This window comes from Vibrio sp. Isolate22 (assembly GCF_022398115.1).
GTDB lineage: Bacteria > Pseudomonadota > Gammaproteobacteria > Enterobacterales > Vibrionaceae > Vibrio.
This window is the reverse complement of sequence record NZ_JAKEUW010000028.1, coordinates 1-57671: the sequence shown is the minus strand read 5'-3', so window position 1 is coordinate 57671 and position 57671 is coordinate 1. Positions and strand designations below refer to the sequence as shown.

At 45.2% G+C, this 57671-nt stretch carries 55 protein-coding genes, 2 tRNA genes and 2 rRNA genes (1 of these 59 running past the window's edge); 11 read left to right on the top strand and 48 right to left on the bottom strand.

The window, feature by feature from the left end:
• The 29 genes from L1D55_RS16255 to trmJ form a co-directional block, all read right to left on the bottom strand.
• On the bottom strand, nucleotides 1–6 hold the 5' end (the start) of the coding sequence (locus L1D55_RS16255) for an urease subunit beta (RefSeq protein WP_102478563.1). The gene continues 330 nt to the left of window position 1, outside the view; the window shows 6 of its 336 coding nt (coding positions 1–6); its start codon is at nucleotides 4–6; the stop codon falls past the left edge of the window.
• Nucleotides 7–17: 11 nt separating this feature from the next.
• Complete coding sequence (ureA, locus tag L1D55_RS16250) at nucleotides 18–320, bottom strand: urease subunit gamma (protein ID WP_004735119.1); 303 nt, start codon at nucleotides 318–320, stop codon at nucleotides 18–20.
• A gap of 133 nt (nucleotides 321–453) precedes the next feature.
• The gene (locus tag L1D55_RS16245) at nucleotides 454–1401 is read right to left on the bottom strand and encodes an urease accessory protein UreD (protein ID WP_239918131.1); all 948 of its coding nucleotides are present in this window, start codon (nucleotides 1399–1401) and stop codon (nucleotides 454–456) included.
• Nucleotides 1398–2093 carry an urea ABC transporter ATP-binding subunit UrtE gene (gene urtE, locus L1D55_RS16240; protein ID WP_061033288.1) on the bottom strand — a complete coding sequence of 232 codons (696 nt, stop codon included), beginning with the start codon at nucleotides 2091–2093 and terminating at the stop codon, nucleotides 1398–1400. Before urtE ends, L1D55_RS16245 begins: the two co-directional genes overlap by 4 nt.
• 1 nt (nucleotide 2094) lies before the next feature.
• Nucleotides 2095–2937 carry an urea ABC transporter ATP-binding protein UrtD gene (gene urtD / locus L1D55_RS16235; RefSeq protein WP_239918130.1) on the bottom strand — a complete coding sequence of 281 codons (843 nt, stop codon included), beginning with the start codon at nucleotides 2935–2937 and terminating at the stop codon, nucleotides 2095–2097.
• Nucleotides 2934–4106 carry an urea ABC transporter permease subunit UrtC gene (gene urtC, locus L1D55_RS16230; protein ID WP_239918129.1) on the bottom strand — a complete coding sequence of 391 codons (1173 nt, stop codon included), beginning with the start codon at nucleotides 4104–4106 and terminating at the stop codon, nucleotides 2934–2936. The genes urtD and urtC overlap by 4 nt, the downstream gene beginning before the upstream one ends.
• A 10-nt stretch (nucleotides 4107–4116) precedes the next feature.
• Nucleotides 4117–5745, bottom strand: a complete 1629-nt coding sequence (gene urtB / locus L1D55_RS16225) for an urea ABC transporter permease subunit UrtB (RefSeq protein WP_239918128.1) — start codon at nucleotides 5743–5745, stop codon at nucleotides 4117–4119.
• A gap of 160 nt (nucleotides 5746–5905) precedes the next feature.
• Entirely contained in the window at nucleotides 5906–7192 is a 1287-nt protein-coding gene (urtA, locus tag L1D55_RS16220) for an urea ABC transporter substrate-binding protein (RefSeq protein WP_239918127.1), read from the bottom strand.
• A 294-nt stretch (nucleotides 7193–7486) separates the two neighbouring features.
• Complete coding sequence (locus L1D55_RS16215) at nucleotides 7487–7714, bottom strand: zinc ribbon domain-containing protein (protein WP_239918126.1); 228 nt, start codon at nucleotides 7712–7714, stop codon at nucleotides 7487–7489.
• 36 nt (nucleotides 7715–7750) lie between these two features.
• Nucleotides 7751–8752, bottom strand: coding sequence for a sensor domain-containing diguanylate cyclase (locus tag L1D55_RS16210; RefSeq protein ID WP_239918125.1), 1002 nt, complete (start codon nucleotides 8750–8752; stop codon nucleotides 7751–7753).
• A gap of 289 nt (nucleotides 8753–9041) precedes the next feature.
• On the bottom strand, nucleotides 9042–9941 hold the full coding sequence (locus tag L1D55_RS16205) for an alanyl-tRNA editing protein (RefSeq protein ID WP_239918124.1): 900 nt from the start codon (nucleotides 9939–9941) through the stop codon (nucleotides 9042–9044).
• A gap of 132 nt (nucleotides 9942–10073) precedes the next feature.
• Entirely contained in the window at nucleotides 10074–11555 is a 1482-nt protein-coding gene (gene der / locus L1D55_RS16200) for a ribosome biogenesis GTPase Der (protein WP_004740325.1), read from the bottom strand.
• 158 nt (nucleotides 11556–11713) lie between these two features.
• Nucleotides 11714–12874, bottom strand: a complete 1161-nt coding sequence (bamB, locus tag L1D55_RS16195) for an outer membrane protein assembly factor BamB (RefSeq protein ID WP_004740326.1) — start codon at nucleotides 12872–12874, stop codon at nucleotides 11714–11716.
• Nucleotides 12875–12884: 10 nt separating this feature from the next.
• The gene (locus L1D55_RS16190) at nucleotides 12885–13499 is read right to left on the bottom strand and encodes a YfgM family protein (protein WP_008222763.1); all 615 of its coding nucleotides are present in this window, start codon (nucleotides 13497–13499) and stop codon (nucleotides 12885–12887) included.
• Nucleotides 13500–13578: 79 nt separating this feature from the next.
• Nucleotides 13579–14847, bottom strand: coding sequence for a histidine--tRNA ligase (gene hisS / locus L1D55_RS16185; RefSeq protein ID WP_063522634.1), 1269 nt, complete (start codon nucleotides 14845–14847; stop codon nucleotides 13579–13581).
• Nucleotides 14848–14917: 70 nt separating this feature from the next.
• Entirely contained in the window at nucleotides 14918–16039 is a 1122-nt protein-coding gene (gene ispG, locus L1D55_RS16180) for a flavodoxin-dependent (E)-4-hydroxy-3-methylbut-2-enyl-diphosphate synthase (RefSeq protein WP_004740329.1), read from the bottom strand.
• A 7-nt stretch (nucleotides 16040–16046) separates the two neighbouring features.
• Nucleotides 16047–17000 (bottom strand): cytoskeleton protein RodZ, encoded by a 954-nt coding sequence (gene rodZ / locus L1D55_RS16175; RefSeq protein WP_239918123.1) that lies wholly within the window; start codon nucleotides 16998–17000, stop codon nucleotides 16047–16049.
• Between the two features lie 439 nt (nucleotides 17001–17439).
• On the bottom strand, nucleotides 17440–18582 hold the full coding sequence (locus L1D55_RS16170; RefSeq protein ID WP_004740331.1) for a bifunctional tRNA (adenosine(37)-C2)-methyltransferase TrmG/ribosomal RNA large subunit methyltransferase RlmN: 1143 nt from the start codon (nucleotides 18580–18582) through the stop codon (nucleotides 17440–17442).
• Nucleotides 18583–19024: 442 nt separating this feature from the next.
• Nucleotides 19025–19459, bottom strand: a complete 435-nt coding sequence (gene ndk / locus L1D55_RS16165; protein WP_239918122.1) for a nucleoside-diphosphate kinase — start codon at nucleotides 19457–19459, stop codon at nucleotides 19025–19027.
• A 106-nt stretch (nucleotides 19460–19565) separates the two neighbouring features.
• On the bottom strand, nucleotides 19566–20861 hold the full coding sequence (pepB, locus tag L1D55_RS16160) for an aminopeptidase PepB (RefSeq protein ID WP_239918121.1): 1296 nt from the start codon (nucleotides 20859–20861) through the stop codon (nucleotides 19566–19568).
• 206 nt (nucleotides 20862–21067) lie between these two features.
• Entirely contained in the window at nucleotides 21068–21268 is a 201-nt protein-coding gene (gene iscX, locus L1D55_RS16155) for a Fe-S cluster assembly protein IscX (protein WP_004740335.1), read from the bottom strand.
• A gap of 118 nt (nucleotides 21269–21386) precedes the next feature.
• Nucleotides 21387–21725, bottom strand: coding sequence for an ISC system 2Fe-2S type ferredoxin (fdx, locus tag L1D55_RS16150; RefSeq protein WP_004740336.1), 339 nt, complete (start codon nucleotides 21723–21725; stop codon nucleotides 21387–21389).
• 20 nt (nucleotides 21726–21745) lie between these two features.
• Entirely contained in the window at nucleotides 21746–23596 is a 1851-nt protein-coding gene (gene hscA, locus L1D55_RS16145) for a Fe-S protein assembly chaperone HscA (protein ID WP_239918120.1), read from the bottom strand.
• Between the two features lie 22 nt (nucleotides 23597–23618).
• Nucleotides 23619–24134: a co-chaperone HscB gene (gene hscB, locus L1D55_RS16140; RefSeq protein WP_239918119.1), complete on the bottom strand. Its 516-nt coding sequence runs from the start codon at nucleotides 24132–24134 to the stop codon at nucleotides 23619–23621.
• 84 nt (nucleotides 24135–24218) lie between these two features.
• Nucleotides 24219–24542, bottom strand: a complete 324-nt coding sequence (gene iscA / locus L1D55_RS16135; protein WP_061033300.1) for an iron-sulfur cluster assembly protein IscA — start codon at nucleotides 24540–24542, stop codon at nucleotides 24219–24221.
• 97 nt (nucleotides 24543–24639) lie between these two features.
• Nucleotides 24640–25017, bottom strand: coding sequence for a Fe-S cluster assembly scaffold IscU (iscU, locus tag L1D55_RS16130; protein ID WP_004740340.1), 378 nt, complete (start codon nucleotides 25015–25017; stop codon nucleotides 24640–24642).
• A 33-nt stretch (nucleotides 25018–25050) separates the two neighbouring features.
• Nucleotides 25051–26265 carry an IscS subfamily cysteine desulfurase gene (locus tag L1D55_RS16125; RefSeq protein WP_239918118.1) on the bottom strand — a complete coding sequence of 405 codons (1215 nt, stop codon included), beginning with the start codon at nucleotides 26263–26265 and terminating at the stop codon, nucleotides 25051–25053.
• 27 nt (nucleotides 26266–26292) lie between these two features.
• Complete coding sequence (gene iscR / locus L1D55_RS16120) at nucleotides 26293–26814, bottom strand: Fe-S cluster assembly transcriptional regulator IscR (protein WP_239918117.1); 522 nt, start codon at nucleotides 26812–26814, stop codon at nucleotides 26293–26295.
• 117 nt (nucleotides 26815–26931) lie between these two features.
• The gene (gene trmJ, locus L1D55_RS16115) at nucleotides 26932–27660 is read right to left on the bottom strand and encodes a tRNA (cytosine(32)/uridine(32)-2'-O)-methyltransferase TrmJ (protein WP_171367578.1); all 729 of its coding nucleotides are present in this window, start codon (nucleotides 27658–27660) and stop codon (nucleotides 26932–26934) included.
• Nucleotides 27661–27841: 181 nt separating this feature from the next.
• Here trmJ and suhB point away from each other — a divergent pair, with 181 nt between their 5' ends.
• Entirely contained in the window at nucleotides 27842–28645 is an 804-nt protein-coding gene (gene suhB / locus L1D55_RS16110; RefSeq protein WP_008222742.1) for an inositol-1-monophosphatase, read from the top strand.
• 259 nt (nucleotides 28646–28904) lie between these two features.
• Here suhB and secF read toward each other — a convergent pair whose 3' ends face one another.
• From secF to queA, 5 genes are all read right to left on the bottom strand, one after another.
• On the bottom strand, nucleotides 28905–29852 hold the full coding sequence (secF, locus tag L1D55_RS16105) for a protein translocase subunit SecF (protein WP_004740345.1): 948 nt from the start codon (nucleotides 29850–29852) through the stop codon (nucleotides 28905–28907).
• A 14-nt stretch (nucleotides 29853–29866) separates the two neighbouring features.
• Entirely contained in the window at nucleotides 29867–31723 is a 1857-nt protein-coding gene (gene secD, locus L1D55_RS16100) for a protein translocase subunit SecD (protein ID WP_004740346.1), read from the bottom strand.
• Nucleotides 31724–31743: 20 nt separating this feature from the next.
• Nucleotides 31744–32073, bottom strand: a complete 330-nt coding sequence (gene yajC, locus L1D55_RS16095) for a preprotein translocase subunit YajC (protein WP_004740347.1) — start codon at nucleotides 32071–32073, stop codon at nucleotides 31744–31746.
• A 111-nt stretch (nucleotides 32074–32184) separates the two neighbouring features.
• The gene (gene tgt / locus L1D55_RS16090; RefSeq protein WP_004740348.1) at nucleotides 32185–33321 is read right to left on the bottom strand and encodes a tRNA guanosine(34) transglycosylase Tgt; all 1137 of its coding nucleotides are present in this window, start codon (nucleotides 33319–33321) and stop codon (nucleotides 32185–32187) included.
• 181 nt (nucleotides 33322–33502) lie between these two features.
• Entirely contained in the window at nucleotides 33503–34555 is a 1053-nt protein-coding gene (gene queA, locus L1D55_RS16085; RefSeq protein ID WP_239918116.1) for a tRNA preQ1(34) S-adenosylmethionine ribosyltransferase-isomerase QueA, read from the bottom strand.
• Nucleotides 34556–34813: 258 nt separating this feature from the next.
• On the opposite strand from queA, the gene L1D55_RS16080 reads away from it, so the two are divergent.
• Nucleotides 34814–35260: a CBS domain-containing protein gene (locus tag L1D55_RS16080; protein ID WP_004740350.1), complete on the top strand. Its 447-nt coding sequence runs from the start codon at nucleotides 34814–34816 to the stop codon at nucleotides 35258–35260.
• A 78-nt stretch (nucleotides 35261–35338) separates the two neighbouring features.
• On the opposite strand, the gene L1D55_RS16075 is transcribed toward L1D55_RS16080, so the two are convergent.
• Nucleotides 35339–36244, bottom strand: coding sequence for a hydrogen peroxide-inducible genes activator (locus L1D55_RS16075; protein WP_017632986.1), 906 nt, complete (start codon nucleotides 36242–36244; stop codon nucleotides 35339–35341).
• 210 nt (nucleotides 36245–36454) lie between these two features.
• Here L1D55_RS16075 and L1D55_RS16070 point away from each other — a divergent pair, with 210 nt between their 5' ends.
• The 4 genes from L1D55_RS16070 (at nucleotide 36455) to L1D55_RS16055 (ending at nucleotide 39774) form a co-directional block, all read left to right on the top strand.
• On the top strand, nucleotides 36455–37063 hold the full coding sequence (locus L1D55_RS16070; RefSeq protein WP_004740353.1) for a peroxiredoxin C: 609 nt from the start codon (nucleotides 36455–36457) through the stop codon (nucleotides 37061–37063).
• A gap of 315 nt (nucleotides 37064–37378) precedes the next feature.
• The gene (locus tag L1D55_RS16065; RefSeq protein WP_239918115.1) at nucleotides 37379–38122 is read left to right on the top strand and encodes a copper homeostasis protein CutC; all 744 of its coding nucleotides are present in this window, start codon (nucleotides 37379–37381) and stop codon (nucleotides 38120–38122) included.
• Between the two features lie 100 nt (nucleotides 38123–38222).
• Nucleotides 38223–39164, top strand: a complete 942-nt coding sequence (locus L1D55_RS16060) for a LysR family transcriptional regulator (protein WP_239918114.1) — start codon at nucleotides 38223–38225, stop codon at nucleotides 39162–39164.
• A gap of 118 nt (nucleotides 39165–39282) precedes the next feature.
• Nucleotides 39283–39774 (top strand): hypothetical protein, encoded by a 492-nt coding sequence (locus L1D55_RS16055; protein WP_239918113.1) that lies wholly within the window; start codon nucleotides 39283–39285, stop codon nucleotides 39772–39774.
• A gap of 9 nt (nucleotides 39775–39783) precedes the next feature.
• On the opposite strand, the gene phoU is transcribed toward L1D55_RS16055, so the two are convergent.
• From phoU to L1D55_RS16035, 4 genes are all read right to left on the bottom strand, one after another.
• Complete coding sequence (gene phoU / locus L1D55_RS16050) at nucleotides 39784–40482, bottom strand: phosphate signaling complex protein PhoU (protein ID WP_004740358.1); 699 nt, start codon at nucleotides 40480–40482, stop codon at nucleotides 39784–39786.
• Nucleotides 40483–40556: 74 nt separating this feature from the next.
• A complete protein-coding gene (pstB, locus tag L1D55_RS16045) occupies nucleotides 40557–41375 on the bottom strand; it encodes a phosphate ABC transporter ATP-binding protein PstB (RefSeq protein ID WP_063522615.1) in 819 nt (272 codons plus the stop codon).
• Nucleotide 41376: 1 nt separating this feature from the next.
• The gene (gene pstA / locus L1D55_RS16040; RefSeq protein ID WP_239918137.1) at nucleotides 41377–43086 is read right to left on the bottom strand and encodes a phosphate ABC transporter permease PstA; all 1710 of its coding nucleotides are present in this window, start codon (nucleotides 43084–43086) and stop codon (nucleotides 41377–41379) included.
• 101 nt (nucleotides 43087–43187) lie between these two features.
• A complete protein-coding gene (locus L1D55_RS16035; RefSeq protein WP_239918112.1) occupies nucleotides 43188–45404 on the bottom strand; it encodes an ABC transporter permease subunit in 2217 nt (738 codons plus the stop codon).
• Between the two features lie 200 nt (nucleotides 45405–45604).
• Here L1D55_RS16035 and ppk1 point away from each other — a divergent pair, with 200 nt between their 5' ends.
• Nucleotides 45605–47701 carry a polyphosphate kinase 1 gene (ppk1, locus tag L1D55_RS16030; protein WP_239918111.1) on the top strand — a complete coding sequence of 699 codons (2097 nt, stop codon included), beginning with the start codon at nucleotides 45605–45607 and terminating at the stop codon, nucleotides 47699–47701.
• Complete coding sequence (gene ppx, locus L1D55_RS16025; RefSeq protein WP_239918110.1) at nucleotides 47692–49203, top strand: exopolyphosphatase; 1512 nt, start codon at nucleotides 47692–47694, stop codon at nucleotides 49201–49203. The genes ppk1 and ppx overlap by 10 nt, the downstream gene beginning before the upstream one ends.
• 46 nt (nucleotides 49204–49249) lie before the next feature.
• On the opposite strand, the gene L1D55_RS16020 is transcribed toward ppx, so the two are convergent.
• Genes L1D55_RS16020 through phoB form a run of 3 tightly spaced genes read right to left on the bottom strand, consistent with a single transcriptional unit; the run spans nucleotide 49250 to nucleotide 52245 of the window.
• The gene (locus L1D55_RS16020; RefSeq protein ID WP_239918136.1) at nucleotides 49250–50206 is read right to left on the bottom strand and encodes a phosphate ABC transporter substrate-binding protein; all 957 of its coding nucleotides are present in this window, start codon (nucleotides 50204–50206) and stop codon (nucleotides 49250–49252) included.
• 17 nt (nucleotides 50207–50223) lie between these two features.
• Complete coding sequence (gene phoR, locus L1D55_RS16015; RefSeq protein WP_102333709.1) at nucleotides 50224–51522, bottom strand: phosphate regulon sensor histidine kinase PhoR; 1299 nt, start codon at nucleotides 51520–51522, stop codon at nucleotides 50224–50226.
• 33 nt (nucleotides 51523–51555) lie between these two features.
• Nucleotides 51556–52245, bottom strand: a complete 690-nt coding sequence (gene phoB / locus L1D55_RS16010; protein WP_004735064.1) for a phosphate regulon transcriptional regulator PhoB — start codon at nucleotides 52243–52245, stop codon at nucleotides 51556–51558.
• A gap of 194 nt (nucleotides 52246–52439) precedes the next feature.
• Here phoB and rdgC point away from each other — a divergent pair, with 194 nt between their 5' ends.
• From rdgC to L1D55_RS15995, 3 genes are all read left to right on the top strand, one after another.
• Complete coding sequence (gene rdgC, locus L1D55_RS16005; protein WP_086716151.1) at nucleotides 52440–53354, top strand: recombination-associated protein RdgC; 915 nt, start codon at nucleotides 52440–52442, stop codon at nucleotides 53352–53354.
• 204 nt (nucleotides 53355–53558) lie between these two features.
• On the top strand, nucleotides 53559–54962 hold the full coding sequence (yegQ, locus tag L1D55_RS16000) for a tRNA 5-hydroxyuridine modification protein YegQ (RefSeq protein WP_239918109.1): 1404 nt from the start codon (nucleotides 53559–53561) through the stop codon (nucleotides 54960–54962).
• A gap of 28 nt (nucleotides 54963–54990) precedes the next feature.
• A complete protein-coding gene (locus L1D55_RS15995; protein ID WP_004740368.1) occupies nucleotides 54991–55245 on the top strand; it encodes a YfhL family 4Fe-4S dicluster ferredoxin in 255 nt (84 codons plus the stop codon).
• Between the two features lie 42 nt (nucleotides 55246–55287).
• On the opposite strand, the gene L1D55_RS15990 is transcribed toward L1D55_RS15995, so the two are convergent.
• The 6 genes from L1D55_RS15990 to L1D55_RS15965 form a co-directional block, all read right to left on the bottom strand.
• Entirely contained in the window at nucleotides 55288–55596 is a 309-nt protein-coding gene (locus L1D55_RS15990) for a hypothetical protein (protein ID WP_004740369.1), read from the bottom strand.
• A 270-nt stretch (nucleotides 55597–55866) separates the two neighbouring features.
• Entirely contained in the window at nucleotides 55867–56706 is an 840-nt protein-coding gene (gene mepA, locus L1D55_RS15985) for a penicillin-insensitive murein endopeptidase (protein WP_239918108.1), read from the bottom strand.
• Nucleotides 56707–56892: 186 nt separating this feature from the next.
• Nucleotides 56893–56969: transfer RNA gene (locus L1D55_RS15980), tRNA-Trp, on the bottom strand.
• Between the two features lie 34 nt (nucleotides 56970–57003).
• Nucleotides 57004–57080, bottom strand: a tRNA-Asp gene (locus L1D55_RS15975).
• Between the two features lie 45 nt (nucleotides 57081–57125).
• Nucleotides 57126–57241, bottom strand: a 5S ribosomal RNA gene (gene rrf, locus L1D55_RS15970).
• 94 nt (nucleotides 57242–57335) lie between these two features.
• A 23S ribosomal RNA gene (locus L1D55_RS15965) occupies nucleotides 57336–57671 on the bottom strand; the annotation flags it as partial.

The following is a 57671-nucleotide window of genomic DNA, read 5'->3' as shown; positions in this document are numbered from 1 at the left end:
AGCCATACTACTTCTCCCTAAACGATAGGTTCATGAACGGTCACCAATTTGGTGCCATCGGGAAAAGTCGCTTCGACTTGTACATCTGGGATCATGGAAGGGATCCCCTCCATAACGTCATCGACGGTTAGCAGTGTGCGTCCAAAATCCATCAGTTCCGAAACGGTTTTACCCTCGCGGGCACCTTCTAGAATGGCGCTGCTGATCAGCGCAATAGATTCTGGATAGTTGAGTTTTAAGCCTTTTTGTTTGCGCTGCTGTGCCAGCATTCCTGCGCAGAAGATAAGTAGCTTATCCTTTTCTCTTGGTGTTAATTCCATTTAGCCGCCCGCTGTTAGTGTTGTTTTCTTATTGCTCAGAAACGCATGAGCAGTAAGTGGGATTCAGTCACAACAAGCTTGAAAAAATGTACCGAGGGCCGGAAGTCACTCTCGGTACAAATAGGGCTAATCGCTAAGTCGCCCAAATCCTTGGTAAATCAGGAGTCGTACCATACAAATGAGAGCGAGTTGCTTGCCATATCTGACCAAAGGCTTGGAGAATATCTTCACTCCAATTGCCCAAGGCTCGCACCACAATCAATCCTTCTATTTGTGTCGCGCCCAATATTAATGTGGGGTCACTCGACATTTTCGATGAGTCTGATTGCTGTGAAGCTTGCTGTGTAATAGATAACAGCAAGCTCTGTACCAACTCTAAATCTTGCTTCTCATTTGAGGTGAGATAAAAGGTTCCCATCATAGAATAGTCAAGTAACCCCATATTTATCATCAACTTATCGCCACCGTGAAAATTAAACCCTTCCGTAAGAAGCCGTTGATTATCAAGATAGATTTCCGTTTTACCGACGAGGTGACCATGCTCAAATCCCTCATTCTGTGCAGGCCGTCCAAAACAGTGCATCTCCCAACCCCAAAACTGTGCACTCTTTTCTAGGCGTATTTCAGTATCGAGTCGAACATGTGCATTGGGGAAAAAGATGTTCTCTTGTGGCATCCACTCCAAGCGAGCCCCTTTCTCCACATGTAAGGTTTGCTTCTGCTTGGCGTACTTGTTGTTGGAACGATAGAACTTGGTCGCACCGGGGGTGGTGATCAACGCATGAGCACCTTGCTCAAGGTTCACGTTAATATTGAGAGTGTCACCACCTACCACTCCGCCGGGGGGATGGAGTAAATAGGTGTGACACGTTTCCCCATCAGGATACAGGGGGCGTTGCACCGCAAGCGGGCCTGACTGCTGACGATTCTTTAATACGGTTTTATCACCACGATCGACAAAGGTGAGATTTAAACTCGCTTGCCAACCATCACGAATATCTTGTTCGATGGTCTCATTCAAAGATAAAACTTCAACTAAAGAAGCCTTGCTTACTTCATTTGGAGAAAAGAGAGAATTCATACGGTTAGGTACTCCTTAATCAAAGACTCATCGAGCCCTGTCATTTCACCTTCTGCCACCTGACGCCCACGGTCGAGAATACAAAAACGGTCACCGACCTTTCTTGCAAATGGTAGCTTCTGCTCCACAAGTAGAACCGTGAGTCCCATCTTCTCGTTAAGCATGCGAATGATGTCGCCAATCTCTTGCACAATATTGGGTTGAATACCTTCCGTCGGCTCATCCAAGATCAATAGCTTTGGGTTAACCACCAGCGCACGCCCAATCGCTAGCTGTTGCTGCTGCCCACCCGATAAATCACCACCGCGGCGATGCAGCATCTCTTTTAGTACCGGAAAAATATCGAAGATGAACTCAGGGATCTTGCGGTCTCCCTTCTCACGAATCGGTAAGCCGACCTCTAGATTTTCTTGCACAGTAAGCATTGGGAAGATCTGGCGACCTTGTGGCACATAACCGATCCCTTGGCGTGGACGATCTTCGGCATCGGTTTTCAAAAGAGACTCACCCGATAAGGAGATATCACCACTTTCAACCTTAACCAACCCCATAATGCATTGCAGCAAGGTGGTTTTACCGACACCGTTGCGCCCCATTAATACCGTGCATTTGCCCTCAGGGATCTGCATATCTAAGTCCCATAAGGTATGGCTCTCACCGTAATACTGATTAACTGATTTAACCTCTAACATCCTATTCTCCGAGATAAACTTGTTTAACTTCAGGGTGAGCCTGCACTTGATCCATGGTGCCTTCTGCCAACACGTGACCTTGATGAAGCACAGTGACATGGCTAGCAATCGAACGAACGAAATCCATATCGTGTTCAACCACAACCACTGAGTGCTTACCCGCCAGCGAGTTGAGCAGTTCAGAGGTGCGATCCATCTCTTGGTGAGTCATACCTGCAACGGGTTCATCCACCAGCAATAGCTTAGGATTTTGCATCAGCAACATACCGATCTCTAACCACTGCTTTTGTCCGTGAGACAGGTTACCCGCTAAGTTCGCCGCTTCGTCTTTGAGGTGAATAAGCTCAAGTACCGAGGTGAGTTTGTCTTTCTGCTCACCAGACATCACGGCAGTAAAAGTGGCCCACACAGAGCGATCGCCCGCCATTGCCAACTCTAGGTTCTGCCACACGGTTAGACATTCAATAACGGTTGGCTTTTGGAACTTACGCCCAACGCCTGCATTAGAAATTTCAGCTTCACTCATCTTGAGTAGATTAATGTTAGAGCCGAGCCATACCTCTCCAGTATCTGGTTTAGTTTTGCCGGTAATGATGTCCATCATGGTGGTTTTACCTGCGCCATTAGGGCCGATGATGCAGCGCAGCTCGCCCTCTTTGATATAAAGATTAAGGTCGTTTATCGCTTGGAAACCATCGAAGTTCTTATTCACCCCTTCCACATACAGCAGCACGTTATGACGGGTATCGATGGCGGGATGAATATCGGGCTTAAGGTAATCGAAGACTTCATCTCGACGAGTGAATGACTGAACCGATTCCTTCACGCTGTTGAACTTAGTCATGCGATCACCTCCTTAGTTTTATGCTGATCATCCTGATCTTGTCCTGCGTCTTTTGAATTCGATACTTTGCGTAGCTGTTGCCACTTCTCACTAACAAAGCCAATAACACCTTGTGGGAAGTACATGGTCGAAAGAACGAATAGACCACCGAGAGCAAATAACCACACCTCTGGGAACTCAACCGTAAACCAGCTCTTGGCGTAGTTGATGATCAGCGCACCGACAATGGCACCAAACAGAGTGGCACGGCCGCCCAATGCAACCCAAACCACAATCTCAATCGAGTTAAGCGGTGCAAACTCTCCTGGGTTGATAATGCCAACTTGAGGAACGTATAAAGCACCCGCAATACCTGCGATAACCGCAGACAGTACAAATACCCATAGCTTGATGCCATCGACGTCGTAACCCATAAAGCGAGTGCGAGACTCGGTATCACGAATCGCCAGTGCCACACGCCCCAATCGACTGGTCACTACCATGCGACAAACGATGTAACTGAGAATGAGCGAGATGCCAGTCGCGACAAACAGACCAATCTTGACCGCATCACTTTGTAAACTTAGGCCAATGATGTCTTTAAAGTCCGTAAGCCCGTTGTTGCCACCAAAGATCATCTCGTTGCGGAAGAACGCCAGCATCAAGGCATAGGTTAACGCTTGAGTCATGATCGAAAGGTAAACACCAGACACGCGAGAACGGAAAGCCAAATAACCGAACAAATAAGCCAATGCGCCCGGTACCAGCACCACCATCAGACAAGCGAACCAGAACTGATCAAAGCCCTGCCAAAACCACGGCAATGCTGACCAATCAAGGAACACCATGAAATCAGGCAGGATAGGATCACCATAAACTCCACGGTCACCAATCTGGCGCATTAAGTACATGCCCATGGCATAACCGCCAAGCGCGAAGAAAGCGCCGTGGCCTAGGCTCAGTATTCCGAGATAGCCCCACACCAGATCGAGCGCCAACGCCAACATTGCATAGCTCAGGTATTTGCCCATCAGTGAGATGGTGAAAGTCTCTATATGGAGCGGATGCCCACTCGGTAACATGGTGTTAGCCAGTGGGATAAGAATCACGGCCGCAAGAATGGCAAGGATGGTCAGTTGCCCACCTTTGTCACCACGCATCGCCGAAAGTACAAATGATTTAGACTGCATGATGTTGTCCTTAACCTTCAGCCGCACGACCACGCTGCGGGAACAATCCGCGTGGGCGTTTTTGAATAAATAGAAAGATGAAAACCAGTACTAGAATCTTGGCGAGTACTGCGCCAGCCCACGGTTCTAAGATCTTATTAAACAAACCAAGACTCAGACCTGCGACTAATGTTCCCCACAAGTTGCCAACTCCGCCGAACACCACCACCATGAAAGAATCGATGATGTACGCCTGTCCCATATTCGGGCCAACGTTCGTCAGTTGAGACAGTGCCACACCTGCAACACCCGCAACGCCAGAACCCAAACCAAAGGTCAGCGCATCAACACGTTCAGAACGTATCCCCATCGCGCGAGCCATGCCACGGTTTTGAGAAACGGCACGAACCTGTAAACCTAGCGGTGTCTTTTTCAGAACCATCAACAATCCCATAAACACCAAAGCACAAAACAAGATGATGTATAAGCGGTTGTAGGTCAGAGACAGCATTGGATTCAATTGCAGTGCGCCAGACATCCATTCAGGCGTGCTCACTGAGCGGTTCAATGGAGAGAAAATAGAGCGAACGGCTTGTTGCAAGATCAAGCTGATACCAAAGGTCGCGAGCAAGGTTTCAAGTGGGCGACCGTAAAGGTGGCGAATCACGCTGCGCTCAATCGCTATTCCCACTAATCCGGACACAATGAATGCAGCTGGAATGGAAAGTATCAGCGCTAAACCGATGTGATTCGGCATCAACAACTGCAATACATAGGTGGTGTACGCGCCAATCATTATCAGCTCGCCATGGGCCATGTTAATCACGCCCATTACACCAAAGGTGATCGCCAAACCAATACCCGCCAGCACTAATACCGAACCTAAACTCAAGCCGAAGAATACGGTCTCAACGCCCGAGTACAGTGCTTGGCTCTGTTGATAGCTATCAAGAGCACGCTCTGCCGCGGCCAATACTTTTGGATCTTGCTCGCTGTTGAGCAGTTGGTTTAGCGTCTTTAGCACGACGGATTGTTTGAAGTCGCCAACTCGTTCAATTGAAGCCAAACGAGCTTGTGTAGCAGCACTGCTATCCAGAGAAGTATAAATCGCGAGTGAGAGGTCCATGAGATCAGCGACCTTAGTCTCGGGCTCATTTGCTCTCAGCTCAGATAGGCGGTTAATGATATCTGCATCTTTAGTTCCCAATAGATCAGAGACCGCCTGATAACGCACATCTGGGTTACTACGGTTTAAGCCCATCGAAGCAATTTCGCCACGCAAGATACCGCGAAGCTTATTGTTCACGCGGACTTTTTTGAACAACTTAGCATTGTCGATGCTGAGACTTGATTCATCCCACACCGACTGAGCCTCGGTTGCTGTTTTTATACTTTGAATAAGGTAGAGCTGCTTATGCTGCTCGCTTTGCTTGTCATTAAAGTAATAAAGATTACCGTTTAACCAACCATCTAAAATAGGTTTCGACACGTCTTCCGTGTGTACTTCAATGACCCAATCGATAGCCAATTCTTTATCTGATGTTTTCTTACCAACTAGCGCCTTGGTAAAGCTAGCTTCATCTGTTATTCCAGCAAAAGCCAACTGAGCACTGACAGCCATAAGCAGCAGCGCCTTAAATACGTTCAATAGGTTTTTCATCCCTGCTTCCTTAATCCATCGAGCTAGATTTTGTTATTTTTGCTCAGTGAACATGTGGAGAATTATTGTTAGTTGAAACGATGAGCCTTCCGTTTGCTTCACCTCTTAAGCAGAGGCGCTCTTCCCAAAAAAGAAGGCTCAATATTCCTAAATTAACGCTCTAGTTACCGCCAGAACACTTTTTGGTTTCGACGTTAAACGCACCACATGAGAATGGCTTCGACCAGCTAGAGAACAGTTTTGCCGATTCAGGTAAGTAGCTCGACCAAGCGTCACCCGCAACGAGACCTGTGCTTTCCCAGACGATATCGAATTGGCCATCGTCTTGGATCTCACCGATCAGGACTGGTTTAGTGATGTGGTGGTTTGGCAGCATGGTTGAGTAGCCGCCAGAAAGGTTAGGAACAGACACACCAATCAAGGCATCTTGTACAGATTCAGGATCGGTTGTACCCGCGTTGGTTACCGCTTGCGCCCACATGTTGAAGCCAACATAGTGCGCTTCCATTGGATCATTGGTGACACGCTTTTCACTCTTGATGAACGACTGCCACGTTTCAACGAACTCTTCATTGGCTTCAGTATCAACACTCATGAAGTAGTTCCAAGCCGCTAGGTGACCAACCAGTGGTTCGGTGTCCATGCCTGACAGTTCTTCTTCACCAACCGAGAATGCGATAACTGGGATGTCTTCAGATGAAATGCCTTGAGCGCCTAGCTCTTTGTAAAAAGGGACGTTCGCATCGCCGTTCACCGTAGAAACCACAGCGGTTTTCTTGCCCGCTTCACCGAACTTCTTGATGTCTGAAACGATAGATTGCCAATCAGAGTGACCAAATGGCGTGTAGTTGATCATGATGTCTTCTTCTTCGACACCTTTATCTTTTAGGTAGGCTTCAAGGATCTTGTTGGTGGTGCGTGGGTAAACGTAATCCGTGCCTGCTAGTACCCAACGCTCAACTTCCAGCTCTTCCATTAAGTAATCCACGGCAGGAATCGCTTGTTGATTTGGCGCGGCACCGGTGTAGAAAACGTTTTTAGAAGACTCTTCTCCTTCATATTGCACTGGGTAGAAAAGAATACTGTTGAGCTCTTCAAAGACCGGCAGCATGGATTTACGTGATACCGATGTCCAACCGCCGAACACCACATCCACTTTCTCTTTTTCGATAAGCTCACGCGCTTTCTCAGCAAATAGAGGCCAGTTTGATGCAGGGTCAACAACTACAGGCTCAAGCTTTTTACCTAGCAAGCCGCCCTTTTTGTTCTGCTCTTCGATGAGCATTAACACGGTATCTTTCAGTGTGGTTTCACTGATCGCCATGGTGCCGGATAGTGAATGTAGAACGCCGACCTTTATAGTCTCGTCAGCCGCAAACAGCGATGCAGAAGAAAATGAAAGTGTTGTACACAGTGCAGCTAGCGATAAATTGAACACCTTGTTCATGATAGTACTCCATAATTGTATTTTTGTTATTCAATTACAGAGTTACAAGAAGAGTGCCAAACTCAATTAGTAACCCTTAAAAACATAAGTGATTGTATTAAATGGATTTAAAAATAGACCACACCAATAGCGTGCATAGCAACCATGTCACTATGTTTCATACTGGTGCAGTGACAATAAGAATGAACCAAGATGATACATAACCCTAGAGTGGGCACAAAAAAGCCCAATACATAGGTATTGGGCTTCTTAATGAAAGCTATGGTTACGATACTTACTGTTATCACTTTCAAGCTAGTCCGCAGCTTGGAACTCGAACTTTACTCTCGACTTAGATTTAAGCTCGTTACAGTCACCATTACAAAAATAACTCGCGGCACCACAAGCTTGAAGTTTTTCTAACTGACTGCTGCATTCTGGGCAAAATCCTACTTTGGTAAAATGTGCCTGACAATTTTCACAGTGGTATTGTCCGTCCCAACCAAGCTCTGATTGACACTTGGGGCAGATATTTTCACTCATTAGTATTTCCTAATTCACGATTCTTTTTACAATCTACTACTGCTTGGATTTCGCTTGTTTGATTTGGTACATGTTCTTATCAGCTTGTGCGATCAACTTATCTAACCCTTGTGGATCTTTTTCACAAGCAAGGCCAACACTCACTGAGAACTGCACATCATTAATATAAAGTGCTTGTTGTAGTGTTTGTTCTAGTCGGTGATAAAAACTAACAACGCTATCTTTGTCATCAAAACAAGAGAACACCACAAATTCATCACCACCATAACGGCCTATCTTGGCACACGCTGTCGTAGCATCATCGAGCACTCTAGCAACCGCCAATAGCACGTCATCACCAAAGCTGTGACCGTAGGTGTCGTTGATTGATTTGAATTTATCGACATCGACAAATAGGCACGCCATCACCTTCTGTGCAAAGCAGCGTTTGGCCAAGACCTTTTCAGCTTCATTGAACAAGGCACGACGATTCAAACAGTGGGTAAGAGAATCACGATTAGCGAAAAAGTTAAGTTGGTTTTCCAGCTCGTACTTTTCTAATGCTACCGAATATAGAGATGCGAGCAGCTCTAAGATCTCCAGCTCGAATTCATGTGGCTCGGAAACATATTGGCTGTATATAGCGAAAGTACCTAGTACGTGCCCGTTTGAAGAAAGAATTGGCACAGACCAGCACGCATGAAGGTTAGCTTGGTTTGTTAACGCCAAGAAAGGTGCCCAGTTAGGGTGGGTATTGATGTCTGAAATCATCACTGCTTTTTTAAGTGCAGCAGCCTCACCACACGAACCAATTCCAACACCTATACCAACGCCCTCTATCTGTTGATTATAGAAATCAGGCAAATTTGGAGCATATTCGAGATGCAAAGTCTGAGACTCAGCGTTGAGCAGTAAAATTGAAGCCATACGCTGACCAAAAAGCTGCTCTGTGAGCTCTATGATCTTGCGGTTTAAGTCTTTGCGATCCATCCCAAGGGCAAGCTTCCGAAGCAACCTATTGACTGCTCGGTGGCCTTCTAATAAAAATTGTTGTTCCATTCACTAAAGCTTTCTATTGTTTAATCGGGTACAGCCTGTTCTTATGCAAGCTTGTTATTGGTTAATAATAACACACTTAATTACCACGACACACAATCGAAGATCATAGGTTGATCTTTCGCTTTATCTATTTTGATCAGCGATCTACCCCAAAAAGAATATTTATATCACCACACACCGAAAGCATAAGTTACATGTGCTGCATTTCAATTTTAAACAGTCAATTATATTGAAAGTGACAACCAAAAACATAATAAGCAGCACAAGTCATTTCGATCTGTTACTCAAATCATCGAATTACATGCGTCAGCATTTCAATGTTTTGGTCATCTAACTGGGTTAACTTAACGGACAGCGCACCAAATTCTGCGGTATTCCCAATGTGTGTACCACCACAAGGAATGGTCACCTGAGTATCAGCGTCAAGCTGCCACTCCCAGTAACGAGAGTCTGTTAACGCCTCGCCCTCTAACCTCATCGTAACCGTCGTTGGTTGTGCTAACCAAACAGAGATCAGCTCATTAACATCAGCTTCAATGACCTCAAGGTTCGCTAGCATATCTGCCACATTAAGGCCGCGCTTCTTCAAGGTTTTACCCAAGCGATAAGTGTCTTTACATTGTTCAGGCGTTACAAAGCTGGTTACTTGGGCGTAGCTATTAAAGTCATAGCTGCCCAGTGGATCTTTGCGGTCTGCATCTTTACGCCAATAGCTGTCAGCTAAGACCTTATTCAACGCTAAGAAGGCGACGTGTCCCGCGCTATGGCCACGGCTAAGGCTTGCTTGATACTCTTTATCAACCGACAGCAATACCTGCTCGTTAATACTTATCGTAGAAGCAGATGCAGATAGCTGATGGACCACCACAAATACCCAACCCTCTGTATCTCGCTTAACAGGGATATCTGCTGCTACATAAAGTTTTCCAGTAGATTGCTCTATCGCGCCCACTAGACAATCATCAACGGTATATTGCACGCCACCAAGGTTAACGGTGCCTTTATCCGCTGGGTGATCTGGCCAAATATGGCTAACAGGGTGAAAAGGAGTCACATCTGTGATCAAGTAGGTTTTGTTCTCATCACTTTCAACATGCAGAACCTTTGCCTCAAGCTGCCAAGTCTGGTGGCAGAACTGGGTGATGGTCGGTGTGTTTGCTGCTGGTGTAATCAAATCGCTCATTGTCATGTCGTTCTTCTTTTGGAATCTAGTCTATGTCTCTTACTGATAATTCCTCGCAAGGTGCGGTTATCAGATAACGTAAATTTTGCTTAAAAAAATACCCGAGACAGGCTCGGGTATCAAATCTATTCAAAAGGACTATTTACGTCCTTTAACCATGCTCATCATACGCTTACGTTTGCGCTCTTGAGAGATAGTTAGCTTGTTCGTCTTAGCTTCAAATGGGTTTTCGCTGTTCTGGAATTGAATGCGAATTGGCGTACCCATAATTTCTAGTGAACGACGGTAGTAGTTCATCAGGAATCGCTTGTATGAATCTGGCAAGTCACGGACTTGGTTACCGTGGATAACGATAATTGGTGGGTTATAACCACCCGCGTGCGCGTATTTCAGTTTCACACGACGGCCACGAACCATAGGTGGTTGGTGATCATCAGTCGCCATCTTCATGATACGGGTTAGAACAGACGTACCAACTCGTGTTGTCGCAGACTTGTAAGCCTCTTGAACTGATTCAAACAAGTGACCAACACCAGTACCGTGAAGTGCAGAGATAAAGTGAATACGTGCGAAATCAACGAAACCTAAACGACGGTCTAGCTCTTTCTTAACGCGTTCTTTCACGTCGTTATCTAGGCCATCCCACTTGTTTACTGCGATCACGATTGAACGACCAGCGTTCAATGCAAAGCCTAGTAAGCTCAAGTCTTGATCTGAGATGTTCTCACGAGCATCAATCACAAGTAGAACAACGTTCGCATCTTCAACCGCTTTCAACGTTTTAACAACCGAGAATTTTTCTACGGTCTCGTTGATGTTTTTACGACGACGTACACCCGCAGTATCGATCAGAACGTATTCACGCTCATCACGGCTCATTGGGATGTAGATAGAGTCACGAGTAGTACCAGGCATATCGTAAACAACCACACGCTCTTCACCTAAGATACGGTTAGTTAGCGTTGATTTACCTACGTTTGGACGACCAATAATAGCAAGCTTGATTGGCTGATCTTGCAGACGCTTGAACTCTTGTTCCGCTTCTTCTTCAGTGAAATCAACCTGCTCAGCTTCTTCGTCTTCAAATTCTGTTAGATCGCTAATTTCACCCTGCTCAGCTTTAAGTGCTTCAGCAAATGGGTTTAGAGCAAGATCAATCAGTGCTGTAACACCACGACCGTGCGCTGCAGCGATTTGGTACATGTCTTCTACACCTAGCTGCCAGAAGTCAGCACTTGCTGCATCAGGGTCAATACCATCAACCTTGTTTACTACAAGCATCGAAGGCTTTTCTAGTTGGCGAAGGTGCTTCGCGATAGCAACGTCAGATGGTGTTAGACCAGCACGGCCATCTACCATGAACAGTACAACATCAGCTTCGTCGATCGCTGCTAATGATTGCTCTGCCATTTTAGTTTCAACACCTTCTTCGGTACCGTCGATACCACCAGTGTCGATAACAATAAATTCATGCTCACCAAGTTGAGCATGGCCATATTTACGGTCACGCGTTAAGCCAGGGAAATCCGCAACCAATGCATCACGAGTTCGAGTCAATCGGTTAAACAACGTAGATTTACCCACGTTCGGACGCCCTACTAGAGCAACAACAGGTACCATAACAACCTCTACAATTTCTTCTCTTAATGTAGTTATAGGTAAGCACTTGTTCGCAAGTTTAAACTCTTACCTATAACCACATGGTTTATTAATTTTTAACAACAAAACGGCCCCTGGCTGTTACCAACCAGGAGCCGACTGTGAATTATATCACGCTTTTATTGGCTAATCGTCAGTTTCTTTACATCGCCGTTGCGAGTCGTCACTAAGTAGCCTTCAGGCAGTTCAATTGGCGCTACAGCAAAGCCGCTGTCATCAACCAACTGCTGAGCAACAAACTCACCCGTGGAACGATCTAACCAGTGTAGATAACCTTCTGTATCACCCACCACAACGTATCCGTTAATGATAGCAGGTGCTGTCAGCAAGCGGTTTTCTAGTAATGGAGTGCTCCACAGTTCAGTACCGCTACGAGCATCAACCGCAACCACATGATCCTTATCTGTTACTAGGAACAAACGGCTGCCGTCACTTGCTAAATCAATCGCTGACGAGTAGTTACGTTTCCAAACTGGCTTACCAGAGCGTAGATCAATAGCAATCAACTGACCATTAATGCCAACTGTGTACAAGGTACCACCCAGTACAACTGGCGATGCATCCACATCAACCAAGCGATCGATTTCCGTCGCGCCCTTTGGTGTACCAACAGGTTGTTGCCAAATTAACTGACCGCGCTCAACAATAGCTGCTGCTAGACGACCATTTGCCGTACCCCAGAACACACCACCAGAAACCGCAACAGGAGCACTGTCGCCACGTAGCGTCAGGCTTGGAACTTCAGTACTGATTGTCCACTTCTGTTCACCGGTCTCTTGGTCTAGCGCGAGCATCATACCGCGGCTAGTGTGAACCAAGACCATGTTGTTGTCAGTGGCAGGAGATGCTAGCACCTCACCGTTTACCGATACACGCCACAGCTCTTCACCAGTCGATTCATCCAGTGCGATTACTTCACCGTTTTCAGAACCAACAAACACTTTGCCGTAAGCTGCAGTTAAGCCACCAGACAAACGAGCCAGTACATCTTTCTCAAGGTCTGTTTTCCACAGCTCTTTACCCGTTTCAGGATCCAGCGCTTTAACCAGACCTTCACGGCTTGCAACAAACACTTTGTCGTAAGCCAGCTCAGGCGTCAATTTTGAAAAGTAGTGACCAACACCATCACCAACCGAGGTAGACCATTCCTGTTTAGGAGTGAACTCGCTGTTTACCGTTGGTACTGGCGCCATGATTACGGTGTCTTCTTCACCCGCACAGCCAGCTAGTAGGCCAAGAGCAATCGCACACAACGCCGCTTTTGGAAACATCTTCTTCATTCAAAGCGCCTTATTTAGCTAGGTCGTCAAGTTTGATTTGAAGCGTTTGGCTCGCATCAACAGCTTGCTGTGCTTCTGTGTAAGCACTGTATGCTGCGTCTGTGTCGCCTTTACGAAGTGAGATATCACCACGTAGTTCAGCCACGCGGCCTTTCCAAGATTCGTCCGTTACTGCTGCAAGATCAGACAAAGCAGCATCAAATTCACCTTGCTCAGCTTTGATACGAGCAACACGGTAAGTCAGTAGTGGCGAAAGTGCCGCATCCTTAGTTGCCGCTTTTGCCCACTCTAGCTGTTCAAGTGCTGCAGATAATTCACCCGCTTGTACTTGTACTTTTGCTAGCTGCATCGCTGCAAGTACTGAGTATTCAGCATCTTTGTTTGCGTCGATAAAAGCTTGAATATCAGATTGAGCATCAACGCCTTTTGCATCTAAAGCAGAGATTACTGTCGTGTAGCTTTCTGAAGCAGCTTCACGCGCCTCAACTACTGAATCTTGGTAGTAGCGCCAACCGAATAGACCGCCTAAACCAATAACCGCTCCGAAGATTACGGCTTTACCGTTCTCTTTCCACCAATCTTTAATGGCTTCAACCTGCTGCTCTTCGCTATCGTAAAGTTCCACTTCCTGTCCTCTTTAATTCTTTAAACGCCAGCATCGTGCTGACGTTAATATTCGTTATGAGCGTTTGCTCTAAGGCTAATTAGATTAGCGCAGCTACTTTTGCAGCAACGTCTGCTTGGGCAACAACTTCTTGTTCACCACCAACCAGATCTTTCAATACCACAGTGTTGTCTGCTACTTCGTTTTCACCCAGTACCAGAGCAACTACAGCACCTACTTTGTCTGCACGTTTGAATTGCTTCTTGAAGCTACCACCACCGAAGTGGCTCATTACACGTACACCTTCAACGGTATCACGTAATTGATTCGCTAATTGCATGCCCGCGATCATAGTGCCTTCGCCAGCCGCAACCATGTAAACATCAACACTGCGGCGAACTTCTGTAAGCTCTAGCGTTTCCATCATTAGGACTAGACGCTCTAGGCCCATTGCGAAACCAACAGCTGGTGTTGCTTTACCGCCAAGTTGCTCAACAAGACCGTCGTAACGACCGCCGCCACATACGGTACCTTGAGCACCTAGGCTTTCAGTGATCCACTCAAACACTGTGCGGTTGTAGTAGTCCAAACCACGTACTAGACGCTCGTTAACTTGGTATTCGATACCAACGGCATCAAGAAGTTCACACAAACCAGCAAAATGTTGCTTCGACTCTTCACCTAAGTATTCAGAAAGTCGAGGTGCGTCACCTAAGATAGCTTGAACGTCTGGGTTCTTAGTATCTAGTACACGAAGTGGGTTTGTGTGCATGCGACGTTTGCAATCTTCGTCTAGCACATCAATGTGTTGTTCAAGGAAAGCAACAAGTGCTGTACGGTAGTTCGCGCGATCTTCAGTAGAACCGATTGAGTTCAGCTCTAGACGAACGTGCTTGTCGATGCCTAGCTCACGCCATAGACGCGCCGTCATCATGATAAGTTCTGCGTCAACGTCTGGACCGTCTAGGCCAAACACTTCCACACCACATTGGTGGAATTGACGGTAGCGACCTTTTTGAGGGCGCTCGTGACGGAACATTGGCCCCATGTACCATAGGCGCTGTTCATCACGGTTAATAAGGCTGTTTTGGATGCATGAACGTACACAACCCGCTGTGCCCTCTGGACGTAGCGTTAGGCTATCGCCGTTACGGTCATCAAAGGTGTACATCTCTTTTGAAACAACGTCTGTCTCTTCACCCACTGCGCGGCTAAATAGGTTTGTTTCTTCAACGATAGGCATACGCACTTCGTTGTAACCGTGTGCACTCACCACGTTCTTCACTGCGTTTTCTACTTTCTGCCACAGTGGTGATTGAGTCGGTAGGCAGTCGTTCATGCCTCGGATTGCTTGGATATTTTTAGCCACAATATTTATTCCGTAATTTCTCACGACCAGGTGTTGATGCGAATAGACAACCGCACCTCATCGCGTTTTATTAATCTTCTAGGTTTTCTACATCAATGCGATTTGCTTTATCAAGCACTGATGCTTTTGCTCGAATCTTAGCTTCAAGCTGATCAACAAGGTCGTTGTTGTCAAAGCGCTCTTTCTGACGCTTACCGTCTTCGTAGAAAGCACTCTTACGAGCACTACCCGCTAGACCTAGATGAGATACTTCCGCTTCACCTGGGCCGTTCACCACACAACCGATAATAGAAACATCCATTGGGGTAATTACGTCCTCTAGACGCTCTTCAAGCGCGTTTACGGTGTTAATAACATCGAACTCTTGGCGAGAACAGCTCGGACACGCGATGAAGTTGATACCGCGCGAGCGAATGCGCAAAGATTTAAGAATATCGAAGCCAACTTTGATCTCTTCAACAGGATCCGCCGCTAGCGAGATACGTAGCGTATCGCCAATACCTTCAGAAAGAAGCATACCTAAGCCAACAGAAGACTTAACCGCACCAGCACGTGCACCACCAGCTTCGGTAATACCAAGGTGAAGCGGTTGATCAATCTGTTTTGCCAGTAAACGGTATGAACCTACCGCTAGGAATACGTCAGATGCCTTAACGCTCACTTTAAATTGGTCAAAGTTGAGACGGTCTAAGATATCGACGTGACGCATTGCTGATTCAACAAGCGCTTCTGCTGTTGGTTCTGTGTACTTCTCTTGGATCTCTTTTTCAAGAGAACCACCGTTAACACCAATACGAATCGGAATATTCATATCACGAGCACAATCAACAACTGAGCGGATACGGCTTTCGTTACCGATATTACCTGGGTTGATACGCAGACAGTCTACACCGTACTCAGCCACTTTCAGCGCGATACGGTAGTCAAAGTGAATGTCAGCGACCAAAGGAACAGAAACCTGCTGCTTGATTTGCTTAAATGCTTCAGCGGCATCCATAGTCGGTACAGATACGCGAACGATATCAGCGCCCACATTTTCCAGAGCTCGGATCTGAGCAACGGTTGCGGCTACGTCTGTTGTTCTTGTGTTGGTCATGGATTGCACAGCAATAGGTGCACCATCACCGATCGGCACATCACCCACATAAATACGGGTTGATTTGCGACGAATAATAGGAGATTCGTGTTGCATATTAACTCTAAGGTAAGGTTATTCTGGCTACTTTGCCTGAAGTATACCCAGAAAGGTCGACAGGTTCACTTGCAAATGTCATTGATACGCCTTCTGGCGCACCTAGAATCACTTTATATGGCGCAGTTCCTGATAGATTTAGTGACTGACCCGCTTTTTTGATGCCAGTTGACAAGGTTTTGCCGGTCGCATCTTTAACTTGAATCCAACAGTCTGCAGTAAACTGCATCGTTAGCGCTTTGGTTGCCACTTCAGGTGTTGGCGTTATTCCAGGAGCTGGTGTTGCTTCAACGGTTTCTAATTCAACAGCTGGTTCTGCGTCGACTGATGGTTGTTCATCAGTCACGTCAAGTGCAGCTGAAGTATCTGCCGCATCACTGATTGCAGCAAGGCCTTCAGTATCTTCAATCACAGAAGCCGCAGCGTCGTTCTGCTCAGCTTCAATCACTTCTAAAGAGGCGAACTCAGGGTCCAGTGACTCTTCCACCGCAAGCTCTTCTGAGCTTTCAGTGTTAGCCAGAGATTGAGATAGGGTGTCTTGTTGTTGATTCTGCCACCACCACAGTGAAGATATACCGACGATAACTGCAAAGATACCCCAAGTGAGCAGCGTAATACGGCTGTTGTGCTTTTCTGTTTTCGTCTTGCGAGAAAAGCTCAGCATTTCTTGATCTTCATGTTGAGCATCACCGGAATTGCGAAGCGCGTTCAATACCACTTTTTCATCAAGATTGACGTATTTCGCGTATGAACGGATGTAACCACGCATAAAGGTTGCGACTTGGTCCGACTCAAATTGGTTTTCTTCAATTTGTTGAATTAAAGAGATACGTAGTTTTAGGCGATCCGAGATCTGCTTTTGTGTTAAACCAAGAGCTTCTCGTTGATTTTTCAGTAGCGTCCCCGCTTCTAGAGCTGGAGCGATTGGTTCTTGCGCTTGTGTGTCGTGTTCTGTGTTCATAGAGAGTGAACTTCTAAAATATTATCGCAGGTCGACGAGAGCGTTTTTTATTGTCGTTTAAGCTCATTCTAGCAACCCACTTATGTGGAATTTGTCCTGTTACCCAACTCATCAACCCTTAAAGACGAACGACATGCATTTTATTATTAGTGACGTTCTCAGGAAGCTAGTTTATCAAGTAGCCAACCTAAATAGACATATTGATGGTCGGTAACAAGCGAGCACTTAAATTAATTTAAGATTAGTTAATCATAAGCTAATGCCATTACAAGGCAAAAATACTTTCAACAAAATTTACCGTCAGCTCATGCTTTTGTCCAAAAATTGACGAAAAATGTAAGAAAGCGTGGGCAAGAAGTCCAAAAAATAGAAAACGAAGTCCCAAAAACGCAACAAGCCAGAAGTAAGACTTCTGGCTTGTTTAGATTCAAATCTCGCCTTAAACCGCTTTTACTTCAATCACACCACCGGCAACCAAGTTAGCTTCTGAAGCCGCTTTAAGCATTTTAGTACGCTTAGTTCTATCGATAACATCACCAACCAACTGGCCACATGCTGCATCAATATCGTCACCACGCGTTTTACGAACCGTTACTGTGTAGTCGTATTCCATTAGCGTTTTTTGGAAGCGGTCAATACGAGAGTTGCTTGGCTTCTTGTATGGTGAACCTGGGTAAGGATTAAATGGAATCAGGTTAATCTTACATGGCGTGTCTTTCATCAGCTCAGCAAGTTCACGTGCGTGGTCCATATCGTCATTCACATGATCCAATAGAACGTACTCTACCGTTACTTTACCGCGGTTAGCGTTTGAAGAAGCAATGTAGCGACGTACAGATGCTAGGAAATCTTGGATATCCCAACGGTCGTTGATAGGCATGATTTGGCTACGAAGTTCATCGTTTGGCGCGTGCAGAGAAATAGCTAGTGCTACGTCGATGTTGTCTGTCATTTGGTCAAGGCCAGATACAACACCTGAAGTAGATACTGTTACGCGACGCTTAGACAGTGCGAAACCTAGGTCATCAAGCATGATCTCTAAGGATGGCATTAGGTTTTTCATGTTAAGTAGCGGCTCGCCCATACCCATCATTACAACGTTAGTAATTGGACGACGACCTGTCTCTTTCTCTAGACCAATTTCACGAGATGCACGCCAGATTTGACCCACGATCTCTGAAACTTTTAGGTTACGGTTAAAACCTTGTTGAGCTGTCGAGCAGAATTTACACTCTAACGCACAGCCAACCTGTGAAGATACACATAGCGTCGCACGGTCACCGTCTGGGATGTATACCGTCTCAACGTCTTGGTCGCCAACGCTCATCGCCCACTTAATTGTGCCGTCTGAAGAGTGTTGAGCTTCAGAAACAACAGGTGCAACAATTTCACAGCGGCGTTGAAGTTTTTCACGCAGCTTTTTGTTGATGTTGTTCATGTTTTCGAAGTCATCGACACCGAAGTGATACATCCACTTCATCACTTGATCTGCGCGAAAAGCTTTCTCATTCAATTCTTCTGTGAAAAATTTACGAAGACCTTTACGATCAAAATCGAGTAGATTGACTTTAGCTGTGGTCATGATGCCTCTCAATGACGGAACAATAATTAAGGGCGCGAATTGTACAGCCTTTACGCATGTTCAACAAGGGCTGTAAAACCCTGAGTTTACTAAGACATTCAAACTTAAGTGATTAAAATTTACACAATCACCTTTCATTACTTACAATTCAGGAAATAAGAACAAGATTCCCGACTACACTCCTTCGTCGCTTTCGGGAATGACGTAAAAACTCACTCAGTAACTTCCCATTCATAGTCGTCTGGTCACCAGTTCCTCCAACCTCGTCATTCCAGAATCGAGGGACGAGATATCTGGAATCTCCAACAGAAGACAGAGATTCCCGACTACGCTCCTCCGTCGCTATCGGGAATGACGACCAAGTAAGCGACCTCTAACGTAAAATCTACATACAAAAAAGGCCTCATCGAAGTGAAGCCTTTAGAGTCATTTGCTGTGTCACTTATTGAGCTGGACGTGGGCAAATCTCAGATTCTGGGAAGAAGAACTCGATTTCACGAGCAGCTGACTCTGGGCTGTCGCTGCCGTGTACTGAGTTGTAACGCATGCTGATTGCGTAATCAGCGCGGATAGTACCGCACGCCGCTTCTTCTGGGTTTGTTTTACCCATAAGTTCACGGTAACGAGCGATTGCGTTTTCGCCTTCTAGCACTTGAACCATGATAGGACCAGAAGTCATGAACTCTTTTAGTGGACCAAAGAATTCTTTGCCTTCGTGTTCCGCGTAGAAGCCGCTCGCTTGCTCTTCAGTCAGATGAACCATCTTAGCAGCGATAATTTCTAGGCCTGCTTTTTCGATGCGGTGGTAGATTTCACCTATAAGGTTACGCTTAACTGCATCCGGCTTAACAATTGAGAACGTTCTTTCTAGAGCCATAGGGATTCCTTCACTTCATTTTTTTGTTATTAAATACTGAAATTACTAAGATCATTCGATCTAAAGTAATCGATGAGCGGTATCGAAACACCGCTCACCGTTATTATTATTTTGCTTGATCGATAAGAATGCGAGCCAGTGTGCGAACACCCATGCCCGTTGCACCTGCCGCCCATTTATCGCTTGGAGATTTACGGTAAGTACCCGCACAATCCATGTGCATCCAGCCTTTTTTGTAGTCATCTACGAAGTAAGACAGGAACGCAGCAGCTGTACTTGCACCAGGAGTGTAATCACCCGTGCTGATGTTCGAAAGGTCAGCAAAGTTTGAAGGCAGCATGCCACGGTGGAAATCCGCAAGAGGCAGTGGCCACAGGCCTTCTTTCTCTTGGTTAGCCGCGGTTAGTGCTTGGTGAGCCAGCTCGTCATCAAAGCTCATTAGCGCGTGGTAGTCATTACCTAAAGCATTCTTCGCAGCGCCCGTTAGCGTTGCACAGTCGATGATAAGCTCAGGATTTTGCTCACTTGCGTACATCAGGCCATCAGCTAGAACTAAACGACCTTCCGCATCGGTGTTCATGATCTCAACTGTCTTACCATTCTTGTACGTGATGATATCGCCAAGCTTCAATGCACGACCAGAGATCATGTTCTCAGCACAACATAGAATAAGCTTGATGCGCTTGTTCAGGCCACGCTCGATCGCAAAACCTAAACCACCAGTGATAGTCGCTGCGCCCCCCATGTCCGCTTTCATTGCAGTCATGAATTGACCTGGTTTAATGCTGTAACCGCCTGAGTCGAAAGTAATACCTTTACCAACTAGACAGGCAAATACAGGTGCGTTTTCGTCGCCTGTTGGATTGAAATCCAATTGAAGCATTGCTGAAGTACGCTCAGAGCCGCGGCCCACCGCATAGATGCCTTCCCAACCTTCAGTTAGTAGGTCTTTGTCTTTAACGATTTTTGCTTTAACTGTGCCTTCTGGCGCAACTGACTTGATGTATTCGGCAGCCATTGTTGCCAGTTGACGAGGTGCGACTTCTTCAGCCGTCTTATTGATAATGTCACGCGTCCAATCTGTAGCACGGATACGCGCTTCTAGTTCAGCTTGGTCTGCTTCTGGCAGTGCGTCCCACTCCAATGTATTCTTTTTCTTTGGTCCACGGTAACCTTGATTGAAAGCCCATACGCTTTCTAGGTCCCAACCTTCACCACTTAGCGAAACGAATGAAATACCTTGTCCGTCAAGTGTGCGACCTGCGCGTTGAACGGCACCAAGATCGTGGCCTTCACCAATGTGAATTGTCGCTCCTACTTCCGAGAACGATAAGATAGCTTTTGCTCCCCACTGAGGCTGGGCAGCTTCTTGACTTAAAAATACTGACATCTGTGTAGACATGATTTCTCCTTGCCTGAGAACCACCTTACTCGAGTGATCCTGATTATTTTTTATTAGCGCACTGATGTTAGCATTATGTAGAAGTAAAATGTCATTTTGATAAAAAAACGGACCATAAGGTCCGCTTTTTTTAGTAAGAATTGTTAACTTGGCTGCGTTTTATATGGGGGTAATTTCACTCCATAGCCAAATCATCGATGTGATGATTAATCCATCTCATCCATCCAGCACAAAATAATAGCCTCTAAGATCTTTTCGTTCGAGTGGTTAGGCTCGTCGTCAAACTCTTCAAGGTCTAATACCCACTGGTGCAGATCGGTAAAACGTACCGTTTTAGGATCAGTATCAGGGTACAAATCACATAGCTCAATTGCGATATCGCGAGAATCAATCCACTTCAAGCTCATAACACTTCCTTATATTTATCAGAGACACTTAGTCACTTTTATGATCTATATTCTAGGCCAGTTTTGTTAAACCGTTATCTCAGTCATGGCGACAAACACCATGACTGCAGAGAAGTTCTTAATGGTCTTCAGACGCTAAGTTCAACGTGTACTTAGGAATTTCAACAACAAGGTCTTCGTCAGCGACTTTCGCTTGGCAACCTAGGCGAGATTCCATCTCTAAGCCCCATGCTTTATCAAGCATATCGTCTTCTAGGTCATCACTCTCTTCTAAAGAATCGAAACCTTCACGGATCACTACGTGACATGTTGTACATGCACACGATTTTTCACATGCGTGCTCAATACCAATACCGGCCTTTAGTGCAACATCAAGAACCGTTTCACCAGTTTTTGCTTCTAAAACAGCGCCTTCTGGACATAGATCTTCGTGAGGTAAAACAATAATCTTTGGCATGTTTATCTATTCTCTAACTATTAAATATTATCGACTGACTGACCTGACAGTGCAGCACGAATTGATTTATCCATACGACGTGAAGCAAAGTCTTGGCTCGCTTTGTCGGTATTCTTAATTTCTTGTTCAATAGCATCGGCATTCCCGCCGTTGCGTGCTTCAATCAGGATTTCGATCGCCTGAAGAAGCTGCTGTTTTTCTTGCTCGTTAAGCAGCTCATCGCCATCAGCTTGCATTGCTGCAATCAGACCTTCAATAACACGGTCTGCTTCTACACGTTGTTCAGCAAGGGCACGCGCTTGCATATCTTCTTTAGCAAACGTCATAGAGTCTTTCAGCATGTTAGCAACTTCATCATCGCTCAGGCCGTAAGAAGGCTTCACTTGGATTTCAGCTTGAACACCGGTGCTCTTCTCCATAGCCGTAACCGATAGCAGGCCATCAGCATCCACTTGGTAAGTCACACGAATATGCGCCGCGCCAGCAGCCATTGGTGGAATGCCTTTCAGAGCAAAACGAGCCAGTGAACGACAGTCATCAACCATTTCACGTTCACCTTGAACGGTGTGTACTGTCATTGCAGTTTGACCGTCTTTGAACGTAGTAAATTCTTGTGCGCGAGCCACAGGAATCGTGGTGTTACGCGGAATGATCTTTTCTACTAGGCCACCCATGGTTTCGATACCTAGTGAAAGTGGGATTACGTCCAGTAGCAACATTTCTGAATCAGGTTTGTTACCTACTAGAATATCCGCTTGAATTGACGCACCAATCGCAACTACTTCATCAGGGTTAATGCTGGTTAATGGCGTACGACCAAAGAAGTCACCCACCATTTCACGTACTAGTAGTGTACGAGTTGAACCACCAACCATGACCACTTCTAGCACTTCATCCGAATCAACTTCTGCATCTTTTAGAGCACGACGACATGAAAGTAGAGTTTTCTTAACTAGAGGCTTGATGATCTCTTCAAACTCTTCGCGAGTTAATGAACCAGACCAACCTAATACTTCAACATCAACGCTTTCTGATTCAGACAAACCAATTTTAGCTTCCGTTGCTGCATCTAGAAGTGCACGGTTTTGCTCAGCAGTTAGCTCCGATAATCCCATTTGCTCTTGGAAATGATCAGCGACAAGATGGTCAAAATCATCACCGCCCAATGCTGAATCACCGCCAGTAGCCAGAACTTCAAAGACACCTTTAGACAAGCGTAAAATGGAGATATCAAACGTACCGCCGCCTAAGTCGTAAACCGCGATCACCCCTTCTTTGCCTGAATCCAAACCGTAAGCAATCGCTGCCGCCGTTGGTTCATTTAGAAGACGTAACACATGAAGACCAGCCAGCTGTGCCGCGTCTTTAGTACCAGCACGTTGTGCATCATCGAAATATGCAGGAACGGTAATCACCGCACCAGATAGCTCACCGCCTAATGTAGACTCAGCACGTTGACCTAGCGCTTTCAGAATATCAGCAGATACTTGAATCGGGTTCTTGTTGCCTTGTTCTGTACGGATCACTGGTAAACCATTATCACTTTCTTCAAACTGATATGGCAGAGATGGGTATCGTTGCTGAATATCAGCCAATGAACGACCAATTAATCGCTTAACTGAGATAATGGTATTTTTAGGATCAGTCTGTGCATTTGCACGAGCTTCATCACCAGTCGTGTGTGAGTCTGACTGATAATGAACAACGGAAGGCAGAATGCTACGACCATCTTGATCAACGAGCGTGCTCGCCTCACCACTGCGCACGGACGCAACCAATGAATTTGTTGTACCTAAATCAATACCCACAGCAAGCTTGTGCTGGTGAGGAGCGGCGCTTTGCCCTGGTTCTGCAATCTGAAGTAGTGCCATGGATGTGTCCTTGTTGTACCAACTAGCCGATCAAACGATCTTCAACTAGCTCGATTTCATTCTTTAATTTTGCAATAAACTTTAGCTTTCTTACTCGGTCTGCAGCTTCTAGCCAAGCTTCGCTGTCGAGTTCTTGCTGGATAGCGCTTAATTGTTGTTTATACATTTTGCTAACCTTTCCTTCAAATGCAAACAATGCATCTTCCGGCTCAGAACTGTCGGCGATATCTTCAAGCTCTTCACGCAGTTCCATTTGCTCCATAAGGAACATTGGATCTTGCATGGTCTGTTGTTCACCACGGATATCTTCACCATGTTGAACTAACAGGTATTCTGCACGACTAATTGGATTCTTCAGCACCTGATACGCGTCGTTAATTTGCGCGGCTTTTTGCACTGCTAGTAAGCGGTCTCGCTCAGAAGCTGTAGCAAAGTTATCAGGATGGAATTGGCGTTGCAGATCTCTAAACTGAGAAGAAAGAAGGCTACCATCCAGCTGGAACTGAAGTGGTAGCCCAAATAATTCGAAATGATTCATGTAACGGTGGTCCTAAGTTTAGGCTCTTAAATCAGAGCCTAATTTTATTCTTCGCTCACTATAAACGTTTAACGATTCAATCGCTTATACGTTGAAGCTCTCACCACAACCACACTCGCCTTTCGCGTTAGGGTTGTTGAATTCAAAACCTTCGTTTAGGCCTTCTTTTACGTAATCAAGCTCAGTACCGTCTAGGTAAACTAGGCTCTTTGGATCAATGATGACCTTCACACCTGAATGCTCAAACACTTGGTCTTCTTCGTTAAGCTCGTCAACGAACTCTAGTACATACGCCATGCCCGAACAGCCAGTGGTTTTAACCGCTAAGCGTAACCCGATACCTTTGCCTCGGTTATCTAGGAAAGCTTGAACTCGACTTGCCGCCGTCTCTGTCATGGTGATGGCCATACTACAACCTTGTGTTTTATATAAATTGAGAACTCAGGGGGAGCACAAAGGATGCTCCCAAATATTACTTATTTTGGAGGATTACTTAAGGAGACGATTAACGCTTCTTTTTGTAATCCGCAACTGCTGCTTTGATTGCATCTTCAGCAAGAATTGAACAGTGAACCTTCACTGGTGGCAACTCAAGCTCTTCTGCGATTTCAGAGTTTTTGATAGCAGCCGCTTCATCAATACTTTTACCTTTAACCCACTCTGTTACCAGAGAGCTAGAAGCGATTGCGCTACCACAACCGTAAGTTTTGAATTTTGCGTCTTCGATAATACCTTCTGGTGTTACCTTGATTTGCAGTTTCATTACGTCACCACAAGCTGGTGCGCCAACCATGCCGCTACCTACACTTGGATCTTCTTTATCAAACGAACCTACGTTACGTGGGTTTTCGTAGTGATCAATTACTTTTTCGCTATATGCCATGATAGTTACCTCGAATCCTCTATATCCGTGAGATTAGTGATGTGCCCACTCAACAGTGTCCAGATCAATCCCTTCTTTATACATATCCCATAGAGGAGACATGTCGCGTAATTTGTTTACCGCTACACGAATTTGTGCAATCGCGTGGTCGATTTCTTCTTCCGTTGTAAAACGGCCGAATGAGAAACGTACTGAGCTGTGTGCCAGTTCATCGTTTAGACCAAGAGCACGCAGAACGTACGATGGCTCTAGGCTTGCTGATGTACATGCTGAACCCGATGATACCGCTAGGTCTTTTAGAGACATAAGCAGAGACTCACCTTCAACGAAAGCAAAGCTAACGTTTAGGTTGTGTGGTACACGTTGGTCTAAGTCACCGTTTACTGTTACCGCTTCTAGATCCTGAATACCTTTTAATAGACGCTCACGAAGTGCTAGTGCGTGATCGAAATCTTTCTGCATGTCTTGCTTAGCGATAGCACATGCTTCGCCCATACCTACGATTTGGTGAGTAGCAAGCGTACCAGAACGGAAACCACGCTCGTGACCACCACCGTGCATCTGCGCTTCAAGACGGATACGCGGCTTACGACGAACGTAAAGTGCACCGATACCTTTAGGGCCGTACATTTTGTGAGCTGAAAGTGAGATTAGGTCAACTTTAGTCTCTTTGACGTCTAGTGGGATTTTGCCCGCAGACTGAGCTGCATCAACGTGGAAGATGATCTTGCGAGAACGACATAGTTCGCCGATTGCATTGATATCTTGGATAACGCCGATTTCGTTGTTTACGTGCATGATAGAAACAAGAACTGTATCTTCACGCATTGCAGCTTGTAGCTTGTCTAGATCGATGATGCCGTTTGCTTCTGGCTCTAGGTAAGTTACCTCAAAACCTTCACGCTCTAGTTGGCGACATGGATCAAGAACCGCTTTGTGTTCTGTTTTGCACGTGATTACGTGCTTACCTTTCTTCTCGTAAAAGTGCGCAGCACCTTTAATAGCAAGGTTATCTGACTCTGTAGCACCAGAAGTGAAAACAATTTCACGTGGGTCTGCATTTAGTAGGTCAGCAATTTGCTCACGAGCATTATCTACTGCTTCTTCTGCCTGCCAGCCGTAACGGTGTGAACGAGATGCAGGGTTACCGAAGTTACCGTCCATCGTCATGCACTGAACCATTTTCTCAGCAACTCGTGGATCGACTGGGCATGTAGCTGAATAGTCAAAGTAAATAGGCAGTTTCATTTTCTACTCCAATGTAAAAACTGACCGCTATGAGCGGACATTAACACCGTGAGGTGCTGCACTAATCGTTGTAGTGCTCGTATTTTTATGTGCAAAACTATTATTAACCGCAAGATCAATATCTTGGCGATCAGAAATCTCTAAAACTTCGTTATCTTTCATCAACTCACCAAGAGTGATGTCGTTTAAGAAGCTGCTAATTCGGGAGCTTAAATCACGCCAAAGAGTGTGAGTTAAACAACGACTGCCACCTTGGCAATCTGCTCGACCGTGACACTTAGTTGCATCTACTGATTCGTCAACTGCTGCAATCACAGTTCCGACAGCGATTTCGCCCGCTTCAGCACCAAGACGGTAACCACCACCTGGGCCACGAACACTAGCAACTAAGCCAGCTTTACGTAACTTAGAAAAAAGTTGCTCTAAGTAAGATAACGAGATGCCTTGTCGCTCTGAGATGTCAGCCAGAGGAACTGGGCTTTTTTGCGAATGCAGTGCTACATCTAGCATAGCCGTTACCGCATATCTTCCTTTAGATGTAAGTTTCATATCACACCGTATCCACATTGTTTATGTGGTTGGAATCTTCCCATACCTGACTAAATTGGTCAAGTATTTTACCTGACTATTTTAGTCAGGTATTCATCCTTACAGTGAGTATGGCTTTTACTGGCTATTTTTGCTCTTCTCTATAGAAGTCAAAATACCACGAAGCGTATTGATCTCTTGAAGTTCTGGACGCGCACGACTGAACAGGCGACGTAACTTATTCATCACCTGCCCTGGTTTATCCTTAGAGATAAATTGGGTATCGATGATGACTTTTTCAAGGTGTTCATAGAACATTTCTAGTTCGTCGTGACGAGGGTACTCATCTTGAGGCTGTGGCTTGTATTGGCTAGCCACCATATCAAGGTGCGCAACACGTACTTCGTAGCTCAGTGTCTGAACGGCCATCGCTAGGTTTAGCGAGCTGTATTCAGGGTTTGCAGGAATACATACGTGGTAGTGACACTTTTGCAGTTCTTCATTCGTTAGGCCTGTGCGTTCACGACCGAATACTAACGCTACTGGGTGCTTTTGGCCTTCAACTGCAAACTTTTCACCACACTCGCGAGGCTCTAGCATTGGCCACTCAAGGGTGCGTGAACGAGCACTTGAACCGACAACCAAACCGCAGTCTTTTACGGCTTCGTCTAATGTAGAAACAATCACTGCGTTTTCAGCGATGTCACCAGCGCCTGCAGCCAGTGCTAAGGTCTGCTCGTCAACTTCACACTGAGGGTCTACAAGAACTAACTGACTTAAACCCATCACCTTCATTGCGCGAGCTGCTGATCCGATATTTCCCGAATGAGACGTACCAACCAGAACGACTTTTACATTGTCTAACATGCTATATGACACCACTTTAAAAATAATCGCGAGATATTAACACATCGCAAAGTAAAATGGTCAGACCCTTCGTGTAATGTGAATCTAAGAGTTCAAAAAATAACCACTTCCCTTTTGAGAAAACTTTGGTATACTCGCCGCCGCTTTAAATTGTTCTTTAACATCTTGTGGGAAAAACCATATGCATCCAATGCTAAACATTGCGATACGCGCTGCGCGTAAAGCTGGCAACCATATTGCTAAATCTCTAGAAACAACTGATAAGATCGAAACGTCTCTAAAAGGTAACAACGATTACGTTACTAACATTGCTCAAGAAGCTGAGTACATGATCATTGAGACAATCAAAGCATCTTACCCAGAGCACAGCATTATTTCTGAAGAGAAAGGCCTAATCGAAGGTAAAGACTCTGACGTACAATGGATCGTTGACCCACTAGATGGCACCAACAACTTTGTAAAAGGTTTCCCTCATTTCTCTGTATCTATCGCTGTTCGCATGAACGGTCGTACAGAAGTTGCTTGTGTTTACGACCCAATGCTAAACGAGCTATTCACAGCTCAACGTGGCGCTGGTGCTCAACTAAACAACGCTCGTATGCGTGTTACTCAACTTAAAGACCTTCAAGGTACTGTTCTAGCAACTGGTTTCCCATTCAAAGCTAAGCAACACTCTGAGTCTTTCATGAAGATCATCTCTGGTCTATTCATCGACTGTTCTGATTTCCGTCGTACTGGTTCTCCAGCACTTGACCTATGTTACCTAGCAGCTGGTCGTGTTGACGGTTACCTAGAACTAGACCTAAAACCTTGGGACCTAGCAGCTGGCGATCTAATCGCACGTGAAGCTGGTGCAATCCTAACTGACTTCGCTGGCGGTACTGACTACATGAAGTCTGGTAACGTTGTAGCTTCAAGCGCACGTGGTGTTAAGTCTATTCTTAAGCACGTTCGTGAGAACGCAAACGAAGGTATGCTGAAGTAATTCAGGCCTTACGTTGATAGTCTCTATTTAATAGAGCTCTAAAAAATTCAAAGCCTCGCACATGCGGGGCTTTTTTGTATCTGCGGTTCAGGGATGCGAGATGCGAGATGCGAGATGCGAGCAGAATAGCGCTCATGACATTAAGTGCTACTCACCTCGAACGTAATTTGTATTGAGTTTTCCTACAAAATGCAGACATAAAAAAACCGCTAGTTACATAGCGGTTTTGTTGGTTTAACGAAACTTGTTAAGCCAAGGCTTATGGCATTTCGTCAAACTCTTCACCTTCTTTTTCCACTTGTGGTGGCATTAGGTGTTCACGCGTAATACCCAACTTCATAGCCAGTGCAGATGCAACGTAGATAGAAGAATAAGTACCAACCGTAATACCCAGTAGAAGTGCAGTCGCGAAACCGTGAATCATAGCGCCGCCCTGAACAAACAGTGCGATAACTACGAACAAGGTTGTACCAGAAGTGATCAACGTACGGCTCAATGTTTGTGTGATTGAGCTGTTCAGTACTTCAGGTGCTTCGCCTTTACGCATCTTACGGAAGTTCTCACGAATACGGTCGAATACAACAATGGTATCGTTGAGGGAGTAACCGACTACCGTTAGCAAGGCTGCTACGATGGTCAGGTCGACCTCAATTTGCATAAGAGAGAATACACCCAGCGTGATGATAACGTCGTGCGCCAGTGCAAGTACCGCACCTGCTGCTAAACGCCATTCGAATCGTACTGATACGTAGATCAAGATACAGATAAGAGAAACTAGGATAGCAAGGCCACCCGCTTCTGTTAGCTCATCACCTACGTTAGGGCCAACGAACTCGATACGACGCATTTCAACTTGTTCGCCAGTGCCTTTCTCGATAGCTGAAAGGATTTGGTTACCAAGTGTCTCGCCTGCAACACCGTCACGAGGACGTAGACGAACCATTACATCACGAGCTGAACCGAAGTTCTGTACCGTTGCATCACCAAAGCCTTCAGCTTCAAGTGCACTACGGATATCAGGAAGGTGTGCTGGTTGCTCAAAACCAACTTCAATCAGAGTACCGCCTGTGAAATCCAAACCCCAGTTCAACGATTTCGTTGCAAGAGTGAAGATAGCCGTACCAATCATCAAGATAGAAAGAACAAAGGCAACCTTTGACCAACGCATAAAGTCGATCATTTTATCTGCTTTTAGAATCTGAAACATATTAATTCCTAGCCTTAGATCGACAGTTTCTTAACGCGTTTGCCGCCATACATCAGGTTCACGATACAACGTGTGCCGACAATAGCTGTAAACATAGAAGTCAGGATACCGATAGACAGCGTTACCGCGAAGCCTTTAATCGCACCAGTACCAACCGCAAATAGAATAATTGCAGTTAATAAAGTTGTGATGTTCGCATCGGCGATTGTGCTGAATGCGTTCGCGTAACCTTGGTGGATAGCTTGCTGTGGACTGCGTCCCTCTCGAAGCTCTTCACGTATACGTTCAAAGATCAGTACGTTGGCATCGACTGCCATACCGACCGTTAATACGATACCAGCAATACCTGGTAGCGTCATGGTTGCACCTGGGATCATCGACATCACACCAATAATCAATACCAAGTTCGCCATTAGCGCAACGTTCGCGATAAGGCCAAAGCTACGGTAGTAAAGCAGCGTAAATAGCATTACGGCAGCCATACCCCAAACCATCGCCATGATACCCATATCGATGTTTTGTTGACCCATAGATGGACCAATCGTACGTTCTTCAACAATCGAGATAGGAGCAATCAGAGCACCAGCACGAAGTAGAAGTGCCAAGTTATGAGCTTCAGCTGTAGAGTCGATACCAGTAATACGGAAGTTACGGCCAAGAGCAGATTGAATCGTCGCTTGGTTAATCACTTCTTCATGCTTAGTAAGAATCACTTTACCTTCAGGTGTCTTACGACCGCTGTCTTTGTACTCTGCAAATACGGTTGCCATTAGCTTACCGATATTTTGACGAGAGAACGCAGACATCTTGCTACCACCTTCGCTGTCTAGCGAGATGTTAACTTGAGGACGACCATATTCATCAACACTTGAGCTCGCATCTGTAATGCTAGAACCACCTAGGATAACGCGCTTCTTAAGTACCACAGGGCGACCGTCACGGTCTTGCTTGATTTCGCTACCCGCAGGAGCACGACCAGAAGCGGCAGCAGCTAAGTCAGCACTGCTATCAACTTCACGGAATTCAAGCGTTGCTGTCGCACCAAGGATTTCTTTAGCACGCGCCGTGTCTTGAACACCTGGCAATTCCACTACGATACGGCTAGCGCCTTGACGTTGAACCAAAGGCTCAGCAACACCAAGTTCGTTCACACGATTACGTAGAATGGTAATGTTTTGCTCTACCGCGTAGTTGCGGATTTCTTGAAGACGAGCTTCAGTGAAGTTAGCAATCAAAGAAAAACGACCATTCGAGTCAGAGTCTACGAATGTCATGTCTTGGTGCTTAGATTGCAGTAGCGATTTCGCTTCAGCAAGCTGCTCTTCATTACGTAAGATCACTTCTACCGCATCTTTGCCCGATGGACGAATAGCACGGTAACGGATCTTCTCTTCACGAAGTTCACTACGGAACGCTTCTTCTTGTTGGCCAACTAGCTTTTCCATTGCAGCGTCCATATCCACTTCCATTAAGAAGTGAACACCACCACGTAGGTCAAGACCAAGCTTCATTGGTGCAGCACCAATAGATTCAAGCCAATCCGGTGTTGAAGCCGCTAGGTTTAATGCAACGATAACGTCTTCGTCTAATGCTTCAGTGATAACATCACGAGCACTAATTTGAGAGTCTGTGTCGTTAAAGCGAACAAGAATGGAACCGTTTTCGAGAGCAACGGATTTAGTTGAAAGGTTTTCTGCTTCAAGAGCATTGGTGACAGCATCCAGCGTAGACATATCTACAGAGGCGCCACGCGCCCCTGTAACTTGAACTGCCGGATCTTCACCGTATATATTTGGAAGTGCGTACAACGCAGCGATGGCAATGGTAAACACCACCATCAGGTACTTCCATAACGGATAACGGTTTAGCACAGCGAGGATCCTCTAGCTGTTTATAGAGATTTCAGAGTACCTTTTGGTAGCACTGCTGTAACGAAGTCTTTCTTGATAACTACTTCGTTGTTTGCGTTCAGTTCGATAGCAACGTAGTCGTTGTCTTCTGCAATCTTAGTGATTTTACCGATCAGACCACCGCTAGTAAGAACTTCGTCGCCTTTGCCCATAGAAGCCATTAGGTTCTTGTGCTCTTTAACGCGCTTAGCTTGTGGACGGTAGATCATGAAGTAGAAGATCACAGCGAACATACCTAGCATGATTAGCATTTCGAAACCGCCGCCTGCTGGTGCACCTTCTGCTGCTGCGTGAGCTTGAGAAATAAACATTTAAAACATCCTCTATTTATATTTTCGTAATTGTTTGTCTAATTGGGTTGTATCCCTTTATTTTCAAGCCCCATCCCTCCGAAGAGAGACAGGGCTCGCAAAAAAGAAATACTAAGATTCTTTACCTAGTGGCGGCACTTCACGCCCCATTCTTGCGTAAAACTCTGCAACGAACTCTTCAAAGCGGTCTTCATCGATAGACTGACGAATGTCAGACATTACTCGTTGGTAGAAACGCAGGTTATGAATCGTGTTCAGTCGAGCACCTAGGATTTCGTTACAACGATCCAAATGGTGTAAGTACGACTTGCTGTAGTTCTTACAAGTGTAACAGTCACACTCTGAATCTAGTGGTGTTGTATCAGTTTTATGCTTCGCATTACGGATCTTGATCACACCTTCAGTCACAAACAGGTGGCCGTTACGTGCATTTCGCGTTGGCATTACACAGTCAAACATGTCGATACCACGACGAACACCTTCAACTAGGTCTTCCGGTTTGCCTACGCCCATTAGGTAACGTGGCTTATCTTCAGGCAGTTGAGGACATGTGTGCTCAAGAATGCGGTGCATGTCTTCTTTTGGTTCGCCTACTGCTAGGCCGCCAACTGCGTAACCGTCGAAACCAATTTCAGTTAGGCCTTTAACAGATACATCACGTAGGTCTTCATATACACCACCTTGAACGATACCGAATAGTGAGTTCGGGTTTTCAAGTTTGTCGAAGTGGTTACGAGAACGCTCAGCCCAACGAAGAGACATCTCCATTGAGTCTTTCGCTTCTTTGTGTGTCGCAGGGTAAGGCGTACACTCATCGAAGATCATTACGATGTCTGAACCTAGGTCTTTTTGGATTTCCATAGACTTCTCAGCGTCCATGAAGATCTTGTCACCGTTTACAGGGTTACGGAAATGTACACCCTCTTCAGTGATTTTACGCATCGCACCTAAGCTGAATACTTGGAAGCCGCCTGAATCGGTCAGGATAGGACCTTGCCAGTTCATGAAATCGTGCAAGTCACCGTGCATCTTCATGATTTCTTGACCAGGACGTAGCCATAGGTGGAACGTGTTACCTAGTAGGATTTCAGCACCTGTGTCTTTTACTTCTTCAGGAGTCATACCTTTTACAGTACCGTAAGTACCTACAGGCATGAATGCTGGTGTTTCAACGGTACCGCGTTCAAACTGAAGTTGACCACGACGCGCACCAGCGTTTGTTTTTTTAAGTTCGTATTTTAATTTCACGAAGCCTCCAATATGCCAGAGAAACAATCTGACTGTTAATTCAGAGCTTAAGTTAACCTTAATACTCTATGAGGAGCGGTCGCGTATTCCTTGCGAGAGATTAGACAGAGACCCTGCCCGACTCCTAGCTTACTGCTAGCACCCGTAAATTCTTATTTATATCGCTTATAACCAGCTTAAATTAGCTGGTTTTCTTGTTGATGAACATCGCATCACCATAGCTAAAGAAGCGGTATTCGCTCTTCACTGCGTGATCGTATGCACCCATCACGTTGTCGTAACCTGCAAACGCACTCACCAACATGATCAGTGTCGATTCAGGTAGGTGGAAGTTAGTGATAAGACAATCAACCAACTGGTATTCGTAACCAGGGAAAATAAAGATTTCTGTATCACCAAAGAACGGCACTAACTCTGTACCGTTTTTCAGAGCGTCTTGTGCTGCACTTTCTAAAGAACGAACCGATGTTGTACCCACTGCGATAATACGTCCGCCACGAGCTTTAGTTGCCGCAACCGCATCCACCACTTCTTGCGGTACTTCAACGTACTCTGCATGCATGTGATGATCGTTGATGTTGTCTACTTTTACTGGCTGGAATGTGCCCGCGCCGACATGCAGCGTTACATATGCAAACTCAACGCCTTTAGCTTCCATGTCTGCCATTAACTTATCGTCAAAGTGAAGACCAGCTGTTGGTGCTGCTACTGCACCTGGCTTTTCATTATAGACCGTCTGGTAACGCTCTTTGTCTGCGTCTTCATCTGGACGATCAATATAAGGAGGCAGTGGCATGTGACCAACACTGTTCAGAATTTCTAGAACGCTTTGATCGGATGTGAAATGGATTTCAAATAACGCATCATGACGCGCTACCATTTCTGCTTCGTACTCATCATTCTCACCAAGAAACAGCTTAGTACCCGGCTTTGGTGATTTAGAACAACGAACATGAGCCAGAATGCTTTTCTCATCCAGCATACGCTCAACCAACACTTCAAGCTTACCGCCTGAAGCTTTGTGACCAAATACACGAGCAGGGATAACGCGCGTGTTATTGAAAACAACCAGATCGCCTGGTTCCACCAAATCTAAAACGTCCTTGAACGAACCATCAGTTAGGTTGCCGTCATTGCCATCTAATTTAAGCAGACGGCTTGCTGTACGCTCTTCTTGAGGGTAGCGAGCAATGAGTTCATCTGGTAGGTCAAAGTGAAAATCTGAAACTTGCATTTTTCTGGTCTTGTTTGGTTGATGAATGAGTAGACGCGACTAAAAATTTCGCAGTGGGCTAGTATAGGCACACGAGCCGCAATAGCAAGGTTTACAGCAATGGATTATTGTAAAGAGGCGTAAAATTATGCGACTTAATCCGCGAGCGAGTGAAATGAAATAGTTGTGTAAAACTCACCCAAAAATGCGCCAGCTCTCAGTTATTTTTTGGATAAAAAACTATAGTGAGAACAACAAATAAATAATAAGGAGGTTCGTATGATCAAGGTCGAAGATATGATGACTCGCAACCCTCATACTTTATTGCGCTCACACTCACTGGCCGATGCTAAGCACACCATGGAAGCGCTTGATATCCGCCATATCCCAGTTGTAGATGCCGACAGAAAATTACTGGGCGTAGTCACCCAACGAGACGTTCTCGCCGCCCAAGAATCTAGCCTACAAAACATTCCGCCAGCTCAATCTTTTACCCTGTCTACTCCCCTAAATGACATCATGCACAAGAACGTTATGTCAGTAGAGCCTCGAGCTGGGTTAAAAGAGTCTGCTATTTACATGCAAAAACACAAAGTGGGCTGCTTACCAGTGGTCAGCCACGGCGAACTGGTTGGCATCATCACCGACAGTGACTTCGTCACCATCGCGATTAACTTGCTTGAACTACAAGAAGAAGTAGAGCCAGAAGAAGCTGAAGTGGATTAACCGTTGAATTTGCAAAACAAAGAGCGGCTTAAGTAGCCGCTCAAAGGTATAGATTAAATATGCTGAACGATGATGTCTTTACAATAACTCAGACACGACATCGGCTAATTGGTGGAAGGTTTCACGACGTGATGAACTTGGTCGCCAAACAAGACCGATGTCTCGGTACGCCTGTTGACCAGGAGGATCGATAACTACCAGGTTTTGGTTTTCTAGCAAACCATGGTCAATCGCCATTTGTGGAATAAAGGTGGTCCCTAAACCGTTCGCGACCATTTGCACCAATGTGTGAAGGCTCGTTGCTGTGAACGGGTTGATCTTCTCTTTATCGGTTAACTTACACGCTGACACCGCGTGCTCAGTTAAACAGTGCTCGTTCTCCAATAAGAATACAGACTCGTCTGGCAGGTCGTCATATTTAATAGGGACACGAATACCATCTGCTTGATTACGGCTGATGACCATTCTAAAAGGATCCTGCCCAACCACTTTGCTCTCCATATTGTCGATGTCGACAGGCAGGGCCAGAATCAATACATCTAGCTCACCATGGCGCAGTGCTGCGAGTAAGTTCGTTGTGGTGTCTTCGCGCAACAGCAGATTTAGCTGAGGAAAGCGTTGGTTGGCTTCTTGTACCAAATCGCACAACAGAAATGGTGCAATGGTAGGGATACACCCAACTCGCAACTGACCTTGCATCGCATCGCCATTACATAGATTTCCGAGTTCAACCAAGTCCTGCCCTTTCGCCAATAACTCTCGGCCATGCTTCACCACCAGCTCTCCCGCTTGGGTGAAAACGAGTGGGCTCTTTTTATCTTTCTTCTCATACAAAGGGCAACCGATCAGCTCTTCTAGGTTTTGGATACCTTTACTCAGAGTAGATTGGCTAACGAAGCAGCGATCAGCGGCGTCGCTAAAGTGGCGTGTTTCGTGAAGAGTAACAAGATAGTGAAGTTGCTTAAGACTTGGCCATTTATTCATGAAATTACTTTGTAATATGAGTAGGATAAGTTACACGAAGGTCCTAAGACCTGAGAAAAGGACAAAGAATAAGCTTATCGTTTTTTTCGATGAACTTAATCTATTTAATTCGCTTTTTTCTATAGTACCGATTGTACTATAGTTTGTCGCGTAGAAACGGAGCCCAAACAAAGATGTGTTGGGCCAACTAATTTTTTAGGAGATTCCAAAATGGTACTAGTAGGTCGTCAAGCCCCTGACTTTACTGCAGCAGCTGTTCTAGGTAACGGTGAGATCGTTGATAACTTCAACTTCGCAGAATTCACTAAAGGTAAGAAAGCGGTTGTTTTCTTCTACCCACTAGACTTCACTTTCGTTTGTCCTTCAGAGCTAATCGCTTTCGACAACCGTCTAGAAGATTTCCAAGCTAAAGGCGTTGAAGTAATCGGTGTTTCTATCGATTCTCAATTCTCTCACAACGCATGGCGTAACACTGCTATCGCTGACGGCGGTATCGGTCAAGTTAAATACCCACTAGTTGCTGACGTTAAGCACGAAATCTGCAAAGCATACGATGTTGAGCACCCAGAAGCAGGCGTTGCTTTCCGTGGTTCTTTCCTAATCGACGCTGACGGTCTTGTACGTCACCAAGTAGTTAACGATCTTCCACTAGGTCGTAACATCGACGAAATGCTACGCATGGTAGACGCACTAAACTTCCACGAGAAGAACGGTGAAGTTTGTCCTGCACAATGGGAAGAAGGTAAATCAGGTATGGACGCATCTCCAAAAGGTGTTGCAGCATTCCTATCTGAGCACGCTGACGACCTAAGCAAGTAATTACATTCTTAAGCCCGACTCAACACGGGTGAATGGTTGGATGACTCTCTATAAAGAGAAATAAAGCATAAGCTACAGCGCAAAGCGCACCGCCAATCAGTTAAGAAGTAAAGTCTTATTCAAAGCCCGAAGTCAACGCTTCGGGCTTTTTGCATCTATTGCTTCAACAATGGTTTATTCCTGGCTCATCTCCACTATGAATAGGGGTAACCGCAAAGCGAAAATTTACCTCTATTTTCCTCTATCGCTACCTATTCAGAATCGTCTCAAGATTGCTATGATTTCCTCAGTCTCAATTTGAACGAGTAAAATATCATGAACATCGAAATTGAAGTTTGTATCGATAACCTAGAATCTCTACACAATGCCCTAGAAGGCGGAGCGAGTCGTATTGAGCTCTGCTCTTCACTAGCACTTGGTGGGTTAACTCCGAGCTTCGGAATGATGAAGCAAGCCGCTCGCATCTCATCGGTCCCCGTGTACGCAATGATTCGCCCAAGACAAGGCGACTTCATCTTCGATAACGACGATATGATGTGCATGCTTGATGATATCCAAGCCGCTGCCGATGCTGGCTTAGATGGTGTGGTATTGGGTGTGCTTACCGCTCAAGGTGAAATAGACATGGCTGCCATGAAAGCACTAACCTCAAAAGCCCACCAGCTAAAACTTGGCGTAACCTTTCACCGTGCTATCGACCAACTTAAGGATTACCAAAAAGCGCTAGAACAGATTATCGAACTTGGTTGTGAACGTGTTTTAACTTCAGGCTTAGCAAGTAACGCGGAGCAAGGAAAAGACATTCTCAAGGACATGGTTGCGCTCACTCAAGGCCGCTTAGACATTATGGCTGGGGCAGGCGTTACTGCTGAAAATGGCCGAGAAGTTCTTAAGCACACTGGCGTTCAAGCACTGCATCTATCTGGCAAGTCGACAAGACCAAGCCTAATGACACAAGCCTCTCAAGCTCAAATGGGGCATGATGATGTAGACGATTACTTAATCCCAGTAACGAGCACGGCAAAGATTCAAGATCTGATAGCCTCGCTTAACAAATAGATAAACACCGAGAGCTGACTAAACACCAACACAACATGGCTAGTAAAAGCTTAGAAGTCACGTATATTAGTAAACTCAATATGGCGACTCATGGAATGTTATGGCTAAGGATCTATTCAGCTCTCTTGATTTAAATCTATTGCGTACCTTTTTGATTGTTTACCAGGAAAAAAACACCAGAAAGGCAGCGGAGCGTTTATTCGTCTCTCAACCAGCAGTGAGTCAAGCGCTACAGAAACTACGTCATCACTTTTCGGATGATCTATTCGTGAAAGTACATGGTGGGCTGCAAGCTACTGCTTTTTCGGAACAACTAGCTAACGAGATAACACCTCATCTAGATGGCTTGAAAACTGCAATTAACTCTTCAAGTACATTTGACCCAAAGCAAATTGACTACCCAATAAAAATTGCTTTATCTCCAGTAGTACTCGCATGTTTATCAGGCTCTCTTTATAAAGCTATAAAGCAGCAGGCACCAAACTGTGAATTAGAGTTAACGAGCTGGAGTACATCGTCTGTAAAAGATATTCAAAGAGAAGATGTCTTATTAGGTGTTGCGTATCAACTCACCAACGTTTCGAAAGAAATTTATGTTCAAAAACTTGTTGATATCAAAGGGCGCTTATTTGTTCGAAAAGAGCACCCGATAAAAAAGTCGACGGTTACACCACAAGACTTAGCAGGGTATGAGATTGCATCATTAATATCACCAGGATGGAACGATAACTTCAGTCAGGCTTCAAGAATATTAGAATCCTACTCAATTCCTCATCGTATTGGTTTTCGTTCTGAGATGGTATTGGCCCTCATTGACGTCCTGCTCAACTCAGATATGTATATGCCCCATTCCAATCTCTTCCCTATCGACAACTATCCCAACTTAAGAGCTATTGATGTAGATATCACGAACGATTTAAAAGTTGTGGGGGTATACAGCCACATCCATACCAAAAATCGTAATAACCCTCTTCATATCTGGCTAGCTGACGTCATCAAACAAGCACTGAATGAACAAGTTAATAAGCAATACTTATTTTAATTATACTAAATGCTACTTAGCCTAAAAATAAAACACTGTTTAATATTTATCCCATCGACATGAAGTCAATTACTTTAGCTATAGTAGGGATGCTCAATATCAGTTTATTAAGAGTGTTATGAAGATAAAAACTCCCCTTCTTTTGCTTGCCTTACTTTCAACTTCCGCCTCTGCAACCGGTCTTCACCTTTCACCAGAATTTAAAGTAGGTCCGTACCATGGATTTGGTGTTCAGGTTGGCTTGACTGATGTTGCTGATTTAGGTGCGATTTATGTAAGCTACTCAGATATTTGGTACGAGAGTGGTCGTTATGATGAAACGGTACAATCGTATCGGATTGGCATCCAGAACATGTTTGGTTCACAGCAAATACACGGCTTTCAAGCTGAGATTGGATTTGCAGACTATGATGGTGAAAAGACACGTTCTGACATTACGGAAAGAAAGACAGCGACTGGCATAAGTTTAGGTGGTGCCTATGTGTATCAAGCGACGCCAATACTCGCACTCAGAGCGGGTGCCGACTTGAATCTGTTTGATCACAATAAGACTTTTGTGCCTTACAACACCACTATCAACGTAAACCTAGGCGCGATACTGAGCTTCTAGCTAGACTGTTTACTTTAGTGCGTCATCTAGGCTTTGATCGCCAAGGTGGCGTACATCTTTGCCTTTGACGAAATAGATAATGTACTCACAGATATTCTGGCAACGATCCCCCACTCGCTCAATGGCTCTCGCAGACCACATCACTTGCAAGATATTAGGAATATTCTTCGGGTCTTCCATCATGTAAGTCATCAACTGACGAATCACCGCTTCGTATTCAGCATCCAACTTGTCATCAAGTTTGTGTACCTCAGCAGCCGCATCCACATCCATTCGAGCAAATGCATCTAAAACTTGATGCAGCATGGTGATCGCTTGTCGACATAAAGGCTCTAGCGATACATGGAATTTTTGTTCTTTTGTCGAAGGAATATCAATCGCACCCTGAGCGATCTTCGACGCAACATCACCAATACGCTCCAGGTCTGTAATCGTCTTGATGATCGCCATTATCAAACGCAGATCTTTTGCCGTTGGCTGACGCTTGGCAATAATGCGGGTACATGCCTCGTCAATCGACACTTCCATCGCATTCACTTTATGATCATCACGAATCACTTTCTTCGCTAGTTCCAAATCATCTTTATGGAGTGCCTGCATCGCAAAAGAGAGTTGCTGCTCCACCAACCCACCCATAGTCAATACATGGGTGCGGATAGACTCTAACTCGACGTTGAATTGTCCTGAGATGTGGCGACCAAATTGCATGTCAGCTCCTTAAAAAGAAATGGATAAGTCATTTATATTGGAGTGACTTAGCTCCAATGATAAGAACGGCACAGTTAACCGTATCTACCTGTAATGTAGTCTTCCGTTTGATTTTTCAATGGCGACGTAAATATTGAATCCGTATCTGAGTACTCGATCAATTTACCCATATGAATAAAAGCAGTATGGTCACTCACACGCGCAGCCTGCTGCATGTTATGCGTGACGATAACGACCGTATATTGCGTCTTCAGGTCGTTAATTAGCTCTTCAATCGTCAATGTTGAAATAGGATCCAAGGCCGATGTAGGTTCATCCAACAGCAAGACCTCTGGTTCAATCGCAACGGCGCGAGCAATCACCAAGCGCTGCTGCTGACCACCAGACAAACCAAAAGCATTTTCATGTAAACGATCTTTTACTTCGTCCCACAACGCCGCTGCACGCAGTGATCGCTCTACAGCATCATCCAGATCTCGGCTGTTACTCACGCCTTGCAGCCTCAGCCCGTAAACCACATTTTCATAGATAGATTTAGGAAACGGGTTTGGACGCTGAAATACCATACCGACACGACGACGCAGAGTCGCAACATCAACTTTAGGATGGTAGATATTCTTGCCATGAAGCTTCACTTTTCCGGAAACTTTGCAGCCTTCGACAAGATCGTTCATACGATTGATACAACGTAGTAAGGTCGACTTACCACACCCCGAAGGACCGATAAATGCCGTCACCTGCCCTTTGGGTATCTTCATAGAGATATCATCGAGCGCTTGGCTTTCTTTGTAGTAAAGATTGAGCCCTTCGATCGAGATAGCAATTTGTTCTTCCTTTAGATTATGTACATCTAAAGGTGCTTGGTAACCCAAGGTTTCATTAATTGAGAACATCTTAATCTTGTCCTAAGGTTCGGTACTTTTCACGTAAGTTATTACGGATATTAATCGCCGTTAAATTCAGCCCCACGATAACCGTAACCAATAAAAACGAAGTCGCATACACCAATGGGCGCGCAGCCTCTATATTCGATGTTTGAAATCCAACATCATAGATATGAAAGCCTAAATGCATGAACTTTCTATCTAAGTGTATGTAAGGAAACTGACTATCAACAGGCAAGCTTGATGCGAGTTTTACAACACCCACCAGCATTAATGGAGCCACTTCACCCGCTGCTCTTGCAATCGCCAAGATCAGGCCGGTAATTATCGCAGGGCTTGCCATAGGCAGAACAATGCGCCACAAGCTCTCAAACTGAGTCGCGCCGAGCGCTAAAGAGCCATGCCTTACCGAACTTGGAATACGTGTTAACCCCTCTTCAGTCGTCACAATCACGACAGGAAGTGTTAACACGGCCAAAGTCAGTGCAGACCAAAGTAGGCCCGGCGTACCAAAGGTAGGTGCGGGTAGTCGCTCTGCATAAAAGAGGGTATCGATCGAGCCACCAATGGTATAAACGAAAAAGCCTAAACCAAAAACGCCATACACGATTGAAGGTACACCGGCTAGGTTGATAACCGCAATTCTAATCAAACGTGTGAGCGCGTTATTTTTTGCGTATTCATGTAAGTAGATCGCCGCCACAACCCCAAGAGGCATCACCACAATCGACATCAGAATAACCAGTAGCACTGTGCCAAAGATTGCAGGAAAGACGCCGCCTTCTGAATTGGACTCTCGTGGATTCTCTGATAAGAACTTCCACACTTGGTGACCCCAGTGCCCTACCTTCTCAAGGTAAGACATATTATTTGGGTACCAGTAATCCAAAATATGACTGAGCGAGATTTCAACCTGCTCACCCGTCATGTCTTCAACAAGTAAGCTCTCAACATTCAACTGTGTTCTGAGGTGCTCTAGCTTGATCTCGGCTTCATCTAAGTGCTTATTCAGCTCGAGTCTAGTTGCGGTATAAGTTTTAAGGTACTCATCGCTCACAGACTCATTAAGTTCTAACTTGCGCTTTTCTAGACGTAAGTTTTCCAACTGCCAGCTGATATTACGAATCTCTTGGTTTACCACGCGTGACGTTTCAGCACGCAAAGTGTCAGCGAAAGCTAAACCATCTTTAAGCTTTTGGTCGATATCGGTATAGAAAGTTCCCGATGCCGTTTTAAAGCCAACTGGCTTACCAAAAAAGTAACCACCGCGACTACGCTCTATCACCGCCCAATTTTGGGGAGTGGTAGGCTCCAATAGATTCACATCTAGAATCGAAACAAAATCCGCGGGATAGAGCTCTCTATTCGCCACCTTGATGCTCAAACGTTGTATCAACCCGGTAGCGATGTTCTGGGGTGATAGTAGATCGTGCGCCTGCGGTACTTGCTCTATTGGGATGTATTTGCGTTCATACAGCTGACCGATCAACACATCTTGTTGAGATACGGTTTCATCGAGGTTCACAACCAGAGAAAGATCTTTAGAATCGACTTGCCACTGATACAAAGGCGCAGGCCAAAAGTAGGTCAACCCTTTCCAGCCAATCAAGAGCATCAAACCCAGAACCGAAAGCATACAGATGCTCACCGCCCCACCGGTTAGCCAGATCCATGGCGAACCAGATTTAACCCATGATAGTAATGACTTGAGTCTATTCATCATGTGCTACCTGACAGTGGTACATAGAACAACGATGCATGCAGTTCGCTAAGCCCCAAAGCTTTGCAGGCCTAGATTCAGATTGAGGTGACGCATTAACACTATAAAGCACGATATTTATCTCTCAATCTTTGTCGAACCCACTCCGCTAGCGAGTTCACAGCGAAGGTAAAAATAAACAGCAATAGCGCAGCTAAGAACAGCAAACGGAAATGCGACCCACCGACTTCCGATTCTGGAAGTTCGACAGCAATGGTCGCGGATAGTGTCCTCATCCCTTCTAAAATATTCCAATCAAGAATTGGCGTGTTGCCTGTCGCCATCAGGACGATCATGGTTTCACCAACCGCTCGCCCTAATCCCATCATGACCGCCGAAAAAATACCGGGGCTGGCTGTCAGTAAAACGACATAAATCAGGGTCTGCCACGCGGTTGCACCAAGCGCGAGTGAACCATCAGATAAGTGCTTCGGCACAGAGAAAATCGCATCTTCAGCAATCGTAAAAATGGTCGGGATAACAGCAAAACCCATAGCGAAACCGACCACTAGAGCGTTACGCTGATCAAAATCGATCCCATAGCCTGCTAGGAAAGTGCGTATATCACCGTCAAACAACAAGGCTTCGATACTGTTGCCTGCTGCGAATACTATAACGACCGTTGCAATCAGTACCGGAATCAAGATGAGCGCGTGCCAACCATTAGAGAAACGACTTGTCACAACCTTAGGTAAACAGAACCAAACAAGCCCTGTAATCAAAGCGCTCAGAGGCAACATCACCATCAAAGAGAATACAGCGGTTAAGTGAGTTTCAACGATTGGCGCAAACCATAGGCCCGCGAGGAAACCAATGATTACGGTAGGCAAAGCTTCCATTAACTCAATCGACGGCTTCACTACTCGTCGCATGCGTGGCGACATAAAGTAAGCGGTATAAATTGCACCTAACACTGCAACAGGCACCGCAAACATCATGGCAAATAGCGCAGCTTTGATGGTACCAAACGTGATAGGAACTAAACTGAACTTCTCTTCAAAGTCATCATTGGCAGAGGTTGATTGCCATACATACTGCGGCTCTGGATAGCTCTCATACCAGACTTTTTGCCATAGCGATGAAAATGAAATCTGAGGGTATTCATTGTCGACTTTCGCCACACTGATTTTATCATCAATCAATGTTACCAAATGCAGCTCATTAGCCGACATAGCAGCTAACTGAGGTGACTTATCAAACGCACGCTCAAACAGAGACAACTTTTCGCTGGTCGTATAATGGCTCTGTAATGTGCCGTTTTTATAGAAGCTGTAGAAGCCTTTTCGGTAGGTATCCGGCAAGATAAATTGTACTTCTTCAGCGAGTTGGAAATCTCGAATATGGGTTAGGCTACGCTTTTCATCTTTAAGTACATCAAACCATTGGGAGACTTGTCCATCCTGATGCGTAACCAACAACGAATAAGCACCAGACAACAAATCGATACTTTTCACGCCGTGTTTAGCGTCATTCAAACTCAGGTCGATCACCTCACGGACATCAAACCCTTTTTCAGCGAGCTTTAGCACCACTAAGTCAGACTTTGCTCGAAGGTATAAAGTCTGCCCATCAGGTGTCATTAATAACTGCTGCTGCGTGCCAAGCTTATCCGATAACCATTGACTATTCTTTAATACATAGCCACCAGCCAAGTCGCTTTGGTACCACTTCACTAGCACTCGTTGGTCAGTTAACTGAGCGGCAACAGTAATATCGCGCCCGCTTTTAGAGAATACGAACTTATCGATCAACGCGCCGTTCGTTGGTTCGTCGACTAAGAAGGGTTGAGGCAGAGTAACTTGCTCGATTTTTGGTTCAGCTTCAGCGCCCTTTTGGAGTACAGGCGCACTATACTCAGGGTAGAAGAAAGTGATATTGCTTGCGCTATCGGCAAAAGCAAACCAATTTTCAGCAGGGGTATTTCGAGAGAAGGCAATAGGATCTACTAACACACTTCGCTCGAAATAAGAGTGTGTATTTTGCGAGTCTAGGTCCCAAAACTGAACCAAACCAGACTTTTCGACAGTAAAGGCGTGTTGACCGTACTCATCAACCGATAGTGCCACAGGCTTATCTACCACTACGGTTTTAACCGCTTGATCCGTATCTAAACCAGTATCGGAAAATACCGGTAAAATGACCATTGCTAGATATACGAAGATCAAAACCAAGGCAGCTAAAACACTGACACCACCGCATGTCACCGAAAAACGGACGAGACGATCTTTCAACCATCTTTTTTTGTCGCGCTCTTTCAATGAAAATTGGGCTGAAGCCATCTGTTTATCTACCTTTTTTTAGCTGCTGACATAATATGTACCTTAGATGACAATTATATTACAAGCTACGTTAAACAACTGAAACTAATAACAAGTTTGTTCACCCTTTTTATTATCCAATGATCATTACTTTTGTGAGCGCTAACGTTATAAATTAAATTAGTCACCCCAATAGTCAGCATTCAAGGATCAACAATACGATGGAAAAAGACTATGTCGCAAAAGAACTTAGCTGGTTATCGTTCAACGAAAGAGTACTTCAAGAGGCAGCTGACAAGTCTGTCCCTTTGATCGAAAGAGTTCGTTTTCTAGGGATCTACTCGAAAAACCTCGATGAGTTCTACAAAGTCCGATTTTCCGACGTAAAACGCAAGATCTTATTGCAAGATCCTGAGTCAAACTCTGATACCTCAAAAGCCTTGCTGACTCAGATGCAACAAAAGGCAAATGAGCTAGATGTTCGTTTTCATTCACTTTACAAAGAGTTGTTGCTCGAATTAGCTCGTAATCGTATTTTTTTAGTTAATGAACAGCAAATTAGTACCGAGCAGAGTGATTGGCTCAAAAAATACTTTAAAAAGAAAATACTCCCGCATCTCACGCCTTTGCTACTTAACGAAGATAGCCAACTGCTCAATATCCTCAAAGACGAACAAAGTTATTTAGCTATCGATATTGAGCACAATGGGTCATCTCAATACGCTCTGTTAGAGATTCCATCTGACGCTTTACCTCGCTTTGTAAAATTGCCGAGCCCGTCAGACTCACAGCGTACTACCCTGATCTTATTAGATAATATAGTTCGCTTCTGCCTAGACGACTTACTTAAAGGCTTCTTCGAATACGATTCGCTACGTTGCTTCGCCATCAAAATGACACGTGATGCAGACTATGACCTGCAAGAAGACAGTAACTGCAGCCTTTTAGAATCCATGTCGATTGGCATTGAGCAACGTTTAACAGCGCTGCCGATACGCTTGATCTATGAATCCGAGATGCCACAAGAGATGCTGAATTTCTTACGAATCAAGCTCAAGCTATCAGACTATGACAGCGTACTCTCTGGTGGTCGTTATCAAAACTTTAAGCACTTCTGTGATTTCCCTACCCTTAATCGAGAAGATCTCGTTAACACGCCTCTCTCACCGATTAAGTGTGCGCTGTTTGCTCATTACAGTAACTATTTTGAAGCAATCAAAGCTCGCGATATCTTATTGCACTACCCGTACCATACGTTCAATCACATTACCGAACTGGTCAGGCAGGCTTCGTTTGATCCCAAGGTAACGGTCATCAAGATCAACGTTTACCGTGTTGCTGAAGGCTCTAAGTTACTCAACTCGATCATTGATGCGGCCTACAATGGCAAGAAAGTCACCGTGGTGGTCGAGCTTCAAGCCCGTTTTGACGAGCAAGCCAACATTCAGTGGGCAAAGACACTTCAAGAAGCCGGAGTGAAGGTGGTTTACGGTATCCCCAGCCTAAAAATCCACTCAAAATTACTGCTCATCAGGCGTAAGAACGGCAAGGCTATGGAGAGTTATGTTCATATCGGTACAGGTAATTTTCATGAAATCACCGCTCGTATTTACACAGACTTCTCCTTGCTTACCGCAAACCCAGAGCTCACGCATGAAGTTCGCCAAGTCTTCAAATACATCGAAAATCCATACCAGAAAACGCAGTTCAAACAGCTGATAGTCTCACCTAAAAATACTAGAAAGCGTCTGTATCAACTGATCGACAAAGAGATTCAGCATGCCTCAGAGGGTAAGCCTGCGAGTATAACTTTAAAGCTCAATAACTTAGTGGATCGCGAAATCATTGAAAGGCTCTATCTAGCCAGTCAAGCCAACGTAAAAGTTAGAATGATCATTCGAGGTATGTGCTCACTGGTTCCGGGAATACCTAACGTAAGTGACAACATTGAAGTCATCAGTGTCGTCGATCGTTTTCTTGAGCACCCAAGAGTGATGATCTTCCACAATGCTGGAAAGCCCAAGGTTTACATATCTTCCGCTGATTGGATGACTCGCAACTTTGACCACAGGATTGAAGTAGCAACACCAATCCTAGACTCGAAGATCAAGCAAACCATCATCGATATCACCGAGTTTCATTTTGACGATAAACGTAAGGCGCGGATGATCGATCATGCGATGAGCAATCAGTATAAGCCGTCACCCAACGCTCAACTTACGCATTCCACATCACAACTCGCTACTTACCACTATATTAAACATATAGAGAAGCAAGCTCGTAAGAAGTACAAGCAAGAGAAAAAATCATGCCGCTAAATGACGACAAACAATCAAGATGCATTGCTGCCATCGATTTAGGTTCGAACAGCTTTCATATGGTGGTCGCTCAAGTGTTTGGCAAACATCTACAACTCGTCAGCCGACATAAACAGAAAGTATGCTTAGGCGATGGGCTGGATGATCAACACCAGCTATCAGATCAAGCGATTAATCGCGGGCTAGATTGTCTAAAAGTATTCGCAGAACGACTCACTGATTTTGAGATAGATGATGTTAGAGTCGTTGCTACCCATACTCTACGAAAAGCAAAGAACTCAAATACCTTCATAGAACAAGCCAAACTCATTTTTCCTTTTCCCATCGAGATCATTTCAGGGCAAGATGAAGCGCGATTGATCTACAACGGGGTTGAACATACTCAGACCGCATCCAAATCAAAGCTCGTTATCGATATTGGTGGAGGAAGTACTGAGATAGTGACCGGACAGGGCTTCACACCCGACGTCATACATAGTTTACCTATGGGGTGCGTCAGCTTTACTCAACGTTTCTTCAGTGATGACCAGTTAACTTCTCAGCATTTTGCAACCGCTTATACCGCAGCGATTCAGCTATTAACACCTGTCATTAAGAACTACCAAGCCGCCTCTTGGGAGATCGCTTTTGGCTCATCTGGCACCGCGAAATCAATTAAAGAGGTACTAAAGGGTTTGGGCTTTGACGATGAGTACATCACGCCGCAACGACTTACTTATCTAAAAAACCATCTAACGGAGTTTTCATCTGTAGAGAGCATCAAGCTGTTGGGTTTAAGCGGTGAGCGAAAGCCCGTGTTTGCTGCAGGTGTTGCGATTCTTTCCGCTGTTATGGATAGCTTAAATATAGATGAGCTGTATGTCTCTGATGGGGCATTAAGAGAAGGCGTGCTTTATGACATGGAAGATAAGTTCAAGAGCCTTGATATAAGGTCTCGTACTGCAGAAACATTACTCTCTCGCTATCATGTTGACTTAACATATGCCGAAAAAGTCAAAGAGATAGCTCGCACCCTATTACTGCAAGCTAAACCACAACTGAAAGGCGCTATAGACGCAGAATTGTTTGACCTACTTGGTTGGTCTGCACTGCTACATGAAGTAGGCCAAAGCGTGGCATTCCAAGGATATCATCGCCATTCAGCCTATCTAATAAAACACACCACCATGCCCGGTTTTAATACCGAGCAACAACGTCTGATTTCCCTTATCGTTCGATATCAGAGAAAAGCGATCAAGCTGCAAGACTTGCCAACATTATCACTGTTTTCGTCGCAACAAGTGACGCTGATGATCCGAATACTTAGGCTGGCAATCTTACTCAATCGACAACGCAGCCAGACACCAGTACCTAATGTAAAGCTAACCATAAAAATGGATGACCATTGGAGTTTGACTGGCGAAAATGGTGACTGGTTAGATACAAACCAACTACTCGATTATGAGTTAAAAGAAGAGCAGCAGCGCTGGAAAAGTGCCGGTTGGTGTTTAGATTTGAAATGAGGGAAATAGCCTACCGCAAGTAGGCTACCTATATATTGAGTTTGAGCTATAACCCAACTTTTGCGAGCTCTTGCTCTGCGAACTCAGACGGTATTGCTAGATAGCCATCTTTTTCTACAAGCTCTTGTCCCTGCTTCGAGAATACAAAAGTAAGGAACTCTCTCTCAACTGGAGAAAGTGGTTTATCCGGGTGCTTATTCACATATACATAGAGAAAGCGAGATAGAGGGTAATCACCACTCAAGATATTCGCACGCGTAGGCTCAACATAATTAGAGCCGTGCTCTGCAATAGGAATCAACTTAACACCTGCTACGCGGTAGCCAATGCCTGAGTAGCCAATCCCACTAATGGATGAAGCGACTGACTGAACGACAGAAGCCGAGCCAGGTTGCTCATTCACGCGGTTTTTAAAGTCACCACCGCACAATGCATTCTGTTTGAAGTATCCATAAGTGCCCGATACAGAATTGCGACCGAACAGTTGAAATCTATGTTTTGCCCATGGCTGATCGATTCCAAGATCTTGCCAGTTATTGAGGGGCTTCGTTGCTCCGCAGCGTAAGGTCTCAGAAAAGATGCCATCAATCTGACGAAAGTTAAGCCCTTCAATAGGGTTATCGCGGTGGACAAACAGCCCGATTGCATCAATAGCGACTCGTAATGCAGTTGGCTTATAGCCATGCTCTCTTTCGAAGGCTTCTACTTCACGCAGACGCATTGGCCGGCTCATAGGGCCAAGATGTGCAGTCCCCTCCGTCAATGCAGGAGGCGCAGTAGAAGAGCCCGATGCTTGGACCTGAGCATTTACATTCGGGTAGTAGGATTTAAACTCCTCTACCCAGAGTGTCGTCATCCCAGCCAAAGTATCAGACCCGACTGACAACAAGCTTCCAGAGATACCTGGAACCTTGGAATAATCGGGCAGTGATTCAACACTCTGCTCTGCGAAGCTTGGCCACGCCAATACCATCGCTAACATAGAACTAATCGGCAAACGCATCCTGCGTATTAAATCACTCATGACACGGTCAATCGGTTTGGCAACGTGAAATGAAAACGACTGCCAACGCCCACTTCACTTTGAATTTCGAGGTGTGAATCGTGGTGGCTAAGTGCGTGCTTTACAATCGCCAATCCAAGACCACTACCACCGGTATCACGAGAGCGGGCTTTATCTACACGATAGAAGCGCTCTGTGAGTCGGTGTAAGTGTTGAGGCTCAATACCATCACCAGTATCCGACACATCTAAGCACGCGCCTTGGCTGGTTTGATACCAACGAACTTTAACCGTAGCGCCCGGAGGTGTGTATTTAACCGCGTTATAAACCAAATTCGAAATCGCACTTCTCAATTGGTCTTCATCGGCAAGCACACGCAAACTCTTATCGATATCAAATTCAAGTTTATGTTCACGCTCACCGCTAAGGCTGGCCGCCTCTTTCTCAAGAACTTCAAGCATCGCAGGAACGTTAACCACTTCATCCAACTCATGCATTGGCGCTGCTTCAATTTTCGAAAGCGTGAGCAACTGATTAACCAGACTGTTCATACGATTCAATTGCTCAGTCATTACACCATGCGCCTTGGTCCACATTGGGCCAACGATCATGTCTGGGTCTTCTGTCATTTCAAGATAACCTTGAAGGACGGTCATTGGTGTACGCAACTCATGGGAGACGTTAGCGAAGAAGTTACGGCGCATGCCCTCTAGCTGCTTAAGCTGGGTGACATCACGCACCACCATCAGGTGTTCACCCTCGGTATACGGCACAATACGCAGTTCAAGCATACGCTCCACATTCAGAGGAGAAGGCATCTCTAATGGCTCAGAGAAATCTTGCTTATTAAGGTACTTAATAAAATCTGGAGTACGAATCAAATTCGAGATCGGTTGACCTGAATCATCTGGCCAACGAAAGCCCAACAAATACTGAGCCAGCTTGTTACACCAAACGATATTGCCTTCACCACGAAATACCACAACGGCATCGGGAAGGGACTCAGCACCGTTACGGAAACGGCGGATAAGGTTAGTCAGTTCTTTGCGTTTGCGACGCTGCCTCTGCTGCATACGATAGATACCGTTAAACAGAGATTCCCAGTTTCCAGAGCCAGAAGGTGGAGTTAGACGCTTCTCATCCCACAACCATGCGGACAAACGCATTTGGTTGTGTAGATGCCAACCGAGCTGCAATACCGTCGCAGCCAGCAGTAACCAGGGTAGATAGCCAAATATCCATCCGACTAAAACCCATGGTGCGTAAAAAAAAGCCAGCTCCCACGCCAGCTTTTTCCAGGTTAACTTTTCAACCATTCAGGACTCCGTAAACTGGGCAGCGAAGCCACATTAAGCCTTTGTAGAAAAACGGTAGCCAGCGCCACGAACCGTTTGGATTAGCTTATCGTGACCGGCAGATTCAAGCGCTTTACGCAGGCGTCGAATATGTACATCAACCGTGCGGTCTTCAACGTAAACGTTGGTACCCCAAACATTGTTAAGCAGCTGCTCTCGGCTGTATACACGCTCTTGGTGTGTCATAAAGAAATGCAGCATTTTGAACTCTGTTGGTCCCATATCAACCGGGCCTTCGCTTGCGGTCACGCGGTGTGATACAGGGTCTAATTTAAGACCTTGAACATCAATCACATCTTCCAATGCCGTTGGTGTTACACGGCGAATAACCGCTTTCAGGCGAGCCACAAGCTCTTTTGGCGAAAATGGTTTGGTAATGTAGTCGTCAGCGCCAACTTCTAAACCGCGAACCTTATCTTCTTCTTCACCACGAGCTGTTAGCATCACCACTGGGATGTTGCGAGTTAACTCTTCACGCTTCATGTGCTTGATAAAGTTTATCCCGCTACCACCAGGTAGCATCCAATCTAGTAATACTAGATCTGGGAAAGGTTCACATAGCTTGTTTACCGCTGTATCGTAATCTTCAGCCTCTACTGCTTGGTAGCCTTTTTGTTCAAGTACAAAACACAGCATCTCACGAATAGGTGCTTCATCTTCAACGACCAGAATCCTTCTCGACATAATTGAATAGCCTTTGTATTTAATCAACGCATTGCATTATCTGAGTTAATTATGACACTTTTGTGACCTTTGAAAACAAATTTTCATATAACTGTCTCAAACGTTTCACTTTATAACTTTTGATACAGAGCTAAGGACAAATCGAATTAGATCTCATATCATGAGGCACTTCTAAAAAGGTATGAGAAAAATATATGTGGTTTAAAAATTGCCTAGTCTATCGCTTCAACCGTGATATTGATTTCAACGCAGATCAGCTAGAGAAACAACTTGAAGAATTCCGCTTTACTCCGTGTGGTAGCCAAGACAAACAGAAGTTTGGTTGGGTGCACGCAATGGGTAAACATGGCGATATGATGACGCACGTATCAGAGAACCGCATTCTTATCTGTGCAAAGAAAGAAGAGAAAATGCTACCAGCATCTGTGATTAAAGAGTCACTGAATGCAAAAGTTGAAACCCTTGAAGCGGAATCTGGCACTCCTCTTAAAAAGAAAGAGAAAGACAGCCTAAAAGAAGACATCATCATTGACCTTCTTCCTCGTGCATTTAGCCGCAGTAACTTCACGTACGCGCTGATCATGCCAAAAGAAGGTTTCATTGTGGTTGATGCTAGCAGCTACAAAAAAGCAGAAGACGTGTTAGCTCTACTGCGTAAAACAATGGGTAGCCTACCGGTTGTTCCTGCAATTCCTGAGCAAGCGATCGAGACAACACTAACCGAATGGGTTAAGTCGGGCGATACACCTCAAGGCATTACGATGCTTGACGAAGCTGAGCTTAAATCAATCCAAGAAGACGGTGGAATTGTTCGAGTTAAGAAGCAAGAGCTAGAAGCCGATGAGATTAAAAACCACATCGAAGCAAATAAAGTGGTAACTAAGCTGCTTATCAACTGGCAAGATCGCATTGAATTCATCCTGGCTGAAGACGGCAGTATCAAACGCCTGAAGTTCAGCGATGAACTTAAAGATGAGAACGACGATATTCCTCGCGAAGACCAAGCTGCACGCTTTGATGCAGATTTCTCACTGCTATGTGGTGAGTTCAGCGTGTTCCTTCCGAATCTATTCGAATCACTAGGTGGATTAACTCAACCGAACGCTTAATCGGTATATCCAAAGCTCAGGTGCTCCGTGCCTGAGCTTATTTCCCCTACATTTCCCGCTGTATATTTATCCCTTCACTCTCTTCTTAATATCATTGCTATCTTTAGGGCTATCAACCAGACTCATTTTAGCGTAAAATTTGCGCCCCTTTGATATCACTTGGTGGTATCAACCTGACTTGAGATCAGATTAGAGAACGAAGCAATGACTACACAAAAACCATTTGTACCTGAACTATTATCACCGGCAGGAAGCCTTAAAAACATGCGTTACGCATTCGCCTACGGCGCAGATGCAGTTTACGCGGGCCAGCCACGTTACAGCCTTCGCGTTCGTAACAATGAGTTCAACCACGAAAACCTACAAATCGGTATCGATGAAGCTCATGCTCAAGGCAAAAAATTATATGTTGTATGTAACATTCAGCCACACAACTCTAAACTAAAAACTTTCATTCGCGACCTTAAGCCAGTTGTTGATATGGGTCCAGACGCTCTTATCATGTCTGATCCTGGTCTTATCATGATGGTTCGTGAAGCATTCCCTGAAATGCCTATCCACCTTTCAGTTCAGGCTAACGCTGTAAACTGGGCAACTGTAAAATTCTGGGCTACACAAGGCGTTGAGCGTGTAATCCTATCTCGTGAGCTATCACTTGAAGAGATCGAAGAGATCCGCGAACACTGCCCAGAAACAGAACTAGAGATCTTTGTTCACGGTGCACTTTGCATGGCGTACTCTGGTCGTTGTCTACTTTCTGGTTACATGAACAAGCGCGATCCTAACCAAGGTACTTGCACTAACGCTTGTCGTTGGGAATACAAAACAGAAGCAGCAAAAGAAGACGAAAACGGTCAAATCGTTGAAGTAAACCCTACTGGTGTTGAGATTCAGGATGTTGAAGTTCAAGACGAACGTCCAGACAACACGCTAGGTCTAGGTAAACCAACAGACGAAGTAGTTCTTCTTTCAGAGTCACACAAGCCTGAAGAGAAAATGGCTGCGTTTGAAGATGAGCATGGCACTTACATCATGAACTCAAAAGACCTTCGCGCAATCCAGCACGTTGAACGTCTAACGAAGATGGGTGTTCACTCACTGAAAATCGAAGGCCGTACTAAGTCTTTCTACTACTGTGCTCGTACCGCACAAGTTTACCGTAAGGCGATCGACGACGCTGTAGCGGGCAAGCCATTTGATGAGAGCCTAATGGGTACATTAGAAAGCCTAGCGCACCGTGGCTACACAGAAGGTTTCCTACGTCGCCACACTCACGACACTTACCAAAACTACGAGTACGGTTACTCTATCTCTGATACTCAGCAATTTGTTGGTGAATTCACAGGTAAACGCCGTGGCGATCTAGCGGAAGTGGAAGTGAAGAACAAATTCCTAGTAGGTGACAGCTTAGAAATGATGACACCGAAAGGTAACGTTGTTTTCACACTAGAAATGATGGAAAACCGTAAGTCGGAAGCAGTTGAAGACGCAAAAGGTAACGGTCACTTTGTGTTCATCCCTGTACCAGCTGATCTAGACTTAGAGTACGGCTTGTTGATGCGTAACTTGAGCGAAGGCCAAGACACACGCAACGCATCTGGTAAGTAACTTTACTTAGAAAACCGAGAAGTAAGCAATGGCTCTGTTAATCACTGACAAGTGCATAAACTGCGATATGTGTGACCCTGAATGCCCAAATGGCGCAATCACTATGGGTGACAGCATCTTCGAAATCGACCCAGATTTATGTACTGAATGTAAAGGTCACTATGAGAAGCCAACGTGTCAGTCTGTATGCCCAATTACCAAGTGCATCATCACTGATCCAAACCATATTGAAACTGAAGACGAGCTACTAGAGAAGTTTGTTATCATTCAAGGCTTGACCTAAAAGAGAAAAGGTTCAACTTAGTCAATAAGTTGAACCTTTTTCTTATCCGGATTTTTCCATGGGATAAATATTACAGAATAACTCTTTTTCGAATTGATATTCGAGTCGCTCTCGCCAATTTATCGACTGTGATACAGGTACTAGATAAAAGTTTTCCCTCCCAGTATCTGTCACAAATGCCATTCCATACTGCATCAATTCATAATGTACATCGTTAACAAAGCTAGGATCTAATCGCTGCCTACCTGTTAGTTGGTTGATGTCATCTCTTGAAATAGAAATACCCGCATTCTCAGTGCTGAACCTATGTCTTAACCATTCTGAAAATTCCTTTGCACAAATCATAGTCATAGTCATAGTCTTATCCTTGAATTATCTATCTACGGGTATCAGACTCTGATTTCACATACTACACATAAGCCGCATCTTTCACCCCAAACACTTACTCCTGACCTAGCCCAGTCAAATTGTCGCTGTTTTTCTCAAATTAATGCTTTCAATATCAAACGATATTCTTAATGTCGCATTTATAAACTCTAGACAAAAGTGTGACATTTCTCCAGTTTTTAGAGTCGACAAAACGAGTGGCATTACCACCTTAATAAGCCATTGATAATTCGATTACTTATTCGAAATCAAGGCTAAACATTGACTAGGCATGACTTTAATTTTCTTTTTTTTCTTGTTGGTAGCTACCTTTTTAGGAGGAAGAACAGGGATTGTCTTTGGCGCCCAACTCGCGAGCTCGTCGCCACAGCCATCACCTTTAGGAGGCTTAGCTTGAGGGATACAATTGGCACTGCCTTCTGGGCACTTTAAACGAACATGAAAGTGAGAGTGATGTCCCCACCATGGCCTGATTTTGCCTAACCACTCTCTTTGTTTAACATCAGAGACTTCCTGATCGCAAAGAGCCTGTTTAATCACTGGATGAACAAAAATGCGCACCACTTTTTTATCTTTAGCGGCATGGCGAATGACCTGGAAGTGGTCGTCTGTCCAATTAGACTGGCGAAGCTTGTAGTTGGTAAGATCGACGACACTGACTGGCTTGGGAACGGCGAGTTCATTCTCAGAGAGTCTTTTGTCCGTTAACCTCAGCCATATATCGATATCCAATCCAGTTTGATGGCTTGAATGACCAGATGAAAAGCGTCCACCACGAGGAAGTGAGATATCACCAATCAATAGATTCGTACCTAACTGTTCACTTGTTGTCAAACCTAGCCTTTCAATGAACTTAATAGCTTCTGTATGACCATAGTAACGCTCTCTTTGAGGGCGAATAACCTGATAGCCAACACCATTAATCGGCAAGGCCTGTGCACCGTCTAAGCAGCCATTAGCATAACTGCCTATCGATGAGGTTGAGTTTGTCGTCGGGCTTTTCTCTTTCTCCCATGGCGTAGCCAAAACTGAAAATGAATAAAACAGGACAACTAAAACGAAAGATAACCTCATGACCATTCCATGTAACTGATGCATATTATCTATATTAGTCGGCATTAATGAACAGTTGGCGACTATTGGCTACTTTTTTGGGGATAGACGAGAGCTATTTGAGATGGGAGAAGCTGAATGGGGCTATGAAGTATTTCGACGCTAGAAAGCAAAAAGGCTCTAGTCTTTCGACTAGAGCCTTAAATATGGCAGGGGTGGAGAGATTCGAACTCCCAACACGCGGATTTGGAATCCGCTGCTCTGCCAATTGGAGCTACACCCCTATTTCAGTTTTAAAGAGCTGAAACTCTGAATAAGTGGCGGAGTGGACGGGACTCGAACCCGCGACCCCCGGCGTGACAGGCCGGTATTCTAACCAACTGAACTACCACTCCGCAGTGGACTACTTGTCGTCGCTGACAAGTCGTTCATAATTTAAAGCCTGGCGATGTCCTACTCTCACATGGGGAAGCCCCACACTACCATCGGCGCTATTGTGTTTCACTTCTGAGTTCGGCATGGAATCAGGTGGGTCCACAATGCTATGGTCGCCAAGCAAAATTTTAAAATTCGGAAAGCTGTTTCTGTTCTCTTCAAACTCATTCAAGCGTTTGTATCTTATGAGTCCATCAAAACCCCTTGGGTGTTGTATGGTTAAGCCTCACGGGCAATTAGTACAGGTTAGCTCAACGCCTCACAGCGCTTACACACCCTGCCTATCAACGTTCTAGTCTTGAACAACCCTTTAGGACRCTTAAAGCGTCAGGGAAAACTCATCTCAGGGCTCGCTTCCCGCTTAGATGCTTTCAGCGGTTATCGATTCCGAACTTAGCTACCGGGCAATGCCATTGGCATGACAACCCGAACACCAGAGGTTCGTCCACTCCGGTCCTCTCGTACTAGGAGCAGCCCCCTTCAATTTTCCAACGCCCACGGCAGATAGGGACCGAACTGTCTCACGACGTTCTAAACCCAGCTCGCGTACC

Bases quoted from the DNA above. Each gene is read 5' to 3' on its own strand.
- ureA (WP_004735119.1), bottom strand. From the start codon at position 320: ATGGAATTAACACCAAGAGAAAAGGATAAGCTACTTATCTTCTGCGCA.
- L1D55_RS16245 (WP_239918131.1), bottom strand. From the start codon at position 1,401: ATGAATTCTCTCTTTTCTCCAAATGAAGTAAGCAAGGCTTCTTTAGTT.
- urtE (WP_061033288.1), bottom strand. From the start codon at position 2,093: ATGTTAGAGGTTAAATCAGTTAATCAGTATTACGGTGAGAGCCATACC.
- urtD (WP_239918130.1), bottom strand. From the start codon at position 2,937: ATGACTAAGTTCAACAGCGTGAAGGAATCGGTTCAGTCATTCACTCGT.
- urtC (WP_239918129.1), bottom strand. From the start codon at position 4,106: ATGCAGTCTAAATCATTTGTACTTTCGGCGATGCGTGGTGACAAAGGT.
- urtB (WP_239918128.1), bottom strand. From the start codon at position 5,745: ATGAAAAACCTATTGAACGTATTTAAGGCGCTGCTGCTTATGGCTGTC.
- urtA (WP_239918127.1), bottom strand. From the start codon at position 7,192: ATGAACAAGGTGTTCAATTTATCGCTAGCTGCACTGTGTACAACACTT.
- L1D55_RS16215 (WP_239918126.1), bottom strand. From the start codon at position 7,714: ATGAGTGAAAATATCTGCCCCAAGTGTCAATCAGAGCTTGGTTGGGAC.
- L1D55_RS16210 (WP_239918125.1), bottom strand. From the start codon at position 8,752: ATGGAACAACAATTTTTATTAGAAGGCCACCGAGCAGTCAATAGGTTG.
- L1D55_RS16205 (WP_239918124.1), bottom strand. From the start codon at position 9,941: ATGACAATGAGCGATTTGATTACACCAGCAGCAAACACACCGACCATC.
- der (WP_004740325.1), bottom strand. From the start codon at position 11,555: ATGGTACCTGTTGTTGCTCTAGTAGGGCGTCCGAACGTGGGTAAATCT.
- bamB (WP_004740326.1), bottom strand. From the start codon at position 12,874: ATGAAGAAGATGTTTCCAAAAGCGGCGTTGTGTGCGATTGCTCTTGGC.
- ispG (WP_004740329.1), bottom strand. From the start codon at position 16,039: ATGCAACACGAATCTCCTATTATTCGTCGCAAATCAACCCGTATTTAT.
- rodZ (WP_239918123.1), bottom strand. From the start codon at position 17,000: ATGAACACAGAACACGACACACAAGCGCAAGAACCAATCGCTCCAGCT.
- L1D55_RS16170 (WP_004740331.1), bottom strand. From the start codon at position 18,582: ATGACCACAGCTAAAGTCAATCTACTCGATTTTGATCGTAAAGGTCTT.
- ndk (WP_239918122.1), bottom strand. From the start codon at position 19,459: ATGGCTCTAGAAAGAACGTTCTCAATTGTTAAGCCGGATGCAGTTAAG.
- pepB (WP_239918121.1), bottom strand. From the start codon at position 20,861: ATGTCTACACAGATGTCAGTATTTTTAAGTCAAGAAGCTGCCCAGCCT.
- iscX (WP_004740335.1), bottom strand. From the start codon at position 21,268: ATGAGCTTGAAGTGGATTGATTCTCGCGATATCGCAATTGAGCTATGT.
- fdx (WP_004740336.1), bottom strand. From the start codon at position 21,725: ATGCCAAAGATTATTGTTTTACCTCACGAAGATCTATGTCCAGAAGGC.
- hscA (WP_239918120.1), bottom strand. From the start codon at position 23,596: ATGGCACTACTTCAGATTGCAGAACCAGGGCAAAGCGCCGCTCCTCAC.
- hscB (WP_239918119.1), bottom strand. From the start codon at position 24,134: ATGAATCATTTCGAATTATTTGGGCTACCACTTCAGTTCCAGCTGGAT.
- iscA (WP_061033300.1), bottom strand. From the start codon at position 24,542: ATGGCCATCACCATGACAGAGACGGCGGCAAGTCGAGTTCAAGCTTTC.
- iscU (WP_004740340.1), bottom strand. From the start codon at position 25,017: ATGGCATATAGCGAAAAAGTAATTGATCACTACGAAAACCCACGTAAC.
- L1D55_RS16125 (WP_239918118.1), bottom strand. From the start codon at position 26,265: ATGAAACTGCCTATTTACTTTGACTATTCAGCTACATGCCCAGTCGAT.
- iscR (WP_239918117.1), bottom strand. From the start codon at position 26,814: ATGAAACTTACATCTAAAGGAAGATATGCGGTAACGGCTATGCTAGAT.
- trmJ (WP_171367578.1), bottom strand. From the start codon at position 27,660: ATGTTAGACAATGTAAAAGTCGTTCTGGTTGGTACGTCTCATTCGGGA.
- suhB (WP_008222742.1), top strand. From the start codon at position 27,842: ATGCATCCAATGCTAAACATTGCGATACGCGCTGCGCGTAAAGCTGGC.
- secF (WP_004740345.1), bottom strand. From the start codon at position 29,852: ATGTTTCAGATTCTAAAAGCAGATAAAATGATCGACTTTATGCGTTGG.
- yajC (WP_004740347.1), bottom strand. From the start codon at position 32,073: ATGTTTATTTCTCAAGCTCACGCAGCAGCAGAAGGTGCACCAGCAGGC.
- queA (WP_239918116.1), bottom strand. From the start codon at position 34,555: ATGCAAGTTTCAGATTTTCACTTTGACCTACCAGATGAACTCATTGCT.
- L1D55_RS16080 (WP_004740350.1), top strand. From the start codon at position 34,814: ATGATCAAGGTCGAAGATATGATGACTCGCAACCCTCATACTTTATTG.
- L1D55_RS16075 (WP_017632986.1), bottom strand. From the start codon at position 36,244: ATGAATAAATGGCCAAGTCTTAAGCAACTTCACTATCTTGTTACTCTT.
- L1D55_RS16070 (WP_004740353.1), top strand. From the start codon at position 36,455: ATGGTACTAGTAGGTCGTCAAGCCCCTGACTTTACTGCAGCAGCTGTT.
- L1D55_RS16065 (WP_239918115.1), top strand. From the start codon at position 37,379: ATGAACATCGAAATTGAAGTTTGTATCGATAACCTAGAATCTCTACAC.
- L1D55_RS16060 (WP_239918114.1), top strand. From the start codon at position 38,223: ATGGCTAAGGATCTATTCAGCTCTCTTGATTTAAATCTATTGCGTACC.
- L1D55_RS16055 (WP_239918113.1), top strand. From the start codon at position 39,283: ATGAAGATAAAAACTCCCCTTCTTTTGCTTGCCTTACTTTCAACTTCC.
- phoU (WP_004740358.1), bottom strand. From the start codon at position 40,482: ATGCAATTTGGTCGCCACATCTCAGGACAATTCAACGTCGAGTTAGAG.
- pstB (WP_063522615.1), bottom strand. From the start codon at position 41,375: ATGTTCTCAATTAATGAAACCTTGGGTTACCAAGCACCTTTAGATGTA.
- pstA (WP_239918137.1), bottom strand. From the start codon at position 43,086: ATGAATAGACTCAAGTCATTACTATCATGGGTTAAATCTGGTTCGCCA.
- L1D55_RS16035 (WP_239918112.1), bottom strand. From the start codon at position 45,404: ATGGCTTCAGCCCAATTTTCATTGAAAGAGCGCGACAAAAAAAGATGG.
- ppk1 (WP_239918111.1), top strand. From the start codon at position 45,605: ATGGAAAAAGACTATGTCGCAAAAGAACTTAGCTGGTTATCGTTCAAC.
- ppx (WP_239918110.1), top strand. From the start codon at position 47,692: ATGCCGCTAAATGACGACAAACAATCAAGATGCATTGCTGCCATCGAT.
- L1D55_RS16020 (WP_239918136.1), bottom strand. From the start codon at position 50,206: ATGCGTTTGCCGATTAGTTCTATGTTAGCGATGGTATTGGCGTGGCCA.
- phoR (WP_102333709.1), bottom strand. From the start codon at position 51,522: ATGGTTGAAAAGTTAACCTGGAAAAAGCTGGCGTGGGAGCTGGCTTTT.
- phoB (WP_004735064.1), bottom strand. From the start codon at position 52,245: ATGTCGAGAAGGATTCTGGTCGTTGAAGATGAAGCACCTATTCGTGAG.
- rdgC (WP_086716151.1), top strand. From the start codon at position 52,440: ATGTGGTTTAAAAATTGCCTAGTCTATCGCTTCAACCGTGATATTGAT.
- yegQ (WP_239918109.1), top strand. From the start codon at position 53,559: ATGACTACACAAAAACCATTTGTACCTGAACTATTATCACCGGCAGGA.
- L1D55_RS15995 (WP_004740368.1), top strand. From the start codon at position 54,991: ATGGCTCTGTTAATCACTGACAAGTGCATAAACTGCGATATGTGTGAC.
- L1D55_RS15990 (WP_004740369.1), bottom strand. From the start codon at position 55,596: ATGACTATGATTTGTGCAAAGGAATTTTCAGAATGGTTAAGACATAGG.
- mepA (WP_239918108.1), bottom strand. From the start codon at position 56,706: ATGAGGTTATCTTTCGTTTTAGTTGTCCTGTTTTATTCATTTTCAGTT.